Origin of the sequence: Streptomyces sp. C10-9-1, assembly GCF_024497955.1 — a bacterium.
GTDB classification, from domain to species: Bacteria; Actinomycetota; Actinomycetes; order Streptomycetales; family Streptomycetaceae; genus Streptomyces; species Streptomyces sanyensis.
The window spans coordinates 1-57,146 of the sequence record NZ_JANHKP010000014.1 but is presented as its reverse complement, the minus strand read 5'-3'; the positions used below and the strand labels follow the sequence as shown (position 1 = coordinate 57,146).

At 73.8% G+C, this 57,146-nt stretch carries 47 protein-coding genes and 1 pseudogene (1 of these 48 running past the window's edge); 30 read left to right on the top strand and 18 right to left on the bottom strand.

Features of this window, described 5'->3' with window-relative positions; translation table 11 throughout:
- Positions 1-801: the 3' portion of an imidazolonepropionase gene (hutI, locus tag NPS70_RS20525; protein ID WP_256525814.1), read on the top strand. 375 nt of this gene lie to the left of the window's left edge; the window shows 801 of its 1,176 coding nt (coding positions 376-1,176); its start codon lies off the left edge, out of view; its stop codon occupies positions 799-801.
- 149 nt (positions 802-950) lie between these two features.
- Here the strand turns inward: hutI and NPS70_RS20520 are convergent, their stop codons facing one another.
- The gene (locus NPS70_RS20520; RefSeq protein ID WP_256525958.1) at positions 951-1,883 is read right to left on the bottom strand and encodes an RNA polymerase sigma factor SigF; all 933 of its coding nucleotides are present in this window, start codon (positions 1,881-1,883) and stop codon (positions 951-953) included.
- 282 nt (positions 1,884-2,165) lie between these two features.
- Between NPS70_RS20520 and NPS70_RS20515 the strand changes: the two genes are divergently transcribed.
- Together NPS70_RS20515 and NPS70_RS20510 are read left to right on the top strand one after the other, a co-directional pair.
- Positions 2,166-2,534, top strand: coding sequence for an STAS domain-containing protein (locus NPS70_RS20515; RefSeq protein ID WP_256525813.1), 369 nt, complete (start codon positions 2,166-2,168; stop codon positions 2,532-2,534).
- Positions 2,535-2,717: 183 nt separating this feature from the next.
- Positions 2,718-3,221 carry an ATP-binding protein gene (locus tag NPS70_RS20510; protein ID WP_256525812.1) on the top strand — a complete coding sequence of 168 codons (504 nt, stop codon included), beginning with the start codon at positions 2,718-2,720 and terminating at the stop codon, positions 3,219-3,221.
- Between the two features lie 146 nt (positions 3,222-3,367).
- Here the strand turns inward: NPS70_RS20510 and NPS70_RS20505 are convergent, their stop codons facing one another.
- On the bottom strand, positions 3,368-4,873 hold the full coding sequence (locus tag NPS70_RS20505; RefSeq protein WP_256525811.1) for a peptide MFS transporter: 1,506 nt from the start codon (positions 4,871-4,873) through the stop codon (positions 3,368-3,370).
- Positions 4,874-5,368: 495 nt separating this feature from the next.
- Between NPS70_RS20505 and NPS70_RS20500 the strand changes: the two genes are divergently transcribed.
- Positions 5,369-6,046 carry a response regulator transcription factor gene (locus tag NPS70_RS20500; protein WP_256525810.1) on the top strand — a complete coding sequence of 226 codons (678 nt, stop codon included), beginning with the start codon at positions 5,369-5,371 and terminating at the stop codon, positions 6,044-6,046.
- 77 nt (positions 6,047-6,123) lie between these two features.
- Complete coding sequence (locus NPS70_RS20495) at positions 6,124-7,389, top strand: ATP-binding protein (RefSeq protein ID WP_256525809.1); 1,266 nt, start codon at positions 6,124-6,126, stop codon at positions 7,387-7,389.
- A gap of 24 nt (positions 7,390-7,413) precedes the next feature.
- Here the strand turns inward: NPS70_RS20495 and NPS70_RS20490 are convergent, their stop codons facing one another.
- Entirely contained in the window at positions 7,414-7,935 is a 522-nt protein-coding gene (locus tag NPS70_RS20490; protein ID WP_256525808.1) for a GtrA family protein, read from the bottom strand.
- 131 nt (positions 7,936-8,066) lie between these two features.
- Between NPS70_RS20490 and NPS70_RS20485 the strand changes: the two genes are divergently transcribed.
- From NPS70_RS20485 to NPS70_RS20475, 3 genes are read left to right on the top strand one after another with little or no spacing between them, the layout of a single operon-like run.
- Positions 8,067-9,260, top strand: a complete 1,194-nt coding sequence (locus NPS70_RS20485) for a 5-(carboxyamino)imidazole ribonucleotide synthase (RefSeq protein ID WP_256525807.1) — start codon at positions 8,067-8,069, stop codon at positions 9,258-9,260.
- Positions 9,257-9,793: a 5-(carboxyamino)imidazole ribonucleotide mutase gene (gene purE, locus NPS70_RS20480; RefSeq protein WP_256525806.1), complete on the top strand. Its 537-nt coding sequence runs from the start codon at positions 9,257-9,259 to the stop codon at positions 9,791-9,793. The genes NPS70_RS20485 and purE overlap by 4 nt, the downstream gene beginning before the upstream one ends.
- 6 nt (positions 9,794-9,799) lie before the next feature.
- Complete coding sequence (locus NPS70_RS20475) at positions 9,800-11,002, top strand: dipeptidase (protein WP_256525805.1); 1,203 nt, start codon at positions 9,800-9,802, stop codon at positions 11,000-11,002.
- Between the two features lie 83 nt (positions 11,003-11,085).
- On the opposite strand, the gene NPS70_RS20470 is transcribed toward NPS70_RS20475, so the two are convergent.
- On the bottom strand, positions 11,086-11,445 hold the full coding sequence (locus tag NPS70_RS20470) for a VOC family protein (protein ID WP_256525804.1): 360 nt from the start codon (positions 11,443-11,445) through the stop codon (positions 11,086-11,088).
- Positions 11,446-11,536: 91 nt separating this feature from the next.
- Between NPS70_RS20470 and NPS70_RS20465 the strand changes: the two genes are divergently transcribed.
- On the top strand, positions 11,537-12,115 hold the full coding sequence (locus tag NPS70_RS20465; protein ID WP_256525803.1) for a CGNR zinc finger domain-containing protein: 579 nt from the start codon (positions 11,537-11,539) through the stop codon (positions 12,113-12,115).
- Positions 12,116-12,252: 137 nt separating this feature from the next.
- Here NPS70_RS20465 and NPS70_RS20460 read toward each other — a convergent pair whose 3' ends face one another.
- Entirely contained in the window at positions 12,253-13,590 is a 1,338-nt protein-coding gene (locus NPS70_RS20460; RefSeq protein ID WP_256525802.1) for a UDP-glucose/GDP-mannose dehydrogenase family protein, read from the bottom strand.
- Between the two features lie 253 nt (positions 13,591-13,843).
- Between NPS70_RS20460 and NPS70_RS20455 the strand changes: the two genes are divergently transcribed.
- The gene (locus NPS70_RS20455; RefSeq protein ID WP_256525801.1) at positions 13,844-15,001 is read left to right on the top strand and encodes an acyl-CoA dehydrogenase; all 1,158 of its coding nucleotides are present in this window, start codon (positions 13,844-13,846) and stop codon (positions 14,999-15,001) included.
- Positions 15,002-15,224: 223 nt separating this feature from the next.
- Here NPS70_RS20455 and NPS70_RS20450 read toward each other — a convergent pair whose 3' ends face one another.
- Positions 15,225-15,911, bottom strand: coding sequence for a TetR/AcrR family transcriptional regulator (locus NPS70_RS20450; protein ID WP_256525800.1), 687 nt, complete (start codon positions 15,909-15,911; stop codon positions 15,225-15,227).
- Positions 15,912-16,003: 92 nt separating this feature from the next.
- On the opposite strand from NPS70_RS20450, the gene NPS70_RS20445 reads away from it, so the two are divergent.
- A complete protein-coding gene (locus NPS70_RS20445; protein ID WP_256525799.1) occupies positions 16,004-16,711 on the top strand; it encodes an NAD(P)-dependent oxidoreductase in 708 nt (235 codons plus the stop codon).
- A gap of 226 nt (positions 16,712-16,937) precedes the next feature.
- Here the strand turns inward: NPS70_RS20445 and NPS70_RS20440 are convergent.
- A pseudogene (locus NPS70_RS20440) lies at positions 16,938-17,456 on the bottom strand (hypothetical protein); the annotation flags it as partial.
- Positions 17,457-17,753: 297 nt separating this feature from the next.
- Between NPS70_RS20440 and NPS70_RS20435 the strand changes: the two are divergent.
- Positions 17,754-18,905 (top strand): alpha/beta hydrolase family protein, encoded by a 1,152-nt coding sequence (locus NPS70_RS20435; RefSeq protein WP_256525798.1) that lies wholly within the window; start codon positions 17,754-17,756, stop codon positions 18,903-18,905.
- Positions 18,906-19,043: 138 nt separating this feature from the next.
- Complete coding sequence (locus tag NPS70_RS20430) at positions 19,044-20,102, top strand: RICIN domain-containing protein (RefSeq protein WP_256525797.1); 1,059 nt, start codon at positions 19,044-19,046, stop codon at positions 20,100-20,102.
- A 280-nt stretch (positions 20,103-20,382) separates the two neighbouring features.
- Here the strand turns inward: NPS70_RS20430 and NPS70_RS20425 are convergent, their stop codons facing one another.
- Positions 20,383-21,684, bottom strand: a complete 1,302-nt coding sequence (locus tag NPS70_RS20425) for an LCP family protein (RefSeq protein WP_256525796.1) — start codon at positions 21,682-21,684, stop codon at positions 20,383-20,385.
- Positions 21,685-21,803: 119 nt separating this feature from the next.
- On the opposite strand from NPS70_RS20425, the gene NPS70_RS20420 reads away from it, so the two are divergent.
- Positions 21,804-22,352: an acyl-CoA thioesterase gene (locus tag NPS70_RS20420; protein WP_256525795.1), complete on the top strand. Its 549-nt coding sequence runs from the start codon at positions 21,804-21,806 to the stop codon at positions 22,350-22,352.
- A 67-nt stretch (positions 22,353-22,419) separates the two neighbouring features.
- Here NPS70_RS20420 and NPS70_RS20415 read toward each other — a convergent pair whose 3' ends face one another.
- Positions 22,420-23,784, bottom strand: coding sequence for an LCP family protein (locus NPS70_RS20415; RefSeq protein WP_256525794.1), 1,365 nt, complete (start codon positions 23,782-23,784; stop codon positions 22,420-22,422).
- Between the two features lie 227 nt (positions 23,785-24,011).
- On the opposite strand from NPS70_RS20415, the gene NPS70_RS20410 reads away from it, so the two are divergent.
- A complete protein-coding gene (locus tag NPS70_RS20410) occupies positions 24,012-25,025 on the top strand; it encodes a glycosyltransferase family 2 protein (RefSeq protein WP_256525793.1) in 1,014 nt (337 codons plus the stop codon).
- A gap of 115 nt (positions 25,026-25,140) precedes the next feature.
- Here the strand turns inward: NPS70_RS20410 and NPS70_RS20405 are convergent, their stop codons facing one another.
- The 4 genes from NPS70_RS20405 to NPS70_RS20390 form a co-directional block, all read right to left on the bottom strand.
- Positions 25,141-26,835: an LCP family protein gene (locus NPS70_RS20405; protein WP_374212033.1), complete on the bottom strand. Its 1,695-nt coding sequence runs from the start codon at positions 26,833-26,835 to the stop codon at positions 25,141-25,143.
- 97 nt (positions 26,836-26,932) lie between these two features.
- Positions 26,933-28,738: an LCP family protein gene (locus NPS70_RS20400; RefSeq protein WP_256525792.1), complete on the bottom strand. Its 1,806-nt coding sequence runs from the start codon at positions 28,736-28,738 to the stop codon at positions 26,933-26,935.
- A gap of 219 nt (positions 28,739-28,957) precedes the next feature.
- Complete coding sequence (locus tag NPS70_RS20395; RefSeq protein ID WP_256525791.1) at positions 28,958-30,286, bottom strand: LCP family protein; 1,329 nt, start codon at positions 30,284-30,286, stop codon at positions 28,958-28,960.
- A 280-nt stretch (positions 30,287-30,566) separates the two neighbouring features.
- A complete protein-coding gene (locus NPS70_RS20390; RefSeq protein WP_256525790.1) occupies positions 30,567-31,322 on the bottom strand; it encodes a TIGR03089 family protein in 756 nt (251 codons plus the stop codon).
- Between the two features lie 128 nt (positions 31,323-31,450).
- Here NPS70_RS20390 and NPS70_RS20385 point away from each other — a divergent pair, with 128 nt between their 5' ends.
- The 3 genes from NPS70_RS20385 to NPS70_RS20375 all read left to right on the top strand — a co-directional run bounded on the left by NPS70_RS20385 (position 31,451) and on the right by NPS70_RS20375 (position 35,372).
- Entirely contained in the window at positions 31,451-32,944 is a 1,494-nt protein-coding gene (locus tag NPS70_RS20385; protein WP_256525789.1) for a peptidoglycan recognition protein, read from the top strand.
- Between the two features lie 266 nt (positions 32,945-33,210).
- Complete coding sequence (locus NPS70_RS20380; RefSeq protein ID WP_256525788.1) at positions 33,211-34,329, top strand: NDP-sugar synthase; 1,119 nt, start codon at positions 33,211-33,213, stop codon at positions 34,327-34,329.
- A gap of 29 nt (positions 34,330-34,358) precedes the next feature.
- Complete coding sequence (locus NPS70_RS20375) at positions 34,359-35,372, top strand: DNA-3-methyladenine glycosylase (RefSeq protein ID WP_256525787.1); 1,014 nt, start codon at positions 34,359-34,361, stop codon at positions 35,370-35,372.
- 52 nt (positions 35,373-35,424) lie between these two features.
- On the opposite strand, the gene NPS70_RS20370 is transcribed toward NPS70_RS20375, so the two are convergent.
- The 3 genes from NPS70_RS20370 to NPS70_RS20360 form a co-directional block, all read right to left on the bottom strand.
- On the bottom strand, positions 35,425-36,735 hold the full coding sequence (locus tag NPS70_RS20370; RefSeq protein ID WP_256525786.1) for a coenzyme F420-0:L-glutamate ligase: 1,311 nt from the start codon (positions 36,733-36,735) through the stop codon (positions 35,425-35,427).
- Positions 36,732-37,688 (bottom strand): 2-phospho-L-lactate transferase, encoded by a 957-nt coding sequence (cofD, locus tag NPS70_RS20365; RefSeq protein WP_256525785.1) that lies wholly within the window; start codon positions 37,686-37,688, stop codon positions 36,732-36,734. Before cofD ends, NPS70_RS20370 begins: the two co-directional genes overlap by 4 nt.
- A 76-nt stretch (positions 37,689-37,764) precedes the next feature.
- Positions 37,765-38,283: a cupin domain-containing protein gene (locus tag NPS70_RS20360; protein ID WP_256525784.1), complete on the bottom strand. Its 519-nt coding sequence runs from the start codon at positions 38,281-38,283 to the stop codon at positions 37,765-37,767.
- A gap of 683 nt (positions 38,284-38,966) precedes the next feature.
- Here NPS70_RS20360 and NPS70_RS20355 point away from each other — a divergent pair.
- From NPS70_RS20355 to NPS70_RS20345, 3 genes are all read left to right on the top strand, one after another.
- Positions 38,967-39,230: a WhiB family transcriptional regulator gene (locus NPS70_RS20355; RefSeq protein ID WP_256525783.1), complete on the top strand. Its 264-nt coding sequence runs from the start codon at positions 38,967-38,969 to the stop codon at positions 39,228-39,230.
- Between the two features lie 375 nt (positions 39,231-39,605).
- Complete coding sequence (locus NPS70_RS20350; RefSeq protein WP_256525782.1) at positions 39,606-43,292, top strand: glycosyltransferase; 3,687 nt, start codon at positions 39,606-39,608, stop codon at positions 43,290-43,292.
- Positions 43,289-44,905: a DUF5719 family protein gene (locus tag NPS70_RS20345; RefSeq protein WP_256525781.1), complete on the top strand. Its 1,617-nt coding sequence runs from the start codon at positions 43,289-43,291 to the stop codon at positions 44,903-44,905. Before NPS70_RS20350 ends, NPS70_RS20345 begins: the two co-directional genes overlap by 4 nt.
- 60 nt (positions 44,906-44,965) lie before the next feature.
- Here the strand turns inward: NPS70_RS20345 and NPS70_RS20340 are convergent, their stop codons facing one another.
- Positions 44,966-45,397 (bottom strand): metallopeptidase family protein, encoded by a 432-nt coding sequence (locus tag NPS70_RS20340; protein WP_256525780.1) that lies wholly within the window; start codon positions 45,395-45,397, stop codon positions 44,966-44,968.
- 270 nt (positions 45,398-45,667) lie between these two features.
- Between NPS70_RS20340 and NPS70_RS20335 the strand changes: the two genes are divergently transcribed.
- From NPS70_RS20335 to NPS70_RS20300, 8 genes are all read left to right on the top strand, one after another.
- The gene (locus NPS70_RS20335; protein WP_256525779.1) at positions 45,668-46,096 is read left to right on the top strand and encodes a DUF3499 domain-containing protein; all 429 of its coding nucleotides are present in this window, start codon (positions 45,668-45,670) and stop codon (positions 46,094-46,096) included.
- 129 nt (positions 46,097-46,225) lie between these two features.
- Positions 46,226-47,596, top strand: a complete 1,371-nt coding sequence (locus NPS70_RS20330; protein WP_256525778.1) for a phosphomannomutase/phosphoglucomutase — start codon at positions 46,226-46,228, stop codon at positions 47,594-47,596.
- Between the two features lie 248 nt (positions 47,597-47,844).
- On the top strand, positions 47,845-48,027 hold the full coding sequence (locus NPS70_RS20325) for a Trm112 family protein (protein ID WP_256525777.1): 183 nt from the start codon (positions 47,845-47,847) through the stop codon (positions 48,025-48,027).
- A 163-nt stretch (positions 48,028-48,190) separates the two neighbouring features.
- A complete protein-coding gene (locus NPS70_RS20320) occupies positions 48,191-49,333 on the top strand; it encodes an SIS domain-containing protein (RefSeq protein WP_256525776.1) in 1,143 nt (380 codons plus the stop codon).
- A 302-nt stretch (positions 49,334-49,635) separates the two neighbouring features.
- The gene (gene manA, locus NPS70_RS20315) at positions 49,636-50,802 is read left to right on the top strand and encodes a mannose-6-phosphate isomerase, class I (protein WP_256525775.1); all 1,167 of its coding nucleotides are present in this window, start codon (positions 49,636-49,638) and stop codon (positions 50,800-50,802) included.
- Between the two features lie 169 nt (positions 50,803-50,971).
- Positions 50,972-51,943, top strand: coding sequence for a cation diffusion facilitator family transporter (locus tag NPS70_RS20310; RefSeq protein WP_256525774.1), 972 nt, complete (start codon positions 50,972-50,974; stop codon positions 51,941-51,943).
- 367 nt (positions 51,944-52,310) lie between these two features.
- On the top strand, positions 52,311-53,768 hold the full coding sequence (ahcY, locus tag NPS70_RS20305) for an adenosylhomocysteinase (protein ID WP_256525773.1): 1,458 nt from the start codon (positions 52,311-52,313) through the stop codon (positions 53,766-53,768).
- Between the two features lie 203 nt (positions 53,769-53,971).
- Positions 53,972-54,586: a hypothetical protein gene (locus NPS70_RS20300; RefSeq protein ID WP_256525772.1), complete on the top strand. Its 615-nt coding sequence runs from the start codon at positions 53,972-53,974 to the stop codon at positions 54,584-54,586.
- Between the two features lie 106 nt (positions 54,587-54,692).
- Here NPS70_RS20300 and NPS70_RS20295 read toward each other — a convergent pair whose 3' ends face one another.
- A complete protein-coding gene (locus NPS70_RS20295; protein WP_256525771.1) occupies positions 54,693-55,676 on the bottom strand; it encodes an RDD family protein in 984 nt (327 codons plus the stop codon).
- Positions 55,677-55,802: 126 nt separating this feature from the next.
- Between NPS70_RS20295 and NPS70_RS20290 the strand changes: the two genes are divergently transcribed.
- Positions 55,803-56,810 (top strand): stage II sporulation protein M, encoded by a 1,008-nt coding sequence (locus NPS70_RS20290; RefSeq protein ID WP_256525770.1) that lies wholly within the window; start codon positions 55,803-55,805, stop codon positions 56,808-56,810.
- The last annotated feature ends 336 nt before the right edge of the window (positions 56,811-57,146 follow it).

Genomic DNA, 57,146 nt, shown 5'->3' with positions numbered 1-57,146 from the left:
CTGCGACAGGGCACGACCACCTTCGAGACCAAGTCCGGGTACGGGCTGACGGTCGAGGACGAGGCCCGCGCCCTGCGCATCGCCGCCCGCCACACCGACGAGGTGACCTTCCTCGGCGCCCATGTGGTCTCCCCCGAGCACGCGGACGACCCGGCGGCCTACGTCGACCTGGTCACCGGCCCCATGCTGGACGCCTGCGCCCCGCACGCCCGCTGGGTGGACGTCTTCTGCGAGAAGGGCGCCTTCGACGCGGACCAGGCCCGGGCGGTGCTCACGGCGGGCGTGGGCAGGGGCCTGGTGCCGCGGGTGCACGCCAACCAGCTCTCCTACGGCCCCGGCGTGCAGCTGGCCGTGGAGCTGGGAGCGGCCTCGGCCGACCACTGCACCCACCTCACCGACGCGGACGTCGACGCCCTGGCGAACGGGAGCACGGTCGCCACGCTGCTGCCGGGTGCCGAGTTCTCCACCCGCGCCCGGTGGCCCGACGCCCGGCGCCTGCTGGACGCGGGCGCCACGGTCGCCCTCTCCACCGACTGCAACCCGGGCTCGTCCTTCACCTCGTCCATGCCCTTCTGCATCGCCCTGGCCGTCCGGGACATGGGCATGACCCCCGACGAGGCCCTGTGGTCGGCCACCGCGGGCGGTGCGGCGGCCCTGCGCCGCACCGACGTCGGCCGCCTGGCGCCCGGCACCCGCGCCGACCTGGTGCTGCTCGACGCCCCCAGCCACGTCCACCTGGCCTACCGGCCGGGCGTCCCGCTGGCCCGGGAGGTGTGGCGGGCGGGCCGCCGCCTGGTCTGAGCCGCCGCCCGGACCCGCTCGGCCCGCCCCTCCCGGCGCGGGGTGCGCACCACGGGCAGGCACGGCCGCGGGGGAACGCCGACAGGGCCCGTTCCGGGGGAACGGGCCCTGTCGGGGCGGCAGGCCCGAAGGCCCGCCGGGAGCGCGGCTCAGCTCTCGGCGGTCAGCCCCTTGCGCAGGGTGACCAGCGTTCTGGAGAGCAGCCGGGAGACGTGCATCTGGGAGATGCCCAGCTCCTCGCCGATCTCGGACTGCGTCATGTCGGAGACGAAGCGCATGGACAGGATGCGCCGGTCGCGCGGCGCCAGGCTGGCGATCATGGGCTTGAGCGACTCCACGTACTCGATGCCCTCGATGCCGTTGTCCTCGTAGCCGAGGCGGTCCGCCAGCGCGTTCTCGCTGTCGTCGTCCTCCGGCTGGGCGTCGAGCGAACTCGCCGTGTAGGCGTTGCTGGCGGCCATGCCCTCGACGACCTCGTCGCGCCCGATGCCCAGGTGGTCCGAGAGCTCGTCGACGGTGGGCGCGCGGTCCAGCCGCTGCGCGAGCTCGTCGCCCGCCTTCGCCAGGTCCAGACGCAGCTCCTGGAGACGGCGCGGCACCCGCACCGACCAGGAGGTGTCCCGGAAGAAGCGCTTGATCTCGCCGATGATGGTCGGCATCGCGAAGGTGGGGAACTCGACGCCGCGGCTCAGCTCGAAGCGGTCGATCGCCTTGATCAGGCCGATCGTGCCGACCTGGACGATGTCCTCCATCGGCTCGCTGCGGCTGCGGAACCGCGAGGCGGCGAACTTCACCAGGGCCAGGTTGAGTTCGATCAGGGTGTTGCGTACGTAGGCGAACTCGTGGGTGCCCTCTTCGAGGGACGCGAGGCGGTCGAAGAGCGTCCGCGACAGCGCGCGGGAGTCCAGCGTGCTCAGCTCGTCCGCGGGAGGGATCTCGGGCAGCTCCGGCAGCCCGCCGGGTCCCTCCTCCGAAGCGGTCGCGCCGGAGTGGCGGGGTGGGGCGGCGGTGGTGTCCTGGGTCGCCGACGTCGCGGTCTCGGCGGTCGTCTCGTCGAGCCGGGGTGACATGGTCTCCTCCATCGTTCTCGGCATATGGCTGCCGATGCCGTGCATGTCCATTGCGGTGAGCGGCGCCTCCGAGGCCGGCCGTGTCGGGTGTGTCCCTCTAGCCCTATCGGTTCCGAGTGGCCGATCGCAAGTGGTGAATGCCCGATTTGCCGGTAAGGTGGGTCACTTCGACTACCCGTCGACGGGGTGAGGGCGTAGGGTTCGGCGGGTGTCTGCCCACCGCCCGGCGGGGGGCGCGGCATGCAGGACGGAACAGTGGACGAGGCAGCGACGACACGGCGAAGAGGGACGGGCATGGACCGCGAGACGGTCGGCAGCGTGAACCGGGGCCGGCTTCAGGTCGAGGTTCGGACCGAGGGCCGCAGCGAGATTGTGAAACCGGCGGGTGAGTTGGATCACCACACCGCCGAACTGCTGCGCGCGCCCTTGGACGAGGCGATCGACCGGGGCCGGGTGCGGCTGGTGGTCGACTGCTCCCAGCTCGACTTCTGCGACTCCACGGGGCTCAACGTCCTGCTGGGGGCGCGTCTGAAGGCGGAGGCGGGCGGTGGAGGGGTCCATCTGGCGGGCATGCGGCCCGTGGTGGCGAGGGTCTTCGAGATCACCGGGGCCGACGCCGTCTTCACCGTCCACGACACCCTCGAATCGGCCCTGGTCGACTGAGTCCGCGGGCGCGGTGTTGCACGTGTCACGTGGGCAACGCGAACCTCGCGGGTGTCGTCCCGATTCGGTCGGGCAGGAGAACCCCCACGAATACCCCGCGGATGCTCCGCGGAACGTACGGCTGTCCGGTACGGACCGTACGACGACATTGGCGAACTGGTGAATCGGTGAGGTGAAGCGCTGATGAGCACCACCCGGCAGCAGCAGCCGGGCGAACTCGGCCCCGAGCCGAGAGGCACGGGCGCGGCACCCGCCGTTCCCGCACCGGCGGCGGCCGGCGGCGCGTTGCGCCGCCTCACCCTTCGCCATGCCAGCGGAATCGTCCCGCTCGCCCGTGACTTCACCCGCCAGGCCCTCCACGACTGGGGCTGGCTGCCCGCCGGTTCCGCGGACCGCAGAGCGGCCGCCGAGGACGTCCTCCTGGTGGTCTCGGAGCTCGTCACCAACGCCTGCCTGCACGCCGAGGGGCCGGAGGAGCTGCGCATCGGCTGCGACGGCAAGGTGCTGCGGCTGGAGGTCGTCGACCAGGGGGCCGGGCAGCCCGCCCCCCGCAGGCCCCATCGGGCCGGACGGCCCGGCGGCCACGGCATGTTCATCGTGCAGCGCCTGTGCCTGGACTGGGGCGTGACGAGGACCCCGGGCTCCGCCGGCAAGACGGTCTGGGCCGAACTGGCCGCGCCCGCCTGAAGGTTGCCCTTCCGGCTCCACCGCGGCGCCCGTTCCCGCGGTCCGCGCCGTACCTGCCCCGCGCACCCCGTGCGGAACGGCCCGGCACCCCCCGAGGGGTGCCGGGCCGTTCCGCACGGGGTGCGCCGGGCGGGCCCGGCGCAGCCTCAGCGCACGTCGCCCATCAGGGCCCGGATCTTACGGCCGGCCGTCATGAACGCCAGCCCCGCGACCACCGCGACGACGGCCCACAGCGAGTAGTAGAGGGCGTCGCCCAGGGGGGCGTTGAGCTTGGTGGTCCACCCGTTGAGCGCGTTGCCCGTGGCGGTGGCCAGGAACCACAGACCCATGATCTGGCCGACCAGCTGCTTCGGTGCCAGCTTGGTCGACAGGGACAGGCCGACGGGGGAGAGGCACATCTCGCCGACGGTCTGGACGAGGTAGACGCTCAGCAGCCAGAAGACCGTGACCTTGCCGGTGTCGCTGTTCGCGGCGGCGGCGCCCGCGAGGCCCATGATGGCGAAGGAACCGCCGATCAGGAGCATCGCCAGCGCGAACTTCATCACCGTGCTGGGCTCGCGGTTGCGCTGGGCCAGCTTCACCCACAGTGCGGCGAAGAGCGGGGCCAGGATGATGACCATGGCCGGGTTCACCGACTGGTACCAGGAGGTCGGGAACTCCCAGCCGCCGATGACGCGGTCGGTCTTGCCGTCGGCGAAGAGCGTCAGCAGCGAGCCGGACTGGTCGTAGATCATCCAGAACAGCACGGCCGTGACGAAGAACCACACGAACGCCTTGATCTTCGAGCGGTCCCCGCCCCGGAGCTCCGGGTTGCGGAACATCGCGACGAAGTAGAGCACCGGCACGACCACGCCGAGCACGGCGAGCACGTTGACGACGTGCTCTATGTCGTAGGTGCCGAGCGCGATGTCGGCCAGCAGCGCCGCCACCGCGACACCGGACCACAGCAGGGCCTTGCGGAGCGCGGCGCGCTTCTCCTCGGGGCTGGCCGGTGTGCCCGGCTCCTTGCCGACGTCGCCCAGGTGCTTGGCGCCCAGGACGTACTGGACGACGGCGAGCGTCATGCCGATGCCGGCGATGGAGAAGCCGAGGTGCCAGTTGACCTTCTCGCCGACCAGGCCGACCGCCAGCGGCGCCACCACGGCGCCGATGTTGATCGCCATGTAGAAGAGCGAGAAGCCGGCGTCCCGCCGGGCGCTGGACTGGCCCTCGTAGAGCCCGCCGACCATGGCCGAGATGTTCGGCTTCAGCAGGCCCGTGCCGAGGGCGATGAGGACCAGGCCGAGGAAGAACGCGATGTCGGAGGGGATCGCCAGGGTGTAGTGGCCCAGTGCGATGACGATGCCGCCGACGAGCACCGCCTTGCGCGCGCCCCAGAGCCGGTCGGCGATCCAGCCGCCCGGCATGGCCGCCATGTAGACGACCGCGTTGTAGACGCCGTAGATGGCCGCGGCCAGCGCCTCCCGGCCCTCCATGGGGCCGTCGAGCACACCCGCGACCAGGTACAGGACGAGGATGCCGCGCATCCCGTACCAGGAGAAGCGCTCCCACATCTCCGTCATGAAGAGCGTGGCCATTCCGCGTGGGTGGCCGAAGAAGGTCTTCTCGCCGCCAGGAGTGCTGGCCGAGTCCTTCGTCAGGCTGGACGCCATGGTGGTCAATCCTCGTCAGTTCGGGACGCGCCGCCTTGTGGGCGGGCCGACGCCCGGTGGGGGTGGCCGGTACCGGCACGGGTCCGCCCCGCCCCACGCCGAGGGGCCCGCCGCCCCGTGCGGGGGCGGCGAGGGGGGACCGCGCCGGGATCCACACCCCGCCCGCCGTCGGCGGACGGAGCCCGGCCCATAGCTCGTCGACTGCTCTGCGCCGTGCGGCCGGGAAGGCCGGCCGCGCACGACAAGAGGGACCTTCGGCACGACATCACCAAAGGCCCCAGGATGTTACGTCAGTCGAATCGACACGATACGACATGACAGTGCGGCATTTGGAAGGACTTGAGACATCAATCACAGGTGATCATGGAACCGGCCCCGTAGAAACAAAGGTCTCCGACAGGATTGCACCCCTCGATCGCGGACGGAACCACGCCTCGGCGCCTCCCTCCGTGATCACGCCACGGTCGCCGCGCCACGCGGACTACCATCAGGTTCATGACGCGTGTACTGCTCGCCGAGGACGACGCATCCATCTCCGAACCCCTGGCCCGCGCCCTGCGCCGGGAAGGCTACGAGGTGGAGGTGCGCGAGGACGGCCCGGCCGCACTCGACGCCGGACTCGCGGGCGGCATCGACCTCGTCGTGCTCGACCTCGGCCTGCCGGGCATGGACGGCCTGGAGGTCGCCCGGCGGCTGCGCGCCGACGGGCACACCGTGCCCATCCTCGTCCTCACCGCACGGGCCGACGAGGTGGACACCGTGGTGGGCCTGGACGCGGGCGCCGACGACTACGTCACCAAGCCCTTCCGCCTCGCCGAACTGCTCGCCCGCGTCCGGGCCCTGCTGCGCCGCGGCGCCACCGAGCCCACGCCCGCCCCGGCCACCCACGGCGTGCGGATCGACGTCGAGTCCCACCGGGCCTGGATGGGCGACGAGGAGCTCCAGCTCACCGCCAAGGAGTTCGACCTGCTGCGCGTCCTGGTCCGGGACGCGGGCCGGGTCGTGACCCGCGACCAGCTGATGCGCGAGGTCTGGGACACCACCTGGTGGTCCTCCACCAAGACGCTGGACATGCACATCTCCTGGCTGCGCAAGAAGCTCGGCGACGACGCGGCCAACCCCCGGTACATCGCCACCGTGCGCGGCGTGGGCTTCCGGTTCGAGAAGTCCTGATACGCAGGCACCATGACCGCCCTCCCCGGCCCGACGGGCCACCGCTCCCCGGCCCGCCCCGACGCGCGACCCGCCGCATGCGCCGCCGTCTGATCAACTCCACGCTCGCCGTGGTGCTCGTCGTGATCGCCGTCTTCGGCGTCTCCCTGGTGGTGGTCGAGACCCGCACCATCAGCAGCAGCGCCCAGGAGAGCGTGGAGTCCGAGGCCCTGCGCCTGGCCAGCATCGTGGACTCGCGGCTGGTCGGCGGGGAGCCCGTCAACCCGGACATCATCGCCGAGCAGACCGACACCCGGCGGTACGCGGAGATCCGCATCCCGGGCCGTGCCCCGATCGAACTCGGCACCCGGCCCACCGGCAGTGTGATCCGCGCCAGCGCCGAGGGCGAGCAGGACACCACGGTCACCGTCGAGGAGTCCCGCTCGGCGGTCACCCGCGAGGTCGGCCGGTCCCTGCTGATCATCGGCGCGGTCGCCCTGGTCGCCGTCGTCGCCGCCGTGCTGCTGGCCGTGCGCCAGGCGAACCGGCTCGCCTCCCCGCTCACCGATCTCGCCGAGACCGCCGAGCGCCTGGGCTCCGGCGATCCCCGCCCCCGCCACCGCCGGTACGGGGTGCCCGAGCTGGACCGGGTCGCCGACGTGCTGGACGCCAGTGCCGAGCGCATCGCCCGGATGCTGACCGCCGAGCGCAGGCTCGCGGCCGACGCCTCCCACCAGCTGCGCACTCCGCTGACCGCGCTCTCCATGCGCCTGGAGGAGATCACGCTGACCGACGAGCCGGAGACGGTGAAGGAGGAGGCCAGCATCGCCCTGGCCCAGGTGGAGCGCCTGACCGACGTCGTGCAGCGGCTGCTGACCAACTCCCGCGACCCGCGGACCGGCTCCGCGGTCGCCTTCGACCTCGACGAGGTCGTCAAGCAGCAGCTGGAGGAGTGGCGGCCCGCCTACCGCAGCTCGGGCCGCGCCATCGTGCACTCCGGCCGGCGCGGGATGCGGGCGGTGGGCACCCCCGGAGCGGTGGCCCAGGTGCTCGCGGCGCTGATCGAGAACTCGCTGATGCACGGGGGCGGCACCGTCGCCGTGCGGACCCGCGTCACCGGCAACCAGGCCGTGGTGGAGGTCACCGACGAGGGGCCCGGCGTCCCCGCCGAGCTGGGAGCGCGCATCTTCGAGCGCACCATCAGCGGGCGCAACTCGACGGGCATCGGCCTCGCGGTCGCCCGGGACCTGGCGGAGGCGGACGGCGGCCGGCTGGAGCTGCTCCAGCAGCACCCGCCCGTGTTCGCCCTCTTCCTCAGCCGCGTGGCACGCGAGCACCGGGAGGAGAAGCCCACGGTCCGCTGAGTCCCCGCCCCGGGCCGGGCCGCACTAGCGCCGGCCCACCGGGTCCGGTGCCGGCTCGCGGACGCGGCGCTGCTCCAGGACGGCCTCCGCCCGCTGCACCGCCTCCCGCGCGGGCAGTGTCCGGAAGACCCAGGTGCGGTAGGACCAGAACCGGAACAGCGTCGCTATCCCGATGCCGAGGAACTTGAACACGTTGCTCTGGAGCGGGGTGTCCCAGCCGAAGCCGTAGGTGGCCGCGTACAGGACGCCGTTCTCGATCACCAGCCCCGCCGCGCTGAACAGCAGGAAGAGCGAGAGTTCGCGGGTGCGGCGGCTCTTGTCCCGGTCGCGGTAGGCGAAGTACCGGAAGCCGAGGTAGTTGAAGGCGATGGCCACCACGGTGGCCAGCACGGACGCCCGCACCACCGGCAGGTCCGTGGCATGGCGCACCAGGTTGAACACGCCCAGGTTGACCAGCAGGCCCGCGCCCCCCACGGCACCGAACCTGGCCGCCTCCCGCGCGAGCCGCCGCAGCCGCCCGCGCAGTCCTCCGCCTCGTTCGCTCATGGTGGGTGTCCAACCTCGTCGGCTTCGCCGTGTCGGCGGTGTCGAGCGGCAGTGTCGACACCGTCATGCTAACCACGCGGCCACCGGGCCGCCCGGGCCGCACGGGGGCGGTGTGACGGCCGCTACACCGCTTGTCGGAACATACGGGGGACGGAGGCGGTCGCCTCGGCGGATACCCTGAAGGGGTGACGTTCCCGGTAGTCGGCATGGTCGGTGGCGGTCAGCTCGCCCGAATGACCCATGAGGCGGGTATCCCCCTCGGCCTGAAGTTCAAGCTCCTCAGTGACACTCCCCAGGACTCGGCGGCCCAGGCCGTCGGCGACGTCGTCGTCGGCGACCACCGCGACCTGGACACCCTGCGCGCCTTCGCGCGCGGCTGCGACGTGATCACCTTCGACCACGAGCACGTGCCCATCGAGCACCTGCGCGCCCTGGAGGCCGACGGCATCCCCGTCCGCCCGGGGCCTGACGCCCTGGTGCACGCCCAGGACAAGGGCGTGATGCGCGAGCGGCTCGACGCCATCGGCGCGCCCTGCCCGCGGCACCGCATCGTCGCGGACCCGGCGGACGTCGCGGCCTTCGCCGAGGAGGCCGGCGGGTTCCCGGTGATCCTCAAGACGGTCCGCGGCGGGTACGACGGCAAGGGCGTGTGGTTCGTGCGCTCGCGGGCCGAGGCCGAGGCGCCGTTCAAGGCCGGCGTCCCGGTGCTCGCGGAGGAGAAGGTCGACTTCGTGCGCGAGCTCGCCGCGAACATCGTCCGCTCCCCGCACGGCCAGGCCGTCGCGTACCCCGTGGTCGAGTCCCGGCAGGTCGACGGCGTCTGCGACACCGTGATCGCTCCGGCCCCCGGCCTCGGCGCGGAGCTCTCCGGCCAGGCGCAGGAGCTGGCGCTGCGCATCGCCCGGGAACTCGGCGTGGTCGGCCACCTGGCGGTCGAGCTGTTCGAGACCACCGACGGGCGCATCCTGGTCAACGAGCTGGCGATGCGGCCGCACAACTCCGGCCACTGGACCCAGGACGGCGCGGTGACCTCGCAGTTCGCCAACCACGTCCGGGCCGTGCTCGACCTGCCGCTCGGGGACCCGCGTCCGCGCGCTCCCTGGACCGTGATGTGCAATGTCCTGGGCGGCGACTACCCGGACATGTACCAGGGGTACCTGCACTGCATGGCCCGGGACCCGCAGCTCAAGATCCACATGTACGGCAAGGACGTGAAGCCCGGCCGCAAGGTCGGCCATGTCAACACCTTCGGCGACGATCTCGACGACGTGCTGGAGCGCGCCCGTCACGCCGCCGACTACCTGCGAGGAACGATCACCGAATGAGCGCTGTCGTCGGCATTGTCATGGGCTCGGACTCCGACTGGCCCGTCATGGAGCTGGCCGCCCAGGCCCTCGACGAGTTCGAGATCGCCTACGAGGTCGACGTCGTCTCCGCCCACCGGATGCCCCGCGAGATGATCGCCTACGGCGAGCAGGCCGCGGACCGCGGCCTGAAGGCGGTCATCGCGGGCGCCGGGGGAGCGGCCCACCTGCCGGGGATGCTGGCCTCCGTCACCCCGCTGCCGGTCATCGGCGTGCCCGTCCCGCTGAAGTACCTGGACGGCATGGACTCGCTGCTGTCGATCGTGCAGATGCCGGCCGGGGTCCCGGTGGCCACCGTCTCCGTCGGCGGCGCCCGCAACGCCGGGCTGCTCGCCGCCCGGATCCTCGCCACCCAGGACGGGGAGCTGATGGACCGGATGCGCGCCTTCCAGCAGGAGCTGAACGACCAGGCGACGGAGAAGGGCAAGCGCCTGCGGGCACGGGCGGCCGGTGCGGACGCGTTCGGCTTCGGGAGCCAGGGGGCCGGGAAGTAACCCCGAATGACGACCCCCACGGACCACCTGACCCGGGCGCGCGAGCTGCTCGCCGCCCATCCCGTCGTGGACGGGCACAACGACCTGCCCTGGGCGCTGCGCCAGCAGGTCCGCTACGACCTGGACCGCCTGGACGTCGCGGCGGACCAGCGGGGCCGGCTGCACACCGACATCCCCCGGCTGCGCGCGGGCGGTGTCGGCGCGCAGTTCTGGTCGGTGTACGTCCGCAGCGACCTCTCCGGCGACGAGGCGGTCAGCGCCACGCTGGAGCAGGTCGACGCGGTCGGGCAGCTGCTGGCCCGCTACCCGGCGGACCTGGCCCGGGCCCTGACCGCCGACGACATGGAGGCCGCCCGGGCCGAGGGCCGGATCGCCTCCCTGATGGGGGCGGAGGGCGGCCACTCCATCAACAACTCGCTGGCCACCCTGCGCGCCCTCCACACCCTGGGCGTGCGGTACATGACGCTCACCCACAACGACAACACCGCCTGGGCGGACTCGGCCACCGACGCCCCCGGGGTCGGGGGCCTCAGCGCCTTCGGACGCGAGGTGGTGCGCGAGATGAACCGCCTCGGCATGCTGGTCGACCTCTCGCACGTCGCGGCGAGCACCATGCGCGACGCGCTGGCCGCCTCGGCAGCGCCGGTGATCTTCTCGCACTCCTCGGCGCGGGCCGTCTGCGACCATCCGCGCAACATCCCCGACGACGTGCTGGCGCTGCTCCCGGCCAACGGGGGCGTGGCCATGGCCACCTTCGTGCCGAAGTTCATCCTGCCCGCGGCCGTCGACTGGACCCGCGCAGCGGACGAGAACATGCGGGAGCACGGACTCCACCCCCTGGACACGACGCCGGTGGCGATGAAGGTCCACGAGGAGTTCGAGGCCGCCCACCCCCGCCCGCTCGCCACCGCGGCCACGGTGGCCGACCACCTGGACCACATGCGTGCGGTCGCCGGTGTCGACCACATCGGCATCGGCGGGGACTACGACGGCACCGCCTTCACGCCGGCCGGGCTGGACGATGTCTCCGGCTACCCGAACCTGGTCGCCGAGCTGCTGCGCCGCGGCTGGTCCGAGGCCGATCTGGCCAAGCTGACCTGGCAGAACGCCGTCCGGGTGCTCCGTGCGGCCGAGGACGTGGCCCGCGGGCTCACCGCCGAGCGGGGTCCGTCCAACGCGACGATCGAGCAGCTCGACGGGGTCGGCTGAGGCGCCGGGGCGGCGAGCTGGAAGGGGGTGCGCGGCGATGCCGCGCACCCCCTTCTCCGGCTCCGCCCGCGGTGGTGCGCCGCTCAGGCCGCGCAGAGGCAGAACGGATGGCCCGCCGGGTCGGCGTAGACCCGGAAGCCGGGGGAGCCGTCGGCCGCGTCGAGCACCGTGGCGCCCAGGGCCAGCACCTGCTCCTCCGCCGTGTCCATGTCCTCCACCAGCACGTCCAGGTGGAACTGCTGCGAGCGCTCCGGCGAGGGCCACTTCGGCGGCATGTGCCCGGGAGCGGCCTGGAAGGCCAGCGGGGCGGTACCGCCCTTGAGGTCCACCCAGCCGTTCCCGCCGTCCTCGACCTCGCCGCCGAGCAGCTCGGCGTAGAACCGCGCGAGGGCGACCGGGTCCGGACAGTCCAGGACGACGGACCCCAGCCTGGCAATGCTCATACCTGCTCCTCCTCCGTTCGGTGTTACCTGTTGATAGCTTCAACGGGTAACCGTTACTGCATGCTGCCTCATCGGCGGTAACGTCGCAACCATGAACGAGCGGAATTCCGCGCCCGGCGGCCTCGCCCTCATCGAGGCCCTGGTGAACACACTGGACGTCGAGACCGGTGCGGACGCCCTGGACACCCCGCGGAACCGCGAGCGCTTCGGCTTCGCCGCGGAGGAGGCCGAGGACGTCCGCGTCCTGCGTGAGGCCCTGCGCGCCGCCTGCCTCGCCCACGCCGGCCACGGGAGCGCGACGGCACTCGGCCCGCTCCTCGCCGAGACCCCCCTTCAGGTCGCCGTCGGCCCCGGGGGAGAAGCCGTGCTGCGCCCGGCCGGGGCGCCGACGCTGACCGCCAGGGTCGCCGAGGCCATCGCGGCGGGGGCGGCGGACGGCACCTGGCAACGCCTCAAGGCGTGCGAGGCGGAGGACTGCCGCTGGGCCTACTACGACCGCAGCCCGGCCGCCCGCAGGCGCTGGTGCTCGATGTCCGTGTGCGGGGCCCGCACCAAGATGCGCACCTACCGCGCACGCAGGGCGGCGCCGGGGCGGCCCGGCGGGGCGGGCGCCTCCGGTGCGGCGGGGGGTGCCGACCCGGGCACGGGGGGCGCCCAGGGGCCTGTCTGACGCATCCCCTCGGGGCCGCGGCGCCGCCTCCGGCGACGGGGCCGCAGCCGCGGGCGGTCCGCCCGGCGCGGCCCGTCGCCCGGGCGGGGTGCCGGCCGGCCGCGGCGCCTTTCCGGGGGCGCGGGCCGGGAGGCCGCTCAGGCCCGGGGGCGGCCCATCGCCCGGTACGTCCAGCCCGCCGCGCGCCAGGCCTCCCCGTCCAGCGCGTTGCGCCCGTCCAGGATGATCCGGCCGGACACGGCCTCGCCCAGCACCGCCGGGTCCAGCTCGCGGAACTCGCGCCACTCGGTGAGGTGCAGCACGACATCGGCGCCCCGCACCGCCTCCTGAGCCGAGTCCGCGTAGGCGAGCGTCGGGAACAGGCGCCGGGCGTTGTCGTTGCCCTTGGGGTCGTAGACGGTCACCTGCCCGCCCTGGAGCTGGATCTGGCCCGCGACGTTCAGCGCCGGCGAGTCCCGGACGTCGTCGGAGTCCGGCTTGAAGGTCGCGCCCAGCACCGCGACCCGCTTGCCCAGGAACGAGCCCCCGCCGACGGCCTCGCGCGCCAGCTCCACCATGTGGCCGCGTCGGCGCATGTTGACGGAGTCCACCTCGCGCAGGAAGGTGAGCGCCTGGTCGGCGCCCAGCTCGCCCGCCCGCGCCATGAAGGCGCGGATGTCCTTCGGCAGGCAGCCGCCGCCGAAGCCGACGCCCGCCCGCAGGAACTTCCGCCCGATCCGCTCGTCGTGCCCTATGGCCTCGGCCAGCTTCACCACGTCGCCGCCCGCCGCCTCGCAGACCTCGGCCATGGCGTTGATGAAGGAGATCTTGGTCGCCAGGAAGGAGTTGGCCGCCGTCTTGACCAGCTCGGCGGTGGGGTAGTCGGTCACCACGAAGGGCGAGCCCTCGGCGACGGGCGTGGCGTACACCTCGCGCAGCAGCTTCTCGGCGTGCGTGCTGCGGACGCCGACCACGATCCGGTCCGGGTGGAGGGTGTCGTCGACGGCGAAGCCCTCCCGCAGGAACTCCGGGTTCCAGGCGAGTTCCACATCGCCGGGGGACTGCTCCTCCAGCACCCGGGCCAGCCGCTCGGCGCTGCCCACCGGCACGGTGGACTTGCCGACCACCAGTGCCGGGCCGTGCAGGTGCGGGGCGAGCGAGGCGAAGGCCGCGTCCACGAAGCTCATGTCGCAGGCGTACTCACCGTGCTTCTGCGGCGTGTTCACGCACACGAAGTGGACGTCGCCGAAGGCGCCGACCTCCTCCCAGGAGGTCGTGAACCGCAGGCGGCCGGTGGAGCCCTCGGCCCCGGCGACATGCCGCCGCAGCAGGTCCTCCAGGCCGGGCTCGTACATCGGCACCCGGCCGGAGGAGAGCAGTTCGATCTTCTCGGGCACCACGTCCAGGCCCAGGACCTCGAATCCGAGCTCCGCCATGGCCGCCGCGTGGGTGGCCCCCAGGTAGCCGGTGCCGATCACGGTGATCTTGAGGGCCATGCGTGCTCCAGTAACGATGCGGGCGGGTGCGCCCCGGCGGTGCGGCCGGGTGCGCGCCCGAGCATATCCGCGCTCCGGACGGCGGCCCACGACCCACCCGCCCGCCCGCCCGGCCGGGACGCGGCGGCGCTTCCGAAGGCCCCGCGGCCGCCCCGTGCGGCCGCTGTCGCCAAGCTCACCTATGCCCCGAGCGCCGGTGCCGTCTAAAATTGGGTTACTTAACGGTAGTTAGCAGCTTGGGGAGTGAGAGACCTTGGCAGGATCGGCCGACTTCGATCTGTACCGCCCGTCCGAAGAGCACGACATGCTCCGCGAGACGGTCCGCTCCCTGGCCGAGGCGAAGATCGCGCCCCATGCCGCGGCCGTGGACGAGGAGGCCCGCTTCCCGCAGGAGGCCCTGGACGCCCTCGTCACCTCCGACCTGCACGCCGTCCATGTGCCGGAGACCTACGGCGGCGCGGGTGCCGACGCCCTCGCCACCGTGATCGTCATCGAGGAGGTCGCCCGGGTCTGCGCGTCCTCCTCCCTGATCCCGGCCGTCAACAAGCTGGGCTCGCTCCCGGTGATCCTCTCCGGCTCCGAGGCCCTCAAGGCCAGGTACATGACGCCGCTCGCCAAGGGCGACGCCATGTTCTCCTACTGCCTCTCCGAGCCGGACGCGGGCTCCGACGCGGCGGGCATGAAGACCAAGGCCGTGCGTGACGGCGACCACTACGTCCTGAACGGCGTGAAGCGCTGGATCACCAACGCGGGCGTCTCCGAGTTCTACACGGTCATGGCCGTCACCGACCCGGACAAGCGCTCCAAGGGCATCTCGGCCTTCGTCGTCGAGAAGGGCGACGAGGGCGTGTCCTTCGGGGCTCCGGAGCGGAAGCTCGGCATCAAGGGCTCCCCGACCCGCGAGGTCTACCTCGACAACGTCCGCATTCCCGCCGACCGCATGATCGGCGAGGAGGGCACGGGCTTCGCGACGGCGATGAAGACCCTGGACCACACCCGCATCACCATCGCGGCCCAGGCGCTCGGCATCGCCCAGGGCGCCCTCGACTACGCCAAGGGCTACGTCCAGGAGCGCAAGCAGTTCGGCAAGCCGATCGCCGACTTCCAGGGCGTCCAGTTCATGCTCGCGGACATGGCCATGAAGATCGAGGCGGCACGTCAGCTCACCTACGCGGCGGCGGCCAAGTCCGAGCGGGGTGACTCCGACCTCACCTTCCAGGGCGCCGCGGCCAAGTGCTTCGCCTCCGACGTGGCCATGGAGGTCACCACCGACGCGGTCCAGCTCCTGGGCGGCTACGGCTACACCCGCGACTACCCGGTGGAGCGCATGATGCGCGACGCCAAGATCACGCAGATCTACGAGGGCACGAACCAGGTCCAGCGGATCGTGATGGCGAGGAACCTGCCGTAGCAGGGTTCTTGCAGTCGGACACGGCCGGGAAGCGGCCGCCAACCGGCGCCCACGACGACAGCCCCCGGCGTCACGCCGGGGGCTGTCGTCGTGGGCGCCGTGCTGCGGGTCGGCCGGCCCGCCGCCTCGTTCCCGGGCTCCGGCCCGCCGCAACCGGCGCTCCGGTCCCGGTCGAGCCCGCAGGGTGGCGCGGGTGGCGCGGCCCCCGGTCGCGGGTGCCGGTTCAGGCGCTCCCCGGCTCGTCCGGGTGGAGGGCGTCGAGGATCAGGGCGAGGCCGAAGGTGAACTCGTCCCCGTAGGAGTAGCCGGGCTTCAGGGCGTGCTCGGTGGCCAGTTCGGTGAGGTGCGGGTAGGTGTCGGCGGGCATCTCGCGGAGGATCCCGCTCGCGACGTCGTCCAGCTCGTCCGGGTTCGTGAACGGCAGGCTCAGCTCCTGCATCACGAAGCCGTACAGGTAGCTGTCCACCAGTGAGACGGCGTGCGCCGCCATGGGGACCGAGAAGCCCCCGGCGCGCAGGGTGCCGAGGACGGCGTCGTGGTGCCGCAGCGTCGCGGGGCCGGGGCGGCTGCGGGAGTCCATGAGGCCGACGGCCCAGGGGTGCCGTCGCAGCGCCGCGCGCGCGGAGTCCGTCCGGTGGCGCAGGGCGCTCTTCCAGTCCGTGTCGCGCGGTGGCAGGTCGATCTCCTCGAACACGGCGTCCACCATGCCGTCGAGGATGTCGTCCCTTCCGGCGACGTGGTGGTAGAGCGACATCGCCTCGACCCCCAGCGGCGCCGCGACGGCCCGCATGGTGAGGGCCGCGGAGCCCTTCTCGTCCGCCACCGCGACCGCCGCGCGGATCACCCGCTCGCGGCTGAGCGGGGTGCGGGTGGACGCCTTGCGGCGACCGCCTTTCCCTCCCTCGGGCATGCGCCCTCCCTCTTCGCTTCCTTGACTGCCTTACGCCATAAGGCTACCTTGCCTTACAAGGTAAGGTTGCTGTACCGGTGAGGGGCTGTGTCATGGACGCGAATCGTGTGAAGAAGGTCTGCATCGTCGGAGCTTCGGGGAAGCTCGGGCAGTACATGGTCCAGCACGCGCTGGACCGCGGCTACGAGGTCGTCGGCGTGTGCCGGGAGAAGAGCGTGCCGAAGCTCGCCGCGTTCGAGGGCCGGATGACCGTCGTCCCCGGTGACACGAACGACCCCGAGGTCATCCGCCGGGCGGTCGAGGGCTGCGACGGGGTCCTGACCGTGCTCGTCCCCTGGGGGGTGCGCCAGTACTCCTCCGGGACGGCCCAGGCGGTGCTCGACCACGCGCGCCCCGGCGCGCGGCTGGTGTTCTCCTGCGGCTGGCATATCACGCGCGACGGCAAGGACCACTACTCGCGCCTCTTCCGTGCCGGGGTCCGCGCCTCCGCCTGGGTCGGCAAGGCGCTCCGGCTGGTCGAGATCGACGACCAGGTGGAGGCGTGCGACCGGGTGTTCGCCAGCGACACCCGGTGGACCGTGGTGCGCGGCAGCTCCCTGGAGGAGGGCGAGAGCCAGGGGCTCCCGGTCTGGAGCCGGCACGTGGGGGACCCGGTACTGGCCAGCGATCTGACGCGCCGTGTGGACTTCGCGCTGTTCATGGTGGAGGCGCTCACCGACGACTCGCTCGTCCGGGAGGCCCCGGCGATCGTCGGCCGCTTCGCCCCCAGCGCCGTGGCCCACGCGCGCGAGCGCGCGTAGGTCGCGGTGGTGGCCGGTCGGCCCGGCGCGCCCCCGGCGGGCGGGGCGCTCCGCGAGGGCGGGTCGCCCGCGCCCGGACGCTGTGTGCAGGGGCCCTCCCTGGGCGACCTGCTCGCGCTGGTCGGCGCGGGTGTCTGGGGCGGGTGGGCCGTCGGGACACGGGCGGAGGGGGGCCGGGGCGCTCCGCGGGGAGCACGCCGGGCGGTGCCGGCCTGCGGGGCGGGCGCTACTCCTCCGTGAAGACGTCCTCCGAGGAGTCGGCGGTCATGGCACGGGTGAGCCAGGTGCGCAGGGTCTCGGCGTCGCGGCAGGCGTCGATGCGTTCGCGGGCCTCGGGAGTGAGGCGGACCCCGCGCAGTTCCAGGACGGTCAGGAGACTTTCCGCGCGGCCTTCCACGCGGCCCTCCGCGCGGCCTTCCACGCGGCCTTCGTCGCGGATCTCTTCGGAGAGGGGGGAGGTGTAGAAGGAGAGGTCCACGGCCACCAGGTTCCTCCACTGCTCTGCGGCCGGGCGGTTGCCCAGGCCCTGTGCGGTCAGTTCGACGATGGGTTCGACGATGCCCTCCGGAGCGTCCCGGAGAGCGGCGGACAGCGTTTTCAGTATGGCACCGATGGCCGGATCGCCGGCGTGCGTGATGGCGGAGAGCGTGGCGAGCGCGAGGTCCTTGCGGGCCTCCGCCACGTCCCGGATGACCGGAATGTTGTGCGGACCGGCGACGAGCGGCCGCGAGGTGAGGGACGGCCAGGAACGGTGTCAGCTCACCCTTGCGGGTGGTGCGGGCCCGACCGAGGTGGGGCGCCTCCGCCGCTCCGTCGAGCGAGAGGAAGAAGTGCGCGACGATCCTTCGTGCGGCTGGTCTCCCGTGGTGTGAGGGCCCGGCCGCCCGCTTCGCGGGGCGCTTCGCAGGGGTGGGCGGTTCGGGGGACCTGGATTCGCCGCCGTCGTGCGCGGGTGGGTGTGCGTCAGGGGCCCGACCGGTGAAGCGGAAAGTTTTCTAGAAATCGCCTCTACAAAGTCATCCGTCGGCTCCACACTCGGACCATGGCATCCCGAACCCGGACCACGGCCCCCGGACAGGCCGCACCCACCGGAGCGTTACGACGCCGCGCGGCCGCCCTGCTAGCCGGGTCGCTGCGGCGCGCGGGGACCGCGGCTTCGGCACTGACGCTCGCCGCCGTACCGCTGCTGGGCGCGTCACCCCCTTCCGCCGCGGCGGACCCGCCCGAGCTGCACGACGGCTTCGGACTCACCCAGACCGCCCCCGCGACGGGCACCGACACCAACTTCGTGATCACCGTGACCACCCCGGAGGTCGCCGGTGAGCACCGCATCAGGATCCTGCTGCCGGAGGGCTACGCCGACGCACCCGAACGGCGCTACCCCGTCCTGTACTTCCTGCACGGAGCGTCCGACGACCCCGGCAACCCCGCGTTGGCCTACCCGGCGCTGACCGCGGCGCGTTCGATGATCACCGTGATCCCGGACGGCGGCCGCCGCGGCTGGTACGCGGACTGGCGGGACCAGGACACCGCCGCGGGCGCGCAGCGCTGGGAGACCTTCCACGTCGAGCAGGTCCTCCCGTTCGTCGACGCCAACCTCCGGACCGTGCGGGAGCGGGGCAAGCGCGCCGTCGCCGGGATCTCGATGGGCGGCTTCGGCGCCCTGCACTACGCCCAGCGCCACCCCGGACTCTTCGGCCATGTGGCCACCTTCTCCGGGGCGAACGAACTCTCGCGCGGCCACGCCGTCATCCGGGCCGCGGTCGTCGCCACGCTCACCAACGTGGGCGCACCGCTGTGCGGGGGGAGTTCCTGGCCCACCTGCGGGCACGACTTCGGGCCGGCGGTCTCCAGCGACGCCCTCTTCGGGTCCCCGTACCCGGTCCTCGGCGCGGACCGGTTGTGGAACGAGGCCGACCCCATCGCCCACATGGACCGGCTGGCCGACACCGGCATCGCCGTCTACGCCGGTGACGGCCGCGGCGACCCGGGCGAGATGGAGTTCTGGGGCGCCTCGGCCGCGCAGCACACCAAGGAACGCCTGGACGCGCTCGGCATCCCGCTGCACTACGTGGCCTACGGCGACGGAACGGGCTGGGGCGAGCACTGCGACGGCGGCCACAACACCGGCTGCTGGGCGCAGGACCTCGTGGACTACGTCCCCCGGCTGGAGGCGGAGTTCGCCGCCGGCTGAGCGGCGCGCACCCCGGCCGAGCAGAGACCACGCACGACGCGAAACCGCGTACCGACCCGAGAGGAAGGCCCCTCAGTGACACCTCGCCCGTTCCCTGCCGGACCCCGCACCGCAGCGCCCGCGGCCGGCTTACGCGCCGTGCCCCGCCTGCTCGCCGCCGCCCTGGCGGTCTGCGGCGTCGTCCTCGGGCTGCTGGCCGTCCCGGCCGCCGCCGCCCCGCCCGCCGAGGAGGCCCCGGCCGCGGCATCCGCCTGCTCGCCGCCGCTGGCCTGCATCCCGCTCACCTCCGTCAGCAACGGCCGCAACCTCGACGTGCAGAACGGCTCCACCGGCGACGGAGCCTTCATCGTCACCAACTCCGCGCCCGGCTACCACCAGTCGTGGACCCTGAGGGTCGATCCGGTGGAGTCCACCTTCGCCATCGCCAACGACGCGACCGGAAAGTGCATCACCCTCGGCTGGCCCGCCCTGCGGCAGCAGACCTGCCGCAACCAGGCCGGCCAGAAGTGGTACTTCCAGCCGGTCGCCGGATCGCACGAGGCCTTCATGATCCGCAACCAGAGCGACGGTTCCTGCCTCGACCTCGTCGCCGACGCCCAGTACGACGACGCCTGGACCGGCCGGTCCACCTGCCACGGGCGTCCCAACCAGCGCTGGTCGACCACCTCGCCCGCCGCCTTCGACCTCGCCGTCGACCGCGGCGCCCGGATGTGCCAGCAGAACCCGTCGAGCTGCTCGTGGAGCGTGCGGCACGAGGCACCGGCCGCACCCCTGCCGACGGTGTGCGCCTCCCCGGTCTGGTTCAACAACACCGCCTCCACCGCCCAGCAGACCTTCTCCGTGACCGAGACGACCGGCTGGTCCAGCTCCATCGGGACCACGCTGTCCTCCAGCCTCACCGCGGGCACGGCCCCCGCCCTCCAGGCGACGGTGGGCACCCAGCTGACCTTCAGCAACGTCTGGCAGGGCTCCAGCTCGGTCGGCAACGGCATCCAGGTCTCCGTGCCCCCGTCCCAGTACGGATGGGTCACCCTGTCGCTGCTCGCCCGCCAGGTCACCGGCACCTGGACCTTCGACGCCCAGGGCTTCCCCTGGCAGGCCGAGGACACCGTCACCGTGCCGGTGAAGGACGCCCCGGGCGGCGGCGCCACCGTCTACAGCGCCAACACCGCACCGGAGTTCACCTCCTGCTCCTGACGGGCGCGCCCGCGCCACGGAACGCGGCGCACGCGCCGTGCCCCGGCGATCCGGAAGGGATCGCCGGGGCACGGCGCGCGGTGGGAGGCTCCCTCACCGGGAGCGGCGGAAGGTCACATGGCCGCCGTCGCCGTGGCTGACGAACTGCCCGGACTGGAAGACCAGGACCCGGTAGCGGCACACAGCCCGCCACAGCCCGGGCACGCAGGAGTACGTCCGGGCCGTCACCGAGGCCGGGGCGGAGGTGCGGACCCAGGGCGGGCCCCTGGCGGCGGCCCCGTCAGTTCTCGGTGACGGTGACCTTCTCGTCGTTGCGGATCTGCTCCACCAGCTGTTGCACCTTCTCCTTGTCCCAGACGAGGTTCCCGCCGCGGCTACCGGAGATCGGCATGTTCATGGAGGTGCCGTCACCGCCCGTGACGCCCTTCATGGCGAAGAACATCTCCCCCAGGTCGAACAGGGACATGTCCTTGTCGACGATCAGGGTGTCCAGGCCCGCGCCCATCACGGGGTAGATCCTGAACGGGTTGAGGATCGTGCCCGGGGTCGCGGCCTGGCCGGCCAGGGCCGACAGGAACTTCTGCTGGTTCTTCGTCCGCGCCAGGTCCGACTCGGCGAAGGCGTACCGGGTGCGGACGAAGGCGAGGGCCTGTTCCCCGTCGAGAGTCTGGCGCCCGGCTTCGAAGTCCGCGCCGGAGTTCTTGTCCGTGAAGCCCTTCTCGATGTCCATCTCGACACCGCCGAGCGCGTCGACGATGCCCGCGAAGCCCGCGAAGCCGATCTCCGCGTAGTGGTCGATCCGCAGGCCGGTGTTGTGCTCCACGGTGCGCACCAGCAGTTCGGGGCCGTCCTCGGCGTAGGCGGCGTTCAGCTTCACCCGGCGGCCGGTGCCCTGGAAGGTCTTGCCCGACTCGGAGCCCACGAAGGTCGGTATCTCCACGTCGGAGTCCCGGGGCAGGGAGATCATGGTGTTCCCGCTGCCGCAGGCGGCGAGGACCATCATCGAGTCGGTGCGCTTGCCCTCGGCGGAGCCGGTGTGCAGCTTCTTCCTCTCCTCGGCGGACAGTCCCTCGCGGCTGTCCGAGCCCACGATCAGGTACGTGGTGCAGTCGCCCTCCGCGGGCCGCTCGATGACCTTGGAGAGGTCCACCTCCCGGCGGACCTTGGAGTCCGCCCAGAGATAGGTCCCGACGGTCGTGCCGAGCACGGCCACCAGCGCGACGATCGAACCGATCTTGATCCGCCGCCGCCAGTCCGGAGGCGGGCCGGGCCGCCGGGAGGGGTCGCCGCCCTGCGGCGGGACCCGCCCGCCGCCCGACGGCGTCCCGTAGACCTGGCCCGTGTTGTAGCCGCTGTCGTAGCCCTCCCGGGCGCGTCCGCGCTGCTGCGGGGGCACCGACGGCTGCGGCGGCTCCGACGGGCGGGGCGGCGGGGCGGGCCGCTGGACGTGGCGCATCACACGGGCGCTCTCGGGCTGGGCGCCGGCGCTGCCGCGCCCGTAGCCGCGGCCGTCGCCGCCGCCGTCGTCGGTCCATCCGCCCCCGGCGTCACCGCGGCGGGGGCCCCCATGCCAGTCAGTCATGCGCAACAGTGTGCCGCCGGGCCGGTCCGCGCCGACAGAGTGGGTGATGGATCACACCGGGCCTGTAGCGAAGCTGATGCAATGCGGACCACCTCGTGTCCCGGCATAGGGTGGACGGCATGACAGATCAGGCCCAGCGCCCGGACAGCGGCATTCCGGGCAAGCCGACCTCGGCGTCCCGCACCACCCTCAGCCACATCATGACCGGCAACGACACCAACCTCCTCGGCACGGTGCACGGCGGCGTGATCATGAAGCTGGTGGACGACGCGGCCGGGGCCGTCGCGGGCCGCCACTCGGGAGGCCCCGCCGTCACGGCCTCCATGGACGAGATGGTCTTCCTGGAGCCCGTCCGGGTCGGTGACCTGGTCCACGTCAAGGCGCAGGTCAACTGGACGGGGCGGTCCTCCATGGAGGTCGGCGTCCGGGTGATGGCCGAACGCTGGAACGAGTCGACGCCCGCGACCCAGGTCGGCTCGGCCTACCTGGTCTTCGCCGCCGTCGACGCGGACGGCAAGCCGCGTCCGGTACCGCCCGTGGTCCCGGAGACGGAGCGTGACCGCAGGCGCTACCAGGAGGCGCAGATCCGGCGCACCCACCGCCTGGCGCGGCGCCGGGCCATCAAGGAGCTGCGCGAGAAGCGCATCGCGGAGGGCATGGACGCCTGAGCGGCACCGGGAGCGCGCCGAGGACGGTCCGGGGCCCGCGCGCCGGGAGGCCGTCCGCCGCCCCGGCTCAGGGGCAGACCACCTGGTCGCCGGTCACCGCCCCGAACTCGCCCCGCCGCCGCTCCTCGGCGCGCACCGGGGTCACCCCGTCGAAGTCCTCCCCCGCCATCACCTTCATCGTCGGCCCCTGGCCCTTGGCGGCCCGCAGTTCGCAGCCGCCCAGTGCGGTCCGGAGCGACTTCGCCGAGCGGTCCCAGCGCGGGTCGTAACTGATGTAGGTGCGCTCGACCGAGCCGTCGCCACCGTTCCGCGGGGTCCGCGTGGTGTCGAACCCGGTGGCCCGCAGCGCCTCGTCGACGCGGTGGCCCAGCCCGTCGGTGCGGGTGCCGTTGTAGACCTGCACGCGGATCCGCTGCGGGGCGACGTCCACGGGCGTGGCGGCGGGGGCCTTCGGACGCGGCGGGGTCAGCGGCTTGTCCTCGCGCAGCAGCCGGAACAGCTTCTCGGCCTTCTTCTCGTCCCACTTCACCGTGGAGCCGATGCCCTTGACCGGGTGGCTCACGTCGCCGACGGGCACCGAGGTGAACTCCGAGGAGGCGGCGGAGAAGCCGCGCATGGCCCGCCCCAGGGCGAGCATCTGCTCGGTGCCGAAGTCCTTGTCGGCCCTGACCGAGTCGAGCACCGTCGAGGCCACCGAGCGCAGCTTGACGGGGTTGAGCAGTACGCCGGTGCTGCTCGCCTGGTGGATGAGGGCCGCCATGAACCGCTGCTGGCGCTGCATCCGCCCGAGGTCCGCCGCACCGTCCACATGCCGCGAGCGCACGTACTGAAGGGCCTCGCCGCCGCCCAGCCGATGGGAGCCGACCGGCAGGTCGAGCCCGGTGTGGGAGTCCTTCATCGGGCGGGTGGTGCAGATCTCCACCCCGCCGACGGTGTCCACGGTGCGCATGAAACTGGTGAAGTCGACCTCCAGGTAGTGGTCGATCTTCACCCCGGTCATGTGCTCCACGGTGCGCACCGTCAGGGCCGGCCCGCCCTCGGAGTAGGCGGCGTTCAGCTTCACCGGGTGCGCCTTGTGCCGCTCGCCGGTGGTGGCGTCCGTGTGCTGCGGGATCTCCGCGTAGCTGTCCCGGGGCAGGCTCACCACACTGGCGCGGTCCCGTTCGGCCGAGAGGTGCACGAGCATGATGGTGTCGGTGCAGTGGCAGCCGGCGCCGCCGAGCCGGTACTTCCGCTTCTCCTCGGCGGTGATCTTCTCCCGCCCGTCGGTGCCGACGAGCAGGAGGTTCGTCCCCCGCCCGCCGTCCGGCCGGTTCTTCATGTCGCGGAACGGGTCGACGCGCTCGATGCCGCTCTCCAGGCCCGTCACCACCGCGTGGCCGATGCCCCCGATCCCCAGCACCAGGACCGACAGCGAGGTCACCACGCGCATGCCCCAGCGGGGGCGGTCGGCCCCGGGCGCCCGCCGCACGGGCCGGGCCGCCGGGCGCCGTCCGGGCCGCCGCTGCGGGACGGGGGCCGGGCGGCGGGGGCGGCGGGGCGGTGGGGGCACGGGACACCTCCGCGGGCGACAGGGGAACCCGAGCACCGTAGGCCCATACGATCAGCGCCATCGGCCGCCGCGCCGCCGCATCCCCCGTTCGCGGTAACGTGGCGGCGATGAACGCCACGCCCCCTGTCTCCGTGATCATGCCGGTCCTCAACGAGGAGCGGCATCTGCGCAACGCGGTCCGCCACATCCTCGCCCAGGAGTACGCAGGCGAGATGGAGGTGGTGATCGCCCTCGGGCCGTCCACGGACCGCACCGACGAGATCGCCGCCGAGCTCGTGCGCGAGGACCCCCGCGTGCACACCGTGCCGAATCCCACCGGCCGCACCCCGGCCGCGCTGAACGCCGCGATCAAGGCCTCGCGCCACCCGATCGTGGTGCGGGTGGACGGCCACGGGATGCTGTCGCCGAACTACATCGCCACCGCGGTGCGGCTGCTGGAGGAGACGGGCGCGCAGAACGTCGGCGGCATCATGCACGCCGAGGGCGAGAACGCCTGGGAGGACGCCGTCGCCGCGGCCATGACCTCCCGGATCGGCGTCGGCAACGCGGCCTTCCACACCGGTGGCGCGGCCGGCCCGGCGGAGACGGTGTACCTGGGCGTGTTCCGCCGCGAGGCACTGGAGCAGCAGGGCGGGTACAACGTGGAGTTCATCCGCGCCCAGGACTGGGAGCTCAACTTCCGCATCCGCGAGGCCGGCGGGCTGATCTGGTTCTCGCCGGAGCTGAAGGTGCAGTACCGCCCGCGGCCCTCGGTGCGGGCACTGGCCAGGCAGTACAAGGACTACGGGCGCTGGCGCCATGTGGTCGCCCGCTACCACCAGGGCTCCATCAACCTGCGCTACCTGGCGCCGCCGGCCGCCGTGTGCGCCATCGCCGCGGGCCTCGTGGCGGGGGTGGCGCTGACGCCGTGGGCGCTGGTGGTGCCCGGCGGCTATCTCGCGGCCATCGCCGCCGGCTCCGTCCCCGCGGGCCGGGGGCTGCCCCTGAAGGCCCGTCTCCGGATCCCGGTGGCGCTGGCCACGATGCACATGTCCTGGGGGTACGGCTTCCTCACCAGCCCCCGTTCGCTGGCCCGGAAGGTCATCGCGAGCCGCCGTCCCGCCGGGGCGGTCACCGCCTGACCCCGCCCCGCGCACCGCACACGGACGGCGCGGGCCCGCGTCCCCCACCGCTTCCGTGGGGCGCGGGCCCGCGCCGTCGTGCTCCCGGTACCCGGGCGCCGTCCGGGCCGCCTCGTCAGAAGCGGTACGGCGCGTAGACGTCCATGCAGGCGCCCTCGTCGTCGCCCATGACGGTCTCCGTGTTCTCCGGAGGGCCGGACACCGGGTCCGCCTTCGGGAAGGTGTCCCCGGTGCGCCAGTCGGCGCCGACGATCAGGGTCACCCCCGAGACCTCGGTCGACTTGCGCACCGCACTGCCGGGGACGTCGAGCGCCGCGGCGATCGCCCGGGCGTCGCCCTCCAGGTCGGCGCTGGGGAAGAGCACCTGGGTGCGGCGCTCGGCCTCCGGCGTCCGGTCGGTCCGCGCCCCGGTGAAGCCCCTGCCGTCGAGTGCCGCGGCGACGGCCGTGGCCCTGCCCAGGACCGCCGCCTCGCCGGCCCCGGTCCCGTTGCGCACCATCACGCCGATGTCGGCGGGCGCCGCGGCAGGGTCCTCGGACGCGGTGGCCGCGGGTGCGGGACCGCCCGCGCCCGCCTTGCCGTCGAGCGGGAGGTCCTCGCGCAGCATCTCCCACAGGCGGTCCGCCTCCCCGGGAGCGGGCAGGACGTGCGCAGCGGGGTTCGCGGGGTCGGGCACGCGCGGCATGGTCAGCATCGCGATGCGGTCGGTCGGCACGTCCTTGAGCGTCATACCGAGGTCGAACAGCTTCTTGACCGTGCCGATCTCCCGGGAGACCGTGAGTGACTCGGTCGCGGTCTCGGCCAGGTCCATCAGGTGCCCGGTGTCGGTGAAGGCGTTCTGGTCCTTGAGCTTGCGGATCACCGAGTTCATGTACATGTGCTGCGCCTTGGAGCGCCCGATGTCGCTCTCGAAGGCGTGGCGGGTCCGCAGCCACTGGAGGGCCTGCTCGCCCTGGACGGGCCAGGTGCCCTTCTCCAGGCGCAGCCCCGAGCCGCCCGGGACGTTGGGCTTCGGGCCGTCGTAGACGTTGTCCTTCACGCACACCTCGGCACCGCCGATCGCGTCGGCCATCGCCACGACGCCGGCGAAGTCCACCATCAGCCAGTGGTCGACGTAGACGCCGGTGAGCTCCTGCCAGGTGGCGAGGGTGCATCCGGGCCCGCCGCGGCCGAGGGTGGTGTTGATCAGGCCCCGTGTCGCCGCGTACTCGTCCCCGCTCACGGGGTCGGTGCACCGGGGGATGTCGACCTTGGTGTCCCGGGGGACGGAGACCACCGAGGCGTTCCTGCGGTCGGCGGAGACGTGCAGCAGCATCTGCACGTCCGCCAGCGGCTTGGCGCCCACGCTCTCCTTCGAGCCGCCGAGCTTCAGGTTGGCGTCGGAGTTCCGGCTGTCCGAGCCGATCAGCAGGATGTTCAGCGGCACCTGGCCCGCGGCGTTGGGGGTTGCCTTGCGGACGTCGGAGTCGGCGGAACTCCGCTCGCCCTTGCGGATGTTGCCGTTCAGATGCGCGTAGTACGCGTAGCCGGCGCCGGCGGTGCCGAGGATCAGCACCGACACCGACACGGCCACCCAGCGGCCTATGCGCCGTTTGCCGCGTCTGGCGCGGCTGCGTGTTCCGCGCCGCCGTGGACCGGACTCCGCCGGGGGCCGGTCCGCGTCGGGCGCGTCCTGCTCGGCCTCCGGTGCCCTGCGGGCACCCGGGACCCGGGGGGTCCCGACGTCGTGCGGCTCCCGGTCCCTGCCGGAACCGCCCGAATGCGGTCCGCGTTGCCGCGTCCCCTCCTCGCGCACCCTGCTCTGTCCCACCCTCAGCCCCCTGTAACCGGGCCCCCCTGTGAGCCCGTCCGTGTTCCTGCTCGCCCGGCCGGCCTCCTCGCGGGCCGGGCGGAAGCGCGTCGCGCCGCTACTCGGCGCAGACCGCCTTGTCGGCCTGGACCTGGGACACGTCCTCCGGCAGCTTCGCCGGGCCGGTGAGGGGCACCCCCGCGCCCCTGAAGTCGGGTCCCAGCGTCAGCGTCATCGCCTGCAGCCCCTCGGCGTCCGTCGTGCCCTGCACGAGCGCGGCGGCCGGCAGGCCCATCAGGTCCGCCAGCTTGCGTGCCTGGTCGGCCTGGTTCGGCGCGTACTCCAGCCGGGTGGCCGGTACCTTCGCCGGTGCGTTGCCCTTGTTGGTGGACTTCAGCACGCCCTCGGAGTTCTGCAGCCACTCCAGGGTCTTCTGCGCGGCACCCGTGGGGCCGCCGCCGTTGAGGACGTCCACGCGGACGTCCGCGGCCTCGGCCCGCGCACCGTCCAGCGGGCCGGGCTTCGCGGCCTTCGCCGCCTTCTGCTTCTGCTCGACCTCGGTGAGTGAGACGTCGTTCTTCACCATGGAGAAGAGGGGTTCCGCCTTGGACGTGTCGAGCACGACCGTGGCCTTGACGGTCTCCGCCGGGTTGTCGAGCACCGGCACGGTGGCGAAGGTCAGGTTCTTCATGTCGAACTTGCCCAGTTCCAGACCCAGGTCGCGCAGCTTCATGATGTCGTCGATCTTGGAGTCGACGGTGAGCGCCTTGGTGCCCGCCTCGGCCAGCTTGACCAGCTTGGTGGGGCTGGTGAGCGTGTCGTCGGACTTGAGCTTGCGCATCAGCGCGCTGAGGAACTGCTGCTGGATCTTGATCCGGTCCAGGTCTCCGCCGAAGCCGACCGAGTGCCGGGTGCGGACGAAGGCCAGTGCGTCCTCCCCCTCGATGACGTGCTCTCCCGCGGCCAGCTTCAGATGGGACTTCGGGTCGTCGATGTCCTTGGCCAGGCAGATGGGCACGCCGCCCACGGCCGAACTCAGCGTCTTCACCGCGTTGAAGTCGGCCACCATGAAGTGGTCCAGGGGGATGCCGGTCAACTCGGTGACCGTGCGCATCGTGCAGCTCGCCGTACGGCCCGACTGGCCCAGACTGGTGTTGAAGCGGGTGTTCGACTCGCCGGGGATGACCTTGGTGGTGCCGTCCTCCTGCGTGGTCGGGCAGTCGGGGATGTCCGTGATCAGGTCGCGCGGGATGCTCAGCGCGGTGGCGTTGGTGCGGTCCTTGGACACGTGCAGCAGCACGGTGGTGTCCGCGTGCCCCGGGCTGTCGTTGTCGCCGTACCCCTGGTTGCCGTCACCGGTCCGCTTGTCCGTCCCGATCACCAGGATGTTGATCGCGCGGTCCTTGCTGAAGCCCCCGGTGCCCGCACCGTCGTCGGCGACGGACGTGATGTTGGAGTTCAGGTGCCGGTAGTAGAGGTAGCCCGCGGTGGCCGTGGCGACCATCAGCAGCGCCAGGGCGGCTCCGAGCCACCCCAGCACGCGCTTCTTCCGCGGCTTCGGCGGCCTGCGTTTGCGGCGCCCGGCTCCCGGCGGCACCCGGTCGCCCGCGCCCCCGGCCGCCCGGCGGCTCCGCTGGCCGGGGACCTCCGCCGGGCGGTCGCCCGGGCCCTGCCGGGAAGCGCTCTCCCGGGTGCCCCGAGGGGCCTGGGACGGAGTCCTGCCCCGGGTGGCGGTGCCCTGCGGGCCGCCGCCCGGGGCGGCGTTCCTCGCTGTTCTCCTTGCGTCCGCGGTCCCGCTGGAGGAAGCTGGTGACTGCGCACCGGAACGGTCCAGTCGCAGCTCGTAGTCACCCGTCTGCGGGTTCAGCACCCACTGGTCGGCGGGGTCGATCTCGTCCGCCTGTCCACGGTTCTGCGCATCCACGGTTGCTTGAGTCCTCCGTCGGGTGCCACGCGGGCGCCTCCCCCTACAGGCGCTCGGTCCTTCGATCCACTGGTGCGCGACGCGGTCGGGAGCACCGGGTCGCGTCACAGTATCCGCCCTGCTCAGCGTCGGGCGACGACCGTGACAAATTCCTCACGTCTTACAACCGGGCAATTCGCGCAATCCGCTTGAGCTGTGGGTGTGTGCTTGGCCATGGCTTTACCCGCACATGCCCTCGGCCGCGGTGGTGCCCGAGAACGTGGGATCCGGCGAGGGGGGCCGGCCCGTCGCCTGCTCCCGCTCTTTCTCCTCCTTCGGCACGACGGTGACCGGCGCGTCCTCGCGCAGCCGCTCGAAGAGCTCGCTCGCCTCCGGCTCGACCAACTCGTCACGGTTCGGGTCGAGGTGGTAGGGCTGGCGAGGGACTGTCAGGAACTGCACCTTTTCGCTGGGGACGCTGCGAATCGACCGGGTCAGGTCGTACAGCTCCTTCAGGGAGTCGAGACCCGGGTCGGTGGTGAGGGACCCGGTGGCCGCGTCCAGGACCGGGTAGAGCCGCGCCGGGTTCAGCAGCACGCCGTTGCTCTGCACCTTGTTCACCAGAGCGCCGAGGAACTGCTGCTGGCGCTCCATCCGTTCGGTGTCGCTGCCGTTCCCGAGGGTCTTGCGCGCGCGGACGTAGCCGAGCGCCTCCTCCCCGTCGAGCGTCTGGCGGCCCGCGGGCAGTTCGAGGCGGGCCGCCCGGTCGTCGATCGGCTCCTCCAGGCACACCTCGACGCCGCCCACGGCGTCCACCATGTCCTTGAACCCGCGGAAGTCCACGACCATGTGGTGGTCGATGCGGATTCCGGTGAAGCGTTCCACCGTGCGGATGGTGCAGGCCGCCCCGCCGAACTGGAAGGCCCAGTTGAACTGCGCCACCTGCTCGCGTGTCCGCGTGCCGTCGGGCTTGCCGCAACTGGGGATGGTGACCATCAGGTCGCGCGGCACGGACATCGCGGTCGCGCTCTGCCGGTCGGCGGAGATGTGGAGCAGGATCGTGGTGTCGGACCGCTGGCTGCCCGCCTCGTCCTTGCCGTAGCGGTCGTTCCCCTCGCCCTCGCGCGTGTCGGACCCGAGGAGCAGGATGTTCCGGGCCCCGGTCTGGGCGGGCGTGGGGCGCTCCCGCTCGTAGACCTCCAGCTCGTGGGCGGTGGAGGTGTCGGTGGTGATGTTGGCGTCCAGCTTCCGGTAGAACCACCAGCCCGCGCCGGCGGCCGCGAGCACCACGATCGAGGTGCCGAACGCGGCCCATCGCAGCCAGTACCGCGACCGGCCGCTGGGGCCGGGTCCCCCGGGGTGCGCGTCGCCGGGCACGGTGTCCCCGGGGCCGCCGCCGGACCCCCCGGCGTCCTCTTCCCCGCCGTCCCGCGCCTTCGCCGCGTCCCCGGCGCCCGGGGCGGCGGGGCGCTCGCGGTCGGCCCCCGGGTCCGCGGCCCCGGCGGAGGCGTCGGGGTCCTCCTGCGGGCCCGCGTTCCCGTCTCCGGGCGTGCCAGCCTTGTCCGTCACGTGTGGGTCCATCCTTCATGGCATCGGCAGCGAGCTGGGCCGCCAGTCGCCCGTCTAGACGGCCGAGCCCGGCGCTTGGTTGTGCGGTGAAGCACGCTTGTCGCCGATCATCCACCGGAGTTGAGTTCCGGCCCGGGAGGCCCGGGCCGGGCATGCGCCACTTGGGGGGTGTCCGGCCCCGATTCGCCCGGCACCCCGCCGGCGGAGACCGGCGGCCCTCCCCGTGCCGGGGGCCGGGGCGTGCGCGCCCGCGCCGCGCACGGCCCGGGCGCGCGGACGCTCAGCGGGCGGTGTGCGTGACGCGCTCGCTGTCGACCCGCTGCGCCAGGGCGCCGTCCGGCAGCTCGCCGAGGTTCCGGCACAGGACGACCGACGCCCCCGCGGCCAGCGGCGCGTACAGCCCGGCCGACAGGCCCTCCCACCCGTCCCAGGCGAGCCCCGACAGCAGCCGTGAGCCCGTCGTGAGTCCCCTCTGTGCCGCGTCCTCGCGTGCCCGGTCCACCAGTTCGGCCCCGCTCAGCTCCCCGGAGCCGCCGAGCGCCAGCGCCGGGGCGTCCGCGTCCACCGGCGCGAAGGGGGCGAAGACGTCGCCCTGGCCGGGCACCTCCACCGCGTAGTCGGCGTAGCCCTCGGGCGGAGTGGGGAACCTGCGGCCGAGCGGTGCCAGGGACAGCGCGACGCGCTCCCCCCGGCAGGCCCGCCCCGCGTCGAACCGCCCCGGGCCCGCCACCACGTGGTCCGCGGCGGCCGGGTCGCCGCCGACGTCGGCGACCACGCCCACCGAGGCGCAGGCCAGCAGCCACACGGCGGTCTGCCAGTGCTGGGGCAGCAGCAGGGCGACCCGCTCGCCCGGCTCGGCGGCGAGGTCTCCCTGGAGGAGGTTGGCGGTCTTGGCCACCCAATTGGCGAAGGTGGCGACGGACAGTTCGACCCGCTCACCGGTGGCATCGTCGTAGAAAGTGACCAAGGGGCGTGCCGGGTCCGCGGCCAGCGCGGATCGCAGCAGGTCGGCCGGGGTGCGATCGCTGGAGTTCACCCGCGCAAGGGTACGCGCGCCGCGCCCGGGGAGTGCGGCCGCGGATGCCGGGTAGCCCGGTCGGCCGGACGGGGCGCGACCGGATTCCCGAAAGGCGATCAACGGACGCCCCTTCGACGATTCGAGCCATGCGTGGATACCTCGTTTCATCGATCAGCGCGGCCTGCGCGGCAGCGCTCGTGCTCCCGCTCTCCCTCACCGCCGGCGCGGCGACGGGGGCGGACCCCGAGCGGGAGATCCCCGGGACCACCCGCTCCCTGCCCCTGGAGCCCCTCGGGCCCGCGGCCACGGACCGCTCGTTCGGCGCGGTCGTGCAGGGGCTGCCCCGCCGGGACGTCGCCCCCTTCTCCCTCCTCGGCCTCGTCTGGGAGGACGCCGCGGCCGAACTGGAGGGCACCGTCGAGGTCCGCACCCGCTCGCTTGCGGACGGCACCTGGTCGGCCTGGCAGCGGGTCGAGACCCACAACGCCGACCACGCCGCGGACCCCGGCACCGAGGAGAGCGCGGCGGGCCGCGTACGCGGTTCCACCGCCCCGCTGTGGGTGGGGCCATCGGACGGCGTCGAGGTGCGCGTGAAGCGCGCGGACGGCGGCAGCCGGCCCCTCCCCGAGGGCCTGCGCCTGGACCTCGTGGACCCGGGGGACGGACCCGGGTCCGATCCGGCCCCGGCGGCCGGGGACCGCGCGCGCGGCGGCGGAGACGGCGAGGCGGACACCGGGGCGGACGGCACCGACCCGGGTGGCGCCGGGGGCACCGGCACCGAAGAGGACGGCACCGAAGAGGACGGCACCGAAGGGGACAGCACCGAAGGGGACAGCACCGAAGGGGACGGCACCGAAGGGGACGGCACCGAAGGGGACGAGGACGGCACGGGTACGACGGCCTCCGGCCCCGGCACGGGCACCCCCGCCACCCCGGCCCCCGGCACGGTCCTGCCCGCGCTCGACCGGGACGACACCGAGGCCGCCGCCGCGGCGGGCGGCACGCTCGGCTTCGACGCGGCCGCCGCCCAGCCCCACATCGGGCCCCGGCCCGCGATCGTCATCCGCAAGGGCTGGGGCGCCGACGAGTCGCTCCGCGAGAAGACCTTCGTCTACACGAGCACCGTGAAGGCCGCCTTCGTCCACCACAGCGCCACGGGCAACAACTACACGTGTCAGCAGGCACCCTCCGTCCTGCGCAGTATCTACCGCTACCACACGGTGAGCAGCGGCTGGCGGGACATCGGCTACAACTTCGCCATCGACAAGTGCGGAAACATCTACGAAGGCCGTGCGGGAGGCGTGGCCCGGCCGGTCCTCGGTGCGCACACGCTCGGTTTCAACACCAACAGCACCGGAATCGCCGTGCTCGGCACGTACAGTTCCTCCAATCCGCCGCAGGCCGCGGTCACCGCAGTCGCCCAACTGACCGCGTGGAAGCTCGGCCTGCACGGAGTCGATCCGAAGGGCAGCGTGACCCTGGTCTCGGGAGGGAGCGGCAAGTACGCCAAGGGTGCGAAGGCCACCCTCAACACCATCGCCGGGCACCGCGACGGCTTCGCCACCGACTGCCCGGGCAGCCGCCTCTACGGCCAACTCGGCACGATCCGCACGGCGTCGGCCGCGCTGCAGGGGCGCTGACCGGACCTGCCGGGGCGGCGGGCGGGTGCCACCGCGCACACGCTCCCCCGGGCCGTCCCGCCGCCTCCGGCGGATCGGCGCACGGCGCCCGCGGCGGTGCCCGCACGCCGGAGAGCCGTCCTCGTACCGCGCGTACGCGGGCGATCCGGCACCCGCGAGGCACCCGCGGCCTCCGTCGCGCCGCCGCCGGGGACGGACGGGCGGAGCCTAGACTGGCCGGTCCGACAAGCGACCGTGCCCGGCCCCAGCAGGAAGCAGAGACCGCATTGAACCAGGCCAACCAGGCCGTCCCGGCCTCCCGGGCCCCGGAAGCCATACTCCTGGTCGGGGGCAAGGGCACCCGGCTGCGTCCGCTCACCGTCCGGACCCCGAAGCCAATGGTCCCGGCGGCGGGTGTCCCTTTCCTCACCCACCAGTTGGCGCGCGCCCGCGCCGCGGGAGTCGAGCACGTCGTGCTCGCCACGTCCTATCTGGCGGAGGTCTTCGAGCCGTACTTCGGAGACGGCTCGGTCCTCGGACTGCACCTCGAGTACGTCACCGAGGAAGAGCCCCTCGGTACCGGCGGCGCCATACGCAACGCCGCCGCCCGGCTCCGCTCCGGACCGGACGAGCCGGTCCTCGTCTTCAACGGGGACATCCTCACCGGACTGGACATACCCGCGCTGGTGGACACCCACCGCACCGCCGGCGCCGACGTCTCCCTCCACCTCACCCGCGTCGACGACCCCCGTGCCTACGGCCTGGTGCCCACCGACGGCACCGGACGGGTCACCGCCTTCCTGGAGAAGCCGCAGACGCCCGAGGAGATCGTCACCGACCAGATCAACGCGGGGGCCTACGTCTTCCGCCGCTCGGTGATCGACGGCATCCCGGACGGCCGCCCCGTCTCCGTCGAGCGCGAGACCTTCCCCGAACTGCTGGCCGCCGGCGCCCACCTCCAGGGCATGGTCGACTCCACCTACTGGCTGGACCTCGGCACTCCGCACGCCTTCGTCCGCGGCTCCGCCGACCTGGTGCTCGGCCGCGCTCCCTCGCCCGCCGTGCCCGGACGCCGCGGCGAGCGGCTGGTCCTGCCCTCGGCCCGGATAGCGCCCGGGGCCAAGCTGAGCGGCGGCACCGTGGTCGGCGAGGGCGCCCGTATCGGTGCCGACGCCCGCATCGACGGCAGCACCGTGCTCGCGGGAGCCGTCGTGGAGCCCGGGGCGGTCGTCTCGGAGTCGCTGATCGGCCGCGGTGCCCGTATCGGGGCCCGGACCGTGCTCTCCGGGGTCGTCGTGGGCGACGGAGCCGTCGTCGGCGAGGACAACGAACTCCGGCACGGGGCCCGGGTGTGGTGCGACGCGGTGCTCCCCGCGGGCGCGGTGCGCTTCTCGTCCGACCAGTAGCCGTCCCCCGGCCAGTAGTCTTGGGCGCCATGGCAGGGCGCTTCGAACCGGGTGTGCGCCGCACGACGGTGCGGGGCGGTGACAGCCGTGCACCGCAGGGCGGGCGCGCGCCCGGCCCAGTGCCGCGTCCGGCAGCCCCGCCCCGCTCCCGGCGCTGGACCCCGCCCTGGCCGCTGGACCTCCCCCTGGTGCTCGGCCCCCTGCGCCGCGGGCCCGCCGACCCCACCTTCCGGATCTCGCCGGACGGTGCGGTCTGGCGGGCCAGCCGCACCCCGGAGGGCCCCGGCACCCTGCGCCTCGCCCTGCGCGGGGGCACGGTCGAGGCCGACGCCTGGGGGGAGGGCGCCGACTGGCTCCTGGAGCGGGTGCCCGAACTCCTCGGCGCCGCCGACGCCCCGGAGGAACTCACCCCCCGCCACCGCCTCGTCGCCGCCTCCCGGCACCGCCGCCCCGGCCTGCGGCTGCTGCGCACCGGGCTGGTCCTGGAATCCCTGATCCCCTCCGTCCTGGAGCAGAAGGTCACCACGGACGAGGCGTACCGCGCCTGGCGGTTGCTGGTCCGGGGGCACGGCGAGCCCGCGCCGGGCCCGGACCCCCGGCTCCACGTCATGCCCGGCCCGCGCACCTGGGCGCTGATCCCGTCCTGGGAGTGGCACCGGGCAGGGGTCGACGACAAGCGCGCCTCGACCGTCCTGCGCGCGGTGCGGGCGGCCCACCGCATGGAGGAGGCGGCCTCGATGCCGCCCGCCGAGGCGATGGCACGGCTGGAGCGGGTGCCCGGCATCGGCCCGTGGACCTCGGCGGAGACCGTGCAGCGCAGCCACGGCGCGCCGGACGCGCTGACCCTCGGCGACCTCCACCTGCCGCGCATCGTCGGCTATGCGCTGGCCGGGGACCGGGACGCCGACGACGCGGCGATGCTCGACCTGCTGGAGCCCTACGCCGGGCAGCGCCACCGCGCCGCCCGGCTGATCCTGCTCTCCGGGCGCACCCCGCCGCGCCGGGAGCCGAAGATGCGGCGGGTGGACATCGCCCGCTGGTGACACGGCGGGGCCCGGCGGCAGGGGCGCCGCCGGGACCCGGCCCGCCCCGGCCTCAGCGCACCTCGACGAAGCCCTCCGCCGCACGCGGCGGGCGGGGCGGCGCGGGTGCGGCCGGATGCCCGACGGCCACGGCCCCCATGGGGTCCCAGCCGGCGGGCAGCGACAGCACCTCGCGCACCACCTCGCGGCAGAACATCGTGGACGACACCCATGCGGACCCCAGCCGCTCGCCCGCGAGGGCCACCAGGAAGTTCTGCACGCCCGCACCGGCCGCGACCACGAACATCTCCCGTTCGGCCGCGTCCCGCCGGGCGTCCCCGTAGTGGTGGGCCCCGTCCATGACCAGGCAGGGGACGGCCAGATACGGCGCGTTGCGCAGCACGTCCCCGCGGCGCACGCGCCGGGCGATCGACTCCGGCGACTTCCCGTCGCGGCGCAGGTCCGCGATCCACGCCTCGCGCATCGCGTCCAGCAGCCGCAGCCGGGAGGACTCCGACTCCAGCAGCACGAAGCGCCACGGGGTCGTGTGGTGGGGCGCGGGTGCCGTCACCGCGGCGGCGACCGCCCGCCGCACCGCCCCGCCGTCCACGGGCTCGTCGGTGAACGAGCGGACGGTGCGGCGCAGGGTGACCGCCTCGCGCAGGGCCTCCGAGGTGCCGAGGCGGAACATGTCCTCGGCGGCGTCGCGGACCAGTGCCCGCGCACCCTGCGCGTCCGGTCCGCCTGCGGCGCCGACGTGGTGGGCGAGGCCCCGGACCACGGCCACCGGCAGGCCCTCGGCCTTGCCCTTGACGAGGTCGCCCGCGGCGGCGAGTTCGTCCGCCACCGCGACGACGGTGGCGTGGAGCGGGTTGCCGTGCGCGTCGGTCCGGCCGCGCAGGTCGTCGAGGACGCGGACGCCCGCCGCGCCGATCGCCACATCGGTGAGGCCCGCACGCCACGGGCGCCCGAAGGTGTCGGTGACCACCACTCCGACGTCGACCCCGAGCTCCTCGTGCAGGCCCCTGCGCAGGGCCCGGGCCGAGGCGTCGGGGTCCGCGGGCAGCAGCAGCACGGTCCCCGCCGGGGTGTTGGAGGCGTCCACCCCCGCGGCGGCCATCACCAGGCCCTGGCGGTTCTCCACGATCCGCAGCGTGCCGCGGCGCGCCACCACGCGCACCGTCTCGGCGTCGACGGCTGCCTCCCGGTCCGCGGCCTGGACGACCCGGCCCTCCGCCTTGCTGACGATCTTCGAGGTGACCAGCAGGACGTCCCCGTCGGCGAGGTCGGGGGCGGCCGCGGCGATCAGCTTGGCCAGGTCGTCACCGGGACGGACCTCCCCGATGCCGGGGACGGCCCACACCCGGAGCGAGGGGGAGGTCACGCCCGTACCTCCTCGGCCAGCGCCAGCGCGGCACGCGCCATGGCGGCGGTGGCCCCGGTGTCGGTCATCATCAGCGGTACGGCGAGGCAGCGGATGCCCGCCGCCTCCACCTCGGCCGCGGACGCCGCGTCCGCCGTGTCGACCAGCCAGCCGTCCAGGAGCCCCGCTCCGTAGTGCCGGGCGACGGCCGCGGCGGTGGACTCCACGCCCACGGCGGCCAGCACCTTGTCGGCCATGCCGCGCACCGGGGCGCCGCCGACGATGGGGGAGAGGCCGACGACCGGCGCCGCGGCGGAGGCGACGGCCTCGCGGATCCCGGGTACGGCGAGGATGGTGCCGATGCTGACGACGGGGTTGGACGGCGGCAGGAGGATCACGTCCGCCTCGGCCAGGGCCTGGAGCACCCCGGGAGCGGGCTTCGCCTCGTCCGCTCCGACGGGCACCACGGCCTCCGCGTCCACGGAGGCGCGCAGCCGCACCCAGTACTCCTGGAAGTGGATCACCCGGCGCTCGCCGTCGAGGGTGACGGCCACGTGGGTCTCGACCCGGTCGTCGGACATCGGCAGCAGCCGTACGCCCGGGTTCCAGCGGGTGCACAGCGCCTCGGTGACCGCGCTGAGCGGGTACCCGGCCCCGAGCATCTGGGTGCGGACGACGTGGGTGGCGAAGTCCCGGTCGCCGAGCCCGAACCACTCGGGGCCCACTCCGTAGGCCGCGAGCTCGGACTTCACCCGGAAGCTCTCGTCCCGGCGCCCCCAGCCCTGCTCCTCGTCGATGCCCCCGCCCAGGGTGTACATCACGGTGTCGAGGTCGGGGCAGACCTTGAGCCCGAACAGATGGATGTCGTCGCCGGTGTTGCCGATCACCGTGACGTCCGCCTCGGGCGCGGCACTCCTGAGGCCGCGGAGGAAACGGGCGCCGCCGATGCCGCCGGCCAGAACCACAATGCGCATGCGCACAGTGTCGCAGGCCGGTCACACGGCGGCGGCGGACGCCCACCGCGGCGGCGGGGGCGGCGGTTTCCGGAGGTCAGGCCAGGGGCGCGGCGAGCGGGTCGGCGAGGGGCACTCCCGCGGTGCACCGGGGGGCGTCGTGCATCGGCATCTCGGTGAGGCCGGGGTGGTAGACGTGGAGGCTGACCGCGCCGTCGAGCGCGTCGTTGGCGACCTCGTGCACGTATCCCGGGGCGAACACCCGCTGGTCTCCCGGGCGCAGGCTCAGCTCCCCGCGCGCGGAGCGCTCGGTCAGCTCGCCGGAGAGCACGGTGAGCACCCCGGAGGACCCGCCGTGGCCGTGGCGGCCGCTGCCCTGTCCGGGGACCCAGCTCAGCAGCCAGACCTCGTAGCCGGGGCCCGTCCTGAGCCGGTGGTACCAGCGGGAGGCCGCGTCGTACCGGACCAGGGGCTCCCAGCCGGCCCGGTCCGCGGCGATGGACCGGGCGAGGCCGGCGAACTCGGCCACGGTGGAGGGGTGCTCGGGTGCGGGCCGGAGCAGGTGCTGGACGGAGAGGATGTCGCCGGCGATCTGGAGGTCGCTGTCGCTGTTCATGGGGTGCGGTGGTCCTCGGCAGGGGGAGCGTACGGGGCCTGCCCGACCCGGCGGTACGGGTGCGGGGTGCGCCGGGCAACGGTGCGGCGCGGCGGAGTGGGGAACGCGGGGGAGGCCGGAGCGGGGCTCGACGGCTTCAGGAGGTGGTGCGACAACAGCGACAGCGGGCCTGGACAGCGCTGCGGGACCCGCGGTGGCGGGTCGCGAGGGGCGCTGAGGTCGCTGGCATGGCACCCAAGGTGACGGGTGGGCTCACCCGATGTCAACCCAATGACCGGTTTGGCGGCAATGTTTCATCACATCCGGTTATGGCGTCCAGAGAAAGGTTTGTGCAGGGAAGGGTGGGGAGACATGCGCCAGCAGTCCTGCCGGTAAACGCCGTTGGGGCTCCGTGACCATACTGTGATCCGGATCGCTTCGGTGGCCGGATTGCAACAGTGCCGATCTCCACGGCGTCTCCCCCGGAAAGGGAGGTGCGGGGAGTTGGCCGCTGGCATGTGTCAGGTTTTTGGTGATTTGAACACTTTCCGCATAGCCTTGGTTCCGCAGAGTGAATACCTGGCGCAATAGCAGATCGTGGCTTGACTCGCTCGGAGCTACACACTTGTAATTTCACTCGTGTCGTTCGGCCGAAAAGCATCGCGGCAACATCACGGGGACGCAAAGACAGACGAGGGGCGCACATGACCGAGCTGTTCCAACAACTGCTGGTCGAGGACGCGGACGACGAACTCGGCTGGCAGGAGCGCGCGTTGTGCGCCCAGACCGATCCGGAGTCCTTCTTCCCCGAGAAGGGCGGCTCCACCAGGGAGGCCAAGAAGGTCTGCCTCGCCTGCGAGGTCCGCTCCGAGTGCCTCGAATACGCCCTCAACAACGACGAGCGTTTCGGTATCTGGGGCGGGCTGTCCGAAAGAGAACGCCGCCGCCTGAAGAAGGCGGCCGTCTGAAGCGCCTGGTCCGAGGCCTCGCGCCTCGCGCGGGACCGCCCCCGGCGGGCCGCGCCGGGTGAGCCCTCCGCTCCTCCGCCGCCCCCCACCGGGGGCGGGTCGCCCGGACCGGGGGCCGAGGCCGGGGGAGGGGCGGGTCGCGGCCCCGCACGGGAGCGGCGCCCCGCGCGCCCTCCGGACACCGGGGCAGGGCCGCCGGGCCGCCGCACCGGCCGGCGAACAAGGGCATACAGGGACATCGGCATCGGTCCGCCGCCCGTACCGCGCGTACGGGCGGCGGACCGATGTGACGTCAGCCGTTAGTGTGGGGCCCCGTCCGAGACGCACCCACGCCCCCACGGGGCGCCCCCTTCCGGCCGGAGGGCCCGTACCTCAATGTCCGCCACCACAGCAGCGTTCGCCCCGGCGTTCGCGCCCGAGTTCCCGCGGCACGTGGTCACCGCCGTGCTCGTCGCCCACGACGGTGCGCGCTGGCTGCCCGACGCCCTCGACGGACTGCTGGGCCAGGAACGCCCCGTGCAGAACGCCGTCGCCGCCGACACCGGAAGCGCCGACGACTCGGCCCGGCTGCTCACCCGGTCGCTGGGCCCCGACCGCGTCCTGCACCTCGCCCGCCGCACCGGCTTCGGCGCCGCCGTCGACGAGGCCGCCCGCACCGCGGGGGTGCTCGGCCCGGACGACCTGCCCTACCTCAAGCGGCCCAGCGGCTGGGACCCGGTCACCCGCACCTGGCACGACGAGGCCTACGAGCTGCCCGAGCTGCCGCACGGCGAACCCGTCCAGTGGCTCTGGCTCCTCCACGACGACTGCGCCCCCGCGCCGGACGCCCTCCTCGAACTGCTCCGCGTGGCCGACTCCGACGACTCCGTCGCCGTCGTCGGCCCCAAGCTCCGCGGATGGTACGACCGCAGGCAGCTGCTGGAGGCCGGCGTCTCCATCGCCGACAGCGGCCGCCGCTGGACCGGCCTGGACCGCCGCGAGCAGGACCAGGGCCAGCACGACCAGGTCCGCTCCGTCCTCTCCGTCTCCTCCGCCGGCATGCTCGTCCGGCGCGACGTCTTCGAGGCGCTCGGCGGCTTCGACCGCCGACTGCCCCTCATGCGCGACGACGTGGACCTGTGCTGGCGCGTCCACACCGCGGGGCACCGCGTCCTCGTGGCACCCGACGCCGTCCTCCGGCACGCCGAGGCAGCCGCCCGCGAACGCCGCACCGTCGACTGCGCGGGCCGCTCCGTCGCCAGCCCGCACCGCGTCGACAAGGCGGGCGCCGTCTACACCCTCCTCACCAACGCCCGCGCCGTCGCCCTGCCGTGGGTCCTGCTGCGCCTCGTCGTCGGCACGCTGCTGCGCACCGTCGCCTACCTCGTCGGCAAGGTCCCCGGACAGGCCGTCGACGAGGTGACGGGCCTGTTCGGGGTGCTGCTGCGGCCCGAGCGGATCATCGCCGGACGGCGCCGCCGGCCCCGCGGTGCCGTCGAGGCGAAGGAGCTGCGGCCGCTCTTCCCACCGCCCGGCGCCACCGTGCGGGCCACCCTGGAGCAGGTCCTCGCGGGCTTCGGCCGCACCGACTCCGACAGCGGCGGCTCCCGCCACGGCGTCGTGGAGTCCGGCCCCGGCGGCGACGACGCCGACTACCTGGAGATCGAGCAGTTCTCCCGGCTCAAGAAGATCGCCCGCAAGCCGGCGCCGCTGCTGTTCGCCCTCCTGCTCCTCGTCTCCCTCGTCGCCTGCCGCGGGCTGTTCGGCGGCGGCGCCCTGTCCGGCGGCGCGCTGCTGCCCGCCCCCGGCGACGTCGGGGACCTGTGGGCCCGCTACGCCGACAGCTGGCACGCCGTCGGCACCGGCGGCACCCCGACCGCGCCGCCCTACCTGGCGATCCTCGCCCTGCTCTCCTGGCTCACCCTCGGCTCCACCGGCCTCGCGCTGACCGTGCTGCTGGTCTGCTCCGTCCCGCTGGCCGGGCTCACCGCCTACTTCGCCTCCCGGCCACTCGTCGAGTCCCGCCTCCTGCGGGCCTGGGCGAGCATCGCCTACGCCTTCCTGCCCGCGGCCACCGGCGCGCTCGCCGCCGGGCGCCTGGGCACCGCCGTCCTCGCGATCCTCCTCCCGCTGACCGCCCGCGCGGCCGTCGCCGCCCACGGGCTGCGCACCCGCAGCGGCGCCCGCGGCACCTGGCAGGCCACCTGGGCCTACGCGCTGCTGCTCACCGTCGCGACCGCGTTCACCCCCGTGGTGTGGCCGCTCGCGGTCGCCACCGGCCTCGCCGTCCTGGTGCTGCACCGCCGCGATCTCCCGGCCTACGCGCTGCGCTTCCTCGCCGCCGTCGCCACCCCGGTCCTCGTGCTCGCCCCCTGGTCGCTGGAGCTGTTCACCCGGCCGGCCGGGTTCCTCCGCGAGGCGGGCCTGCACCTCGGCAGCGGCTTCGCCGAACCGCTCGACCTCCTGGGCATCAGCCCCGGCGGTCCCGGCGCACCCGGCGGCATCCTGATGCTCGGCATCGTGGCCGCCGCGCTGGCCGCCCTGCTCCGCGAAGAGCGCACCTTCGCCATCCGCACCGCCTGGGCCGCGGCCCTCGCCGGCCTGGTGTGCGCCGTCGCCGCCGACGGCTCCGGCTGGGCCGGACCGGCCACCCTCGTCTACGGGCTCGCCCTGCTGACCGCGGCCGTCCTCGGCGCCGAGGGCGGCCGCACCCGGGTCGCCGCCCGGAACTTCGGCTGGCGCCAGCCGCTGGCCGCGCTCGTCGCCCTGGCCGCCGCGCTCGCCCCGCTGGGCGCCGCGGTGGTGTGGACGGTCGGCGGAGCCGACGGGCCGATCGGCCGCCGGGACCCCGTCCACGTGCCGGCCTTCGTCGCCGAGGAGAGCGTCACCCGGGACCAGCCCCGGACCCTGGTGCTCGGCGGCACCTCGGCCGCGACGGTCTCCTACATGCTCGTACGCGGCTCCGGCGGGCGCCTCGGCGACGCCGAAGCCGCCGAGGCGCAGGGGAGTGACGCGCGCCTCGACGGGGTCGTCGCCAACCTGGTCGCCGGCTCCGGAGCCGACCAGACCAGCCAGCTCAGCGGGTACGCCATCCGCTACGTCCTGGTGCGCGACGGGGTGCCCCGGGAGACCTCCCGCGTCCTCGACGCCACCCCGGGGCTGAGCAGGCTCAGCCAGCTCGACGGCAGCGCCCTGTGGCGCGTCGACCGGCAGGTCGCCCGGGTGACCGTCCTCGACGGGGACAAGGACCCGCTGCCCGTGGCCTCCGGGCCGGTCGAGGCGCACGCGGACATCCCCAAGGGCGGCGCGGGCCGCGTCCTGCGCGTCGCCGACCGGGTCTCCGAGGGCTGGCAGGCCACCCTCGACGGGCGACCGCTGGAGCGGACCACGGTCGACGGCTGGGCCCAGGGCTTCGCGCTGCCCGCGGAGGGCGGGCGGCTGGACCTCATCCACCGGGACCCGGTGACCCACACCGCCCGGATCTGGACGCAGGGCGCCCTCGCCCTGGTCCTGGTGGTCCTCGCGCTGCCGGGGCGGCGCCGCCAGGTCGACGACGACCTCCCCGACGAGGAGCCCGCCGCCGTCCCGCCGCAGCCCGAGGAGGGCGACGGCCGGCGCGCCCGCAGGCTGCGCGCCCAGGCCGAGGCCGACGGCGCGCCCGGGGTCCCGGCGCAGACCCGCACCGGGCCCGGCGCCCCCCCGGCCGAGGGCACCGCGAGCACCGGCACCCCCGACGCCGGCCCCTACGCCCCGGTCCCCGACGCCGGGTACGCCGGCGGCCACGACACGGACTGGCAGGGCCGGGCCCCCTACGCACCGGGCGGCAGCGACTACGGCGGCCAGGGCTACGACCCCTACACACCGCCCTACCAGGACCCCGGCCAGGCTGCCCACCCCGGCGGGCAGCCCTACGGCCACGACCCCTACCAGCAGGGCGACTCCGGCGGGACGTACGCCGACCCCGGGTACGGCTCGGCGCCGTACCCGCCGCAGGGCGGCGTGGACGACGACCCGTACGGATACGGAGGCCGGTACCCCGAGCCGCCCTCCCAGGCCCCCGGCACCCCGCGAGGCGACCAGTGAAGCGCACGACCCTGTCCCTGATCGCGGTCGCCACCGCCCTCGCGGCGATCACCGGCGCCGCCGCGGTGAGCGGTTCCGACGCCGACGCCCCCGCCGCGGCGAGTGCCGCCGCCCGCCTGCCGGTCGAGCGCTCCAGCCTGCTGTGCCCGGCCCCCAGCACCTCGGAACTCGCCGAGACGCTCTACACCTCCTACACGCCCGCGGCGGCCGCGGGGGCCCCGTCCCCCTCCGCCTCCGAGGACGGCGACGCCCCCACCGCGGCCGCCGAGCTGCGGGCCGCCACCGCGCGCCTGGCGGGTGCGGCCGACGCCCCCGCCGAGGACGGGGAGACGGAGGACGGGGAGACGGAGGACGGCGGCGAGGGGGCCGGGGACTCCGCCGGTGCCGGGAAGACCGACGCGGGGGAGGCCGCCCCCAAGCCCGTCCTGGCGCTGAAGCAGCCCGGCACGCCCGTTTCGGCCGAGGCCGACGGAGGCGAGGCGCCCGCGCTCCTCGGCACCGCGTCCGGCGCCCTCGCGCCCGGCTGGACCACCCAGCAGACGACGACCGTGCCCGCGGGCGCCGGGCGCGGGCTGCTCGGCATCAGCTGCACCGGCCCCGACACCGACTTCTGGTTCCCCGGCGCCTCCCTCGCCGGGAGCCGCCAGGACTACGTGCACCTGAGCAACCCGGACGACGCGAGTGCCGTCGTCGACATCGAGCTCTACGGCAAGGACGGCCTGCTCAAGGCCACGCTCACCGAGGGCATCACCGTTCCGCCCGGAGGCTCGGTCCCGGTCCTGCTGTCGACCCTGACCACCGACAAGGCCGAGGACGTCACCGTCCACGTCAGCACCCGCACCGGCCGGGTGGGCGCCGCCGTCCGCGCCTTCGACGAGGCCCTGGGCAGCGACTGGCTCACCGCCTCGGCCGCCCCCGCGTCGACCGCGGTCCTCCCCGGCATCCCCGGGGACGCCACCTCCGTCCAGCTGGTCGCCTTCGCCCCCGGTGAGGACGACGCCGCCCTCACCGTGCGCTTCGCCGGCCCGACCGGGACCATCACCCCGGCGGGCAGCGAGAGCGTGCGCGTGAAGTCCGGCATGACCTCCGTGCTGGACCTGGCGGACGTCAGCAAGGGCGAAGCCGGCAGCCTGCTCCTCAGCCCCGCGGAGGACGGCGCGGCGACCCCCGTCGTGGCCGCGCTGCGCGTGGTCCGCGGCACCGGGGAGAAGCGGGAGACCGCCTTCATCCCCGCCGCCGCACCCGTGGGCGAGCGGGCCAGCGTCGCGGACAACCGCGACCGGGGCACGATGCTGTCGATGGCGGCCCCCGGTGCGGCGGCCGAGGTCGAGGTGGCCGCCTCCGCGGGCACCCGGGGCGGTACTCCGGCGGTCAGGAAGTACACGGTGAAGGCGGGCACCACGCTCACCATCACCGCGCCGCTCCCCGAGGGGCTCAAGGGCGTCTACGCGCTGACCGTGCGCACCCTCTCGGGAGGTCCCGTCCACGCCTCGCGGATGCTGGAGGTCTCCGAGGACGGCATCCCGATGTTCACCGTGCAGAACCTGCCGGACGACCGGGGCACGGTGTCCGTGCCGACGGCGGAGCAGGACCTGACGGTGCTCGGGCACTGACCGGGCCGGCACCGGCCCGGCCCCGCGGACACCGCCCCGGTCCGCGGGGCCCGTCCCCGGTCAGTCCTGCCCGTACCGGGGGTCCACCGACTCCGGGGAGAGGCCCAGCAGCTCGGCCACCTGCTCCACGACCACCTCGTGCACCAGCAGGGCCCGCTCGTCCCGGCTCTTCGTCCGCAGCTCCACCGGGCGCCGGTAGACCATGACCCGCGCGGGCCGCCCCTTCGAGGCGGGCAGCACCCCGCCCAGCGGCACCGAGTCCTCCGACCCGCTCGGGACCTCCAGCACCACGAAGTCCACGTCGGCGAGCTGGGGCCAGCGACGCTCCAGCCGGTCGACGGAGTCCTGCACCAGATCCCGGAAGGTGTCGGCGCGGGTCACCGCGAGCGGGACCTGGGGAGGGGCGACGGGCCCGCGCATCCCCCGTCCGTGGCGGTCGCGGTGGCGCGGACGGGACTGCGTGGGCGGCGGCGGTACGGGACTGTCCTTCACTCACGCAGGGTAACTCCCCGGTCCCCCGGGCGGCCGCCGCAGGGACGGCCGCGGCCCGCGTTGTCGCCGATTGAACGATCCGGCCACGCTTGGGCGCGATTGCGCCCCCCGGCGACCGGCGCCCCCGCGCTGATTGACATCATTCACCCCGAACCGGGACCCGCCCTTGCGCGGCCGCCGTCCGTGCGGTTCTCTTCCCGTGCAGGTCAGGCCAGTTACCGGAAGCGGTGTTTCGTCGGATGCCACGTCACGACACGGGGGAGTGACCTGATGGAGAGTCGTCGCAGCCCGCTCAAGAGTGCGGTACCGTCCAACGTCGTGAGCCCTGTACGTCGATGTTCTCGCACCGCGTGCGGCCGCCCTGCCGTCGCGACACTGACGTACGTCTATGCCGACTCGACCGCGGTCCTCGGCCCGCTCGCCACCTACGCCGAGCCCCACTGCTACGACCTGTGCGCCGAGCACGGCGAGCGGCTCACCGCCCCACGCGGCTGGGAGGTCGTGCGGCTCACGGACGGCTCCGCCCCCGCACGCCCCAGCGGCGACGACCTGGAGGCCCTGGCCAACGCCGTCCGCGAGGCGGCGCGCCCCCAGAGGCGCACGGCGGAGGGCGGCGGGCCCGGGGGGCGGCGCACCGCGGACCCGAGGGAGGTCGCCCGGCGCGGCCACCTCAGGGTGCTGCGCTCCCCGGACAACTGAGCACCTCCGGATCCCGTTCCCGCCCGCGCCCGCGCGTGACCCCGCTCGCGGAGGCGGGAACCGGGCGGACCGGCGGCGGACCGTACGGGTAGGTTGTTGCGACCGCCGAGACTTGTGGAGGATGAGGCCGTGGCAGCTGCTGATCTGTCGCAGATCGTGAAGGCGTACGACATCCGCGGAGTGGTTCCCGACCAGTGGGACGAGGACCTCGCCGAGCTGTTCGGTGCCGCCTTCGTGCAGGTGACCGGCGCGACGGCCGTCGTCGTCGGCCACGACATGCGGCCCTCGTCCCCCGGCCTGTCCGGCGCCTTCGCCAAGGGCGCCGCGCTCCAGGGAGCGGACGTCACCCTGATCGGCCTGTGCTCCACGGACCAGCTCTACTACGCCTCCGGGAAGATGGACCTGCCCGGGGCGATGTTCACCGCCTCCCACAACCCGGCGCGCTACAACGGCATCAAGCTCTGCCGCGCGGGGGCCGCGCCCGTCGGCCAGGACACCGGCCTCGCCGACATCCGCGCCCTGGTGGAGGAGTGGTCGCGCACGGGCACCACCCCCGAGCCCGCCGCCGCCATGGGAGGCGTGACCAAGCCCGACACGCTCCAGGACTACGCGACCCACCTGCTCTCCCTCGTCGACCTGGGGGAGATGCGGCCGCTGAAGGTGGTCGTGGACGCCGGCAACGGCATGGGCGGGCTCACCGTCCCGGCCGTCTTCCGGCACCTGCCCGTGACGCTGGTGCCGATGTACTTCGAACTCGACGGCACCTTCCCCAACCACGAGGCCAACCCCCTCGACCCGGCCAACATCACCGACCTCCAGGCCCGGGTGCGGGCCGAGGGCGCCGACCTGGGCCTGGCCTTCGACGGCGACGCCGACCGCTGCTTCGTCGTGGACGAGCGCGGCGAGGGAGTCCCCCCGTCCGCGATCACCGCCCTGGTGGCGCGGCGGGAGCTCGCCAAGCGACCCGGCGGAACGGTCATCCACAACCTGATCACCTCCTGGGCCGTGCCCGAGGTGGTCCGGGAGAACGGCGGCACCCCGGTCCGCACCCGGGTCGGCCACTCCTTCATCAAGGAGGAGATGGCCCGCACCGGCGCGATCTTCGGCGGAGAGCACTCGGCCCACTACTACTTCCGGGACTTCTGGAACGCCGACACCGGCATGCTCGCCGCCCTCCACGTCCTCGCCGCCCGCGGCTCCCAGCCGAAGCCGCTGTCCGAACTGGTCGCCGAGTACGACCGGTACGCGGCCTCCGGCGAGATCAACTCCCAGGTCGAGGACCAGGCCGGACGTACGGAGGCCGTCCGCGCGGCCTTCGCCGGCCGCGAGGGCGTGACCACCGACGACCTGGACGGGCTGACGGTGGCCACCCCGGACTGGTGGTTCAACCTGCGCGCGTCCAACACCGAGCCGCTGCTGCGGCTGAACGTCGAGGCGCGCGACGCGGCGACCATGGCCGCGCTCCGCGACGAGGTGCTCCGGCTGGTCCGCACCCGCTGAGTCCGGCCCGCGCGGCCCCCGCCGCACAGGGGGCCGCCCGGCCGGGCGGTGCGCCGCGCAGCCGGGCGGCACCGGCGCCGCCGCGGCGCAGCCCAGAACGAGCCTCCGCGGCCCGCCCGGCGGTAGGCTGACGAGGCCTGATCCACACGGCACCCGCAAGCCCGAACAGATCCACCCGCCAGAACCGGTCGGCTCCGACGGGGTCCCCCGCCGCCCGACCCACCCCGCCCCGAAGGGACACCGCCGCCATGCCGCTCGAAGCCGGCCTCCTGGAGATCCTCGCCTGCCCGGCGTGCCACGCCCCGCTCGACGACCGCACGACGGCCGAGACGCCCGAGCTGGTGTGCACGGGGGCGGACTGCCGACTTGCCTACCCCGTGCGGGACGGCATCCCGGTGCTCCTGGTCGACGAGGCCCGCCGCCCGGCCTGACCCGGGTCCGGCCGTCCTCCGGACGGCCGCCCGCGCGGCCCCGTCGCCGGGGCGGGGACCGGGCCCCGGCGCAGTCCGCCGACCCGACCCCGACCGGCCCGCCCCGGTTCCACGGCTCCCGCACCCATCCGCCGCACGCGTACGGCGATCGGAGGCCCACCCCATGCTCGACGAGTCGCTCCTCGACGCGCCGGACGCTCTCGCCCGCATCGACCACCGCGGACTGCTGCGGGGTGCCGCGGAGGCCGGCGCCCGCGTACGCACCGCGGCACACCACGCGGCCGAGGCCGGCATCTCCGCGCTCGCACCCGAAGGACGCCCCCGTGCCGTCCTGGTCGCCGGCCCCGGCACGGCGGGCGTCGGCGTCGCCGACCTCATCGGCGCTCTGGCCGGGGCGTCCGCACCCGTGATCCCGCTGCGCCCCACCGGAGTGGCCCACGCCGCCGGCGCCCTGCGCTGGGCGCTCCCCGGCTGGGCGGGCTCCCTGGACCTCCTGCTCGTGGCCACCACCGACGGCAGCGAACCCGGCCTCGCGCAACTCGTGCAGCAGGCGTACCGGCGCGGCTCCACCGTCGTCGCCGTCGCCCCCCGCACCTCCCCCCTCTCCGAGGCGGTCGAGGGCGCCCACGGGCTCGTCGTACCCATGGCCACCGCCCCCTACGAGCTCTACGAGGAAGGGCAGGCGGCCGGACCCGGCGCCCTGTGGGCGCTCTTCACCCCCCTGCTCGCCCTGCTCGACCGGGTGGGTCTCCTCGAAGCGCCCCCCGAGGCACTGGACCAGGTCGCCGACCGGCTCGACGAGGTCGCCGAGCGCTGCGGGCCCGCGATCGCCACCTACACCAACCCCGCCAAGACCCTGGCCGCCGAGCTCGCGGACAGCCTCCCGCTGATCTGGACCGAGGGCGTCGGGGCCGCCCCCGCGGGGCGCCGCTTCGCCGCCGTCCTCGCCGAGCTCGCCGGGCGGCCCGCCCTCGCGGCCGAACTGCCCGAGGCACTGCCCGCGCACGGGGTGCTCCTGGTCGGCGGCTTCGCCGCGGGCGCCGACCCCGAGGACTTCTTCCGCGACCGCGTCGAGGAGCCGCAGGCGCTCCACGCCCGGGTGGTGCTCCTCAGGGACCGCCCGGCCGGCGGGCTGACGGCGGCCCCCGCGGCGCGCGAGCTGGCCCTCGGGCACGACACCCCCGTGAGCGAACTCGAACCGCAGGAGGGCACCGAACTGGAGTCGATCGCCGAACTCCTCGCCGTCACCGACTTCGCCGCCGCGTATCTGTCGCTGGCGGAGGCGGGCGAGGCCCGGCCCTCGTAACCCCGGCGCCACCTGCCCGCCATGCGCAGGCCCCGGACCCGTGGCACGGTGGCGGCACGCGCTGCCTCCGTGCCGCACGCGCCCCCGCGGGACCGCAGGGCGGTGCGGGCGGCCGGACGCGGAGCGCCCGGTACAGGGCCGGTCCCCGGCAGCCGTCCCGGCCCACCCGGACCGGGCTCCGGCCCACCGGGGCCGCCCCGCACCGCAGGACCACCCGGGATCGCACCGGAGCACCCGGAGCACCCGGAGCACCCGGAGCACCCGGATCGCACCGGACCCGCCGGACCAAGGAAGACAGGACCATGGACCGCCTCGCCAACACCGTCCGCCCCTACGCCTGGGGGTCCACCACCGCCCTCCCCGAGCTGCTCGGCACCGCCCCCACCGGTGAGCCCCAGGCCGAGCTGTGGATGGGCGCCCACCCCGGAGCGCCGTCCGGCACCCCCCGCGGGCCGCTCGACGAGGTGATCGCCGCGGCCCCGGAGCGGGAACTCGGCGCCGCCTCCGTCGCGGCCTTCGGCCCCCGGCTCCCGTTCCTGCTCAAGCTGCTCGCCGCCGGTGCGCCCCTGTCCCTCCAGGTCCACCCCGACCTCGACCAGGCCGCCGAGGGCCATGCGCGCGAACATGCCCGGGGCGTCCCCCTCGACGCCCCCCACCGCAACTACCGCGACACCAACCACAAGCCCGAACTCCTCTGCGCGCTCACCCCGTTCGAGGGCCTGTGCGGCTTCCGCCGGCCCGTCGAGGCCGCCGACCTGCTCGCCGCGCTGGAGGTCGACTCCCTCAAGCCCTATGTGGACCTCCTCCACGCCCACCCCGAGGACGCGGCGCTGCGCGAGGTCCTCACCGCCGTCCTCACCGCCGACCGCGAGGAGACGGCTGCCACCGTCACCGAGGCGGCCGCGGCGGCCGAGCGGCTCGGCGGCCCCTACACGCCCTATGCGGCCATCGCCCACCACCACCCCGGAGACCCGGGAGTGATCGCGGCGATGCTGCTGAACCACGTCCGGCTCCAGCCCGGCGAAGCGCTGTTCCTCGGCGCCGGCGTGCCCCATGCCTATCTCGACGGCCTCGGCGTCGAGATCATGGCCAACTCCGACAACGTCCTGCGCTGCGGCCTCACGCCCAAGCACGTGGACGTGCCCGAGCTGCTGAGGATCGTCCGCTTCGAGGCCGCCGAACCCGCCGTCCTGCGGCCCGAGGCACCTCCCGGCGGCGAGGAGGTGTACGAGACCCCGGCCGACGAGTTCCGCCTCTCCCGGTTCGTGCTCGCCCCCGGCTCCGCGCCCCGCGACGTCACCGCGACCGGCGCCCAGATCCTCCTGTGCACCGCCGGTTCCGCCGAGCTGAGCGGCGAACTGGCCCTCGGGCCGGGCGAATCGGTCTTCGTGCCCGCCGGGGAACGGGTCACCCTCGCGGACGCCGGGGACGGCAGCGCCACCGTGTTCCGCGCGACCGCCGTCCTCTGAACTCCGGCGGAAGGTCCGCCCCTTCGCCCCGGGGCGGACCCCTCCGGGCACCCCGTCTCCCCACTCCGTGCTCCCGTGGCTCCCGTGTGCTGCGACAATGTCGCACCGCACAGGCCGGGCAGCGCCCCGGCCGGCGACAAACGGCAGCACGAAGGGACATCGGGCACTCATGAGCGCGTCAGGCGGAAGCAAGGCCATCGTGGCCGCACTGCTGGCCAACCTCTCCATCGCGGTAGCGAAGTTCGTGGCGTTCCTCTTCAGCGGCTCGTCCTCGATGCTCGCCGAGAGCGTCCACTCCGTCGCCGACTCCGGCAACCAGGGGCTGCTCCTGCTGGGCGGACGCAAGGCACGGCGGGAGGCCACCCCCCAGCACCCCTTCGGGTACGGACGCGAGCGCTACATCTACGCCTTCCTCGTCTCCATCGTGCTCTTCTCCGTGGGCGGCATGTTCGCCGTCTACGAGGGCTACGAGAAGATCCACGACCCGCACGAGATCGAGGCCTGGTACTGGCCCGTCGGCGTCCTCGTCTTCGCGATCATCGCCGAGGCGTTCTCGTTCCGCACGGCCATCAAGGAGTCCAACGCCCTGCGCGGACGGCTCTCCTGGTCGCAGTTCGTGCGCCGGGCCAAGGCCCCCGAACTGCCCGTGGTGCTCCTGGAGGACCTCGGTGCGCTCGTCGGCCTGGTCCTGGCCCTCGGCGGTGTCGGGCTCGCGCTGCTCACCGGCAACGGCGTCTGGGACGGCATCGGCACGCTGTGCATCGGCGTACTGCTCATCATCATCGCGATCGTCCTCGCCGCCGAGACCAAGTCGCTCCTGCTGGGCGAGGCCGCCGGGGTGGAGGACATCGAGAAGATCAAGGCGGCCACCGTCGACGGCGACACCGTCACGCGCATCATCCACATGCGCACCCTGCACCTCGGCCCCGAGGAGCTGCTGGTCGCCGCCAAGATCGCCGTCGAGCGCAACGACACCGCCGACGAGGTCGCGTCCGCGATCAACGCCGCCGAGGAGCGCATCCGGGCCGCCGTTCCCATCGCACGGGTGATCTACCTGGAGCCGGACATCTACAGCGAGGCCGAGGCGGCGGCCGGGAGCGACCCCGCCGCGACACCCGGGGGCGCGGGCACCGGGCACTGAATCTCCTCCCCGGGGCGGGGTGGACGTCCGCCCCGCCCCGCCCCTCCGGTGCGGGCGCCCTTCCGTGCGTCCGCACGCCCTCCCCGCCGGTCCGGACGGCCCCGGTCCGCTCCCGCTGCACAGCACCGCGTGCGGCCGGAACCCGCCCCTGCGGGCCGCCGCGGACTGGGGTCCGCACGGCCGATCGGTGTAGATTCGTCTCCGGAGTCAGACGTCGCTGCTGATGGCGGTCGGGCGGTCCCCGGGGCCGACCGAGGGAGAGAGGGCCTCCGACGGACTGTCCTGCCGATGACCGGGCATCCGTATGCCCGGCCGCAGCAGAGCCAGCCCAGACCACCTCGACCCCGAACCACGAGGAGCAGCCCGCATGTCGAGTGCCGCCAACCACCACGACTTCAAGGTCGCCGATCTGTCCCTGGCCGCTTTCGGCCGCAAGGAGATCACGCTCGCCGAGCACGAGATGCCGGGGCTGATGGCGATCCGGCGCGAGTACGCGCAGGCGCAGCCGCTGGCCGGGGCGCGGGTCACGGGCTCGCTGCACATGACGGTGCAGACCGCGGTGCTCATCGAGACGCTGGTCGCCCTCGGCGCCGAGGTCCGCTGGGCCTCCTGCAACATCTTCTCCACCCAGGACCACGCGGCCGCCGCGATCGCCGTCGGCCCGGACGGCACCCCCGAGGACCCGAAGGGCGTCCCGGTCTTCGCCTGGAAGGGCGAGACGCTGGAGGAGTACTGGTGGTGCACGGAGCAGGCGCTGACCTGGCCGAACACCCCCACCGGCGGGCCGAACATGATCCTGGACGACGGCGGTGACGCCACCCTCCTCGTCCACAAGGGCGTCGAGTTCGAGAAGGCCGGCGAGGTACCGGACCCCTCGACGGCGGACTCCGAGGAGTACGGCCACATCCTGGCCCTGCTCACCCGCACCCTCGCGGACAGCCCGCAGAAGTGGACGCAGCTGGCGTCCGACGTCCGCGGTGTGACCGAGGAGACCACGACGGGCGTCCACCGCCTCTACGAGATGATGGCCGAGGGCACGCTGCTGTTCCCGGCGATCAACGTCAACGACGCGGTGACCAAGTCGAAGTTCGACAACAAGTACGGCTGCCGCCACTCGCTGATCGACGGGATCAACCGGGCGACCGATGTCCTGATCGGCGGCAAGACGGCAGTCGTCTGCGGCTACGGCGACGTGGGCAAGGGCTGCGCGGAGTCGCTGCGCGGCCAGGGCGCCCGTGTCATCGTCACCGAGGTCGACCCCATCTGCGCGCTGCAGGCCGCGATGGACGGCTACCAGGTGACCACCCTGGACGAGGTCGTGGAGACCGCCGACATCTTCATCACCACGACCGGCAACAAGGACATCATCATGGCCGGTGACATGGCCCGGATGAAGCACCAGGCGATCGTGGGCAACATCGGCCACTTCGACAACGAGATCGACATGGCGGGCCTGGCCGCGACCGAGGGCATCGTCAAGGACGAGGTCAAGCCGCAGGTCCACACCTGGACCTTCCCCGACGGCAAGGTCCTGATCGTGCTGTCCGAGGGGCGGCTGCTCAACCTCGGCAACGCCACCGGCCACCCCTCGTTCGTGATGTCGAACTCCTTCGCGGACCAGACCCTGGCCCAGATCGAGCTCTTCACCAAGCCCCAGCAGTACCCGACCGACGTCTACACGCTGCCCAAGCACCTCGACGAGAAGGTCGCCCGCCTCCACCTCGACGCCCTCGGCGTCAAGCTGACCACCCTCCGCCCCGAGCAGGCCGCCTACATCGGCGTGCCCGTCGAGGGCCCGTACAAGCCCGACCACTACCGCTACTGATCCTGACACCCCCCGCCCGGCGGCCGTCGCCGCCGGGCGGCCGTGTGGGGTCCAGGTACGAGGCAGGCCCCCGCACCCCCGTGTCGGGGGCCTGCCCCGTCCCCTCGGCGCACCTTCCGGTACACCGCCGGCAGGTGTCCGGACGACCCCCTCACGGAAGCCGTCGGCACCGCCGCGTCTCACCGCACAAGGACTCCGAGCCCATGCCCCGCGGCCGATATTCGCTTCACGACCCCCACGACCACACCCCTCTCGGTGAAGAGCACTTCCAGTGCGCCCCCGGACCCTCCGGGTGGCGCTATGTCTCCCGCACGTTCAGCCCGTCCGGGAACCCGTCCGGAACCGTCGATCTCGCCCTCGACGATCTCGGCCGCCCCCTCCGGCTGGAACTCCGCACGGCCGACTGGCAGATCCGGGGTGCCGCCCTGGAGGGCGTCACCTGGGTGCGGACGGACCCCACCGGGGAGCAGGCCAGCGAAGGAAGCGTGCGCGCCCCCGCATTCACCGGTACCTCCCCCGCCTTCCTGGTGGCCGCCGCCCGCCTGCTGAGGCTCCAGCCCGGCAGCCCGGCGGTCCGCATCCGGCTGGTCGCCTTCACGGAACCCGTCCTCGCACCCCGGACCGTCGACCAGTCCTGGGCACTGGTCGACAGTGAAGCGCACACCACTGACAACGGCCCCCTGGTCGTGGACACGTACCAGGTCAGCGCCTTGGACACCGGCGAGCAGCACAGCGTTCACATCGCGGGGGACGTCGTGCTCGCGGCTCCCGGGATCGAACTGGAGGAGCTGGAGGCACCCCCCTCCTCGTTCTCGTGACGGGTCCCCCGCGCCCGCACCGGCCCGCGGCGGCATCCCCGCGACCGGCTGTGAGGGACCGCGGCCCTGTCGCCCGGTCACGCGACGACCCGCGCCCGCCCGTGTGTCACGCGGGCGGGGCGAACCCGCCCCCCGGAGCCGGAGGCAGCGGCGCGTCGGCGCCTGTGGGCGCCGGGCCCGTGCGCTCCTCCTGCCGCCCGGGCCCGGCGGCCGCCTCGGGGACCGCGGCCGCGGGGCCGGAGGCGACCTGCGCGCCCGCGGTGGGCCCGGTCGCGGCGGCCGTGTCCGCGCCCGGTCGCGCCGCCCTCTCCGCCGCCGCGTCGGCCGAGGCACGTGCCGCCGCCGCATGGGCCCGGCGCACCTCCCTGCCCTGCCGCTCGTGCACCACGGCTGCCAGGTAGGCGGCCGGCGGCACCCCGTCGGGGACCGGCGCACCCGTCCGGGAGGCCAGGTCGCCCGCCAGCCGCACCGCGACGGACCAGCTCACCGCGGGGTCCAGCTGCCTCATCCGGGTCAGGTACTGCCGGATCGCCAGCCACAGGTCGTCCGGGACGCCCGAGAGGTCGAGCCCCGTGAAGCGCCCGGCCAGCCACGCGGGCGGCGGCGGGACCACCCAGGCCGCGCGCTGGGCCGGGACCCGCTCCCGGACGACCAGGGTGCCCGCGAAGACGTCGCCGACCCTCCGCCCCCGGGCGGAGACCAGCGACGCGAGGCACGCGATGACCCCGAAGGACAGCATGATCTCGACCACGCCCATCGCTCCCCGCACCAGGGCGTGCCGGAAGCGGACGGGGCCGCCGTCGTCGCGCACCACCCGCAGACCGCAGGCGAGCTTCCCGAGCGACCTGCCGCGGCTCAGCGTCTCCACCGCGATCGGGGCCCCGACCAGGACCAGCAGGAAGGCGACGACCGACAGGGCGGCCACGGCGGCGTCGTCCAGCACCGTGGACGCCAGCACCACGCCGACCATGACGATCAGGTACACCGACCAGACCACGACGAGGTCGATCAGCAGGGCGAGCGCCCGGCTCGGCAGCCTTGCCGGCTGCAGCCCCAGCACGACGGCATCCCCCGTCACCAGTCCGCTCACGGCGCCCCACCCCTTTGTGATCCTCGACCTTCCCTGCCCCCGGCGAACACCAGTCTGCCAAGCTGACCCGCAGCGCACCGCAGCAGGACGGACCGTGAACACCCAGCGCATGGAGCCGCAGCCCCCATGGACCTCGACGTCTTCGTCACCACCCACCGTGCCGAGTGGGACCGCCTCGACCGGCTCCTCCGCCGCGGCAGGAGCCTCACGGGCGACGAGGCGGACGAGCTCGTCGCCCTCTACCAGCGCACGGCCACCCATCTCTCGCTGATCCAGTCGAGCGCGCCGGATCCCGCGCTCACCGGACGCCTCACCCAGCTCGTGGCCCGCGCCCGCTCGACCGTCACGGGCGCCCGCAAGGCCGGCTGGCGAGACGCGGCGGCCTTCCTGACCGCGGGATTCCCCGCCGCTGTCTACCGTTCGCGCCACTGGTGGATACCGACCGCCGTCCTCTCCACCCTGCTCGCGGCCGTGATCGGCTGGTGGATCGGGACGCACCCCGAGGTGCAGGCCGCCATCGCCGCTCCCGACGAGCTCAGGGAGCTCACGAGGCCGGGAGGCGAGTACGAGACGTACTACTCCAGCCACCCCGCGGCCTCCTTCGCCGCCCAGGTGTGGACGAACAACGCGCAGGCGGCGGCCATGTGCCTGACGCTGGGTGCCTTCCTGTGCGTCCCGGTCCTGTGGATCCTGTTCCTGAACATGCTCAACCTCGGCGTCGGCATCGGCCTGATGGCGTCCGCCGGCCGGCTGGACACCTTCCTCGGGCTCGTCCTCCCGCACGGTCTGCTCGAACTGACGGCGGTCTTCGTCGCCGCCGGCACCGGACTGCGGCTGGGCTGGACGGTCATCGACCCCGGACCGCTCAGCCGACGGGCCGCGCTGGCCGAGCGGGGCCGTGCGGCGCTGGGCATGGCTGTGGGCCTGGCGCTCGTACTCCTGGTGTCCGGCGTGATCGAGGGGTTCGTGACGCCCTCCGGCCTGCCGACCTGGGCCCGCATCACGATCGGGGTCGTCGCCGAACTCGTCTTTCTCGTCTACGTCTACGTCCTGGGCGGACGTGCGGCCCGGGCCGGGGAGCACGGCGACGTGGAGGAAGCGGACCGGCCCGCGCAGTTGCCCACCGCGGCGTGACCCACCGATGTGCATCGGACGACGCAGAGCTGCTAGTCTCCTCTTCGCCCACAAACCCGTTGACACGGGCTGCGTGGGGAGGTAGGTTTTAACGGTTGCGTCGGACTGGACAGGTCCACGCGTGAACGTTTAGAGTCTATGTCGCTCCCGATCAAGGGCCGCCGAGCCCCGGGGAGCCACCCTCCCGGCCTTACCGAGAATTCCCCCCGCCCTTTCAGGGCGCCGGAATTCCTCTGATAAAGTCGGGAACGCCGAAAAGGAAAACGCGTGAGCGGCCCCTTTGAGGCAGTCCCGCCGACGGGGAATCGGAGCCGAAAGGGTCTGATAGAGTCGGAG

What these genes read in the sequence shown, in the direction of transcription:
- NPS70_RS20520 (WP_256525958.1), bottom strand. Translation starts at nt 1,883, where the DNA reads ATGGAGGAGACCATGTCACCCCGGCTCGACGAGACGACCGCCGAGACC.
- NPS70_RS20515 (WP_256525813.1), top strand. Translation starts at nt 2,166, where the DNA reads ATGGACCGCGAGACGGTCGGCAGCGTGAACCGGGGCCGGCTTCAGGTC.
- NPS70_RS20510 (WP_256525812.1), top strand. Translation starts at nt 2,718, where the DNA reads ATGAGCACCACCCGGCAGCAGCAGCCGGGCGAACTCGGCCCCGAGCCG.
- NPS70_RS20505 (WP_256525811.1), bottom strand. Translation starts at nt 4,873, where the DNA reads ATGGCGTCCAGCCTGACGAAGGACTCGGCCAGCACTCCTGGCGGCGAG.
- NPS70_RS20500 (WP_256525810.1), top strand. Translation starts at nt 5,369, where the DNA reads ATGACGCGTGTACTGCTCGCCGAGGACGACGCATCCATCTCCGAACCC.
- NPS70_RS20495 (WP_256525809.1), top strand. Translation starts at nt 6,124, where the DNA reads ATGCGCCGCCGTCTGATCAACTCCACGCTCGCCGTGGTGCTCGTCGTG.
- NPS70_RS20490 (WP_256525808.1), bottom strand. Translation starts at nt 7,935, where the DNA reads ATGAGCGAACGAGGCGGAGGACTGCGCGGGCGGCTGCGGCGGCTCGCG.
- purE (WP_256525806.1), top strand. Translation starts at nt 9,257, where the DNA reads ATGAGCGCTGTCGTCGGCATTGTCATGGGCTCGGACTCCGACTGGCCC.
- NPS70_RS20475 (WP_256525805.1), top strand. Translation starts at nt 9,800, where the DNA reads ATGACGACCCCCACGGACCACCTGACCCGGGCGCGCGAGCTGCTCGCC.
- NPS70_RS20470 (WP_256525804.1), bottom strand. Translation starts at nt 11,445, where the DNA reads ATGAGCATTGCCAGGCTGGGGTCCGTCGTCCTGGACTGTCCGGACCCG.
- NPS70_RS20465 (WP_256525803.1), top strand. Translation starts at nt 11,537, where the DNA reads ATGAACGAGCGGAATTCCGCGCCCGGCGGCCTCGCCCTCATCGAGGCC.
- NPS70_RS20460 (WP_256525802.1), bottom strand. Translation starts at nt 13,590, where the DNA reads ATGGCCCTCAAGATCACCGTGATCGGCACCGGCTACCTGGGGGCCACC.
- NPS70_RS20450 (WP_256525800.1), bottom strand. Translation starts at nt 15,911, where the DNA reads ATGCCCGAGGGAGGGAAAGGCGGTCGCCGCAAGGCGTCCACCCGCACC.
- NPS70_RS20445 (WP_256525799.1), top strand. Translation starts at nt 16,004, where the DNA reads ATGGACGCGAATCGTGTGAAGAAGGTCTGCATCGTCGGAGCTTCGGGG.
- NPS70_RS20435 (WP_256525798.1), top strand. Translation starts at nt 17,754, where the DNA reads ATGGCATCCCGAACCCGGACCACGGCCCCCGGACAGGCCGCACCCACC.
- NPS70_RS20425 (WP_256525796.1), bottom strand. Translation starts at nt 21,684, where the DNA reads ATGACTGACTGGCATGGGGGCCCCCGCCGCGGTGACGCCGGGGGCGGA.
- NPS70_RS20420 (WP_256525795.1), top strand. Translation starts at nt 21,804, where the DNA reads ATGACAGATCAGGCCCAGCGCCCGGACAGCGGCATTCCGGGCAAGCCG.
- NPS70_RS20415 (WP_256525794.1), bottom strand. Translation starts at nt 23,784, where the DNA reads ATGCGCGTGGTGACCTCGCTGTCGGTCCTGGTGCTGGGGATCGGGGGC.
- NPS70_RS20410 (WP_256525793.1), top strand. Translation starts at nt 24,012, where the DNA reads ATGAACGCCACGCCCCCTGTCTCCGTGATCATGCCGGTCCTCAACGAG.
- NPS70_RS20385 (WP_256525789.1), top strand. Translation starts at nt 31,451, where the DNA reads ATGCGTGGATACCTCGTTTCATCGATCAGCGCGGCCTGCGCGGCAGCG.
- NPS70_RS20375 (WP_256525787.1), top strand. Translation starts at nt 34,359, where the DNA reads ATGGCAGGGCGCTTCGAACCGGGTGTGCGCCGCACGACGGTGCGGGGC.
- cofD (WP_256525785.1), bottom strand. Translation starts at nt 37,688, where the DNA reads ATGCGCATTGTGGTTCTGGCCGGCGGCATCGGCGGCGCCCGTTTCCTC.
- NPS70_RS20360 (WP_256525784.1), bottom strand. Translation starts at nt 38,283, where the DNA reads ATGAACAGCGACAGCGACCTCCAGATCGCCGGCGACATCCTCTCCGTC.
- NPS70_RS20355 (WP_256525783.1), top strand. Translation starts at nt 38,967, where the DNA reads ATGACCGAGCTGTTCCAACAACTGCTGGTCGAGGACGCGGACGACGAA.
- NPS70_RS20350 (WP_256525782.1), top strand. Translation starts at nt 39,606, where the DNA reads ATGTCCGCCACCACAGCAGCGTTCGCCCCGGCGTTCGCGCCCGAGTTC.
- NPS70_RS20335 (WP_256525779.1), top strand. Translation starts at nt 45,668, where the DNA reads ATGGAGAGTCGTCGCAGCCCGCTCAAGAGTGCGGTACCGTCCAACGTC.
- NPS70_RS20325 (WP_256525777.1), top strand. Translation starts at nt 47,845, where the DNA reads ATGCCGCTCGAAGCCGGCCTCCTGGAGATCCTCGCCTGCCCGGCGTGC.
- NPS70_RS20320 (WP_256525776.1), top strand. Translation starts at nt 48,191, where the DNA reads ATGCTCGACGAGTCGCTCCTCGACGCGCCGGACGCTCTCGCCCGCATC.
- manA (WP_256525775.1), top strand. Translation starts at nt 49,636, where the DNA reads ATGGACCGCCTCGCCAACACCGTCCGCCCCTACGCCTGGGGGTCCACC.
- NPS70_RS20310 (WP_256525774.1), top strand. Translation starts at nt 50,972, where the DNA reads ATGAGCGCGTCAGGCGGAAGCAAGGCCATCGTGGCCGCACTGCTGGCC.
- ahcY (WP_256525773.1), top strand. Translation starts at nt 52,311, where the DNA reads ATGTCGAGTGCCGCCAACCACCACGACTTCAAGGTCGCCGATCTGTCC.
- NPS70_RS20300 (WP_256525772.1), top strand. Translation starts at nt 53,972, where the DNA reads ATGCCCCGCGGCCGATATTCGCTTCACGACCCCCACGACCACACCCCT.
- NPS70_RS20290 (WP_256525770.1), top strand. Translation starts at nt 55,803, where the DNA reads ATGGACCTCGACGTCTTCGTCACCACCCACCGTGCCGAGTGGGACCGC.